This is a genomic window from Candidatus Dormiibacter sp. (assembly GCF_050999135.1).
GTDB classification, from domain to species: domain Bacteria; phylum Chloroflexota; class Dormibacteria; order Dormibacterales; family Dormibacteraceae; genus Dormiibacter; species Dormiibacter spiritus.
On sequence record NZ_JBPCPN010000006.1, the window covers coordinates 1 to 56,090 of the forward strand.

Annotated in this window: 56 protein-coding genes and 2 pseudogenes (1 of these 58 running past the window's edge); 27 read left to right on the forward strand and 31 right to left on the reverse strand. The window is 65.9% G+C overall.

The window, feature by feature from the left end; translation table 11 throughout:
- Window positions 1-299: 299 nt before the first annotated feature.
- The gene (locus ACR2MZ_RS01565) at window positions 300-1,508 is read left to right on the forward strand and encodes an MmgE/PrpD family protein (protein WP_434003323.1); all 1,209 of its coding nucleotides are present in this window, start codon (window positions 300-302) and stop codon (window positions 1,506-1,508) included.
- A 108-nt stretch (window positions 1,509-1,616) separates the two neighbouring features.
- On the opposite strand, the gene ACR2MZ_RS01570 is transcribed toward ACR2MZ_RS01565, so the two are convergent.
- The 5 genes and pseudogenes from ACR2MZ_RS01570 to hisD (ACR2MZ_RS01590) all read right to left on the reverse strand — a co-directional run bounded on the left by ACR2MZ_RS01570 (window position 1,617) and on the right by hisD (ACR2MZ_RS01590) (window position 5,617).
- Window positions 1,617-2,324, reverse strand: a complete 708-nt coding sequence (locus tag ACR2MZ_RS01570; protein ID WP_434003324.1) for a hypothetical protein — start codon at window positions 2,322-2,324, stop codon at window positions 1,617-1,619.
- A gap of 162 nt (window positions 2,325-2,486) precedes the next feature.
- Complete coding sequence (locus ACR2MZ_RS01575; RefSeq protein WP_434003325.1) at window positions 2,487-2,984, reverse strand: SDR family NAD(P)-dependent oxidoreductase; 498 nt, start codon at window positions 2,982-2,984, stop codon at window positions 2,487-2,489.
- 23 nt (window positions 2,985-3,007) lie between these two features.
- Window positions 3,008-3,238: pseudogene (locus tag ACR2MZ_RS01580) on the reverse strand (SDR family NAD(P)-dependent oxidoreductase); the annotation flags it as partial.
- Window positions 3,235-4,311: a LacI family DNA-binding transcriptional regulator gene (locus tag ACR2MZ_RS01585; RefSeq protein WP_434003326.1), complete on the reverse strand. Its 1,077-nt coding sequence runs from the start codon at window positions 4,309-4,311 to the stop codon at window positions 3,235-3,237. The gene ACR2MZ_RS01585 and the pseudogene ACR2MZ_RS01580, both read right to left, overlap by 4 nt.
- A gap of 40 nt (window positions 4,312-4,351) precedes the next feature.
- Complete coding sequence (gene hisD / locus ACR2MZ_RS01590) at window positions 4,352-5,617, reverse strand: histidinol dehydrogenase (RefSeq protein ID WP_434003327.1); 1,266 nt, start codon at window positions 5,615-5,617, stop codon at window positions 4,352-4,354.
- A gap of 216 nt (window positions 5,618-5,833) precedes the next feature.
- On the opposite strand from hisD (ACR2MZ_RS01590), the gene ACR2MZ_RS01595 reads away from it, so the two are divergent.
- From ACR2MZ_RS01595 to ACR2MZ_RS01650, 12 genes are all read left to right on the forward strand, one after another.
- Window positions 5,834-6,451: a cupin domain-containing protein gene (locus ACR2MZ_RS01595; protein WP_434003328.1), complete on the forward strand. Its 618-nt coding sequence runs from the start codon at window positions 5,834-5,836 to the stop codon at window positions 6,449-6,451.
- A 183-nt stretch (window positions 6,452-6,634) separates the two neighbouring features.
- Window positions 6,635-7,396 (forward strand): ATP-binding cassette domain-containing protein, encoded by a 762-nt coding sequence (locus ACR2MZ_RS01600; RefSeq protein ID WP_434003329.1) that lies wholly within the window; start codon window positions 6,635-6,637, stop codon window positions 7,394-7,396.
- Between the two features lie 116 nt (window positions 7,397-7,512).
- Window positions 7,513-8,439: an ABC transporter permease gene (locus tag ACR2MZ_RS01605; protein WP_434003330.1), complete on the forward strand. Its 927-nt coding sequence runs from the start codon at window positions 7,513-7,515 to the stop codon at window positions 8,437-8,439.
- A gap of 25 nt (window positions 8,440-8,464) precedes the next feature.
- Complete coding sequence (locus ACR2MZ_RS01610) at window positions 8,465-9,451, forward strand: ABC transporter substrate-binding protein (RefSeq protein WP_434003331.1); 987 nt, start codon at window positions 8,465-8,467, stop codon at window positions 9,449-9,451.
- A gap of 13 nt (window positions 9,452-9,464) precedes the next feature.
- Window positions 9,465-10,658, forward strand: coding sequence for a nuclear transport factor 2 family protein (locus ACR2MZ_RS01615; RefSeq protein WP_434003332.1), 1,194 nt, complete (start codon window positions 9,465-9,467; stop codon window positions 10,656-10,658).
- A gap of 73 nt (window positions 10,659-10,731) precedes the next feature.
- A complete protein-coding gene (gene hisD, locus ACR2MZ_RS01620; RefSeq protein WP_434003333.1) occupies window positions 10,732-12,051 on the forward strand; it encodes a histidinol dehydrogenase in 1,320 nt (439 codons plus the stop codon).
- A gap of 72 nt (window positions 12,052-12,123) precedes the next feature.
- Window positions 12,124-12,993 carry a nitrilase-related carbon-nitrogen hydrolase gene (locus ACR2MZ_RS01625; protein WP_434003334.1) on the forward strand — a complete coding sequence of 290 codons (870 nt, stop codon included), beginning with the start codon at window positions 12,124-12,126 and terminating at the stop codon, window positions 12,991-12,993.
- A gap of 31 nt (window positions 12,994-13,024) precedes the next feature.
- Window positions 13,025-14,593 carry an aldolase/citrate lyase family protein gene (locus ACR2MZ_RS01630; RefSeq protein ID WP_434003335.1) on the forward strand — a complete coding sequence of 523 codons (1,569 nt, stop codon included), beginning with the start codon at window positions 13,025-13,027 and terminating at the stop codon, window positions 14,591-14,593.
- Complete coding sequence (locus tag ACR2MZ_RS01635; protein WP_434003336.1) at window positions 14,590-15,732, forward strand: cobalamin-independent methionine synthase II family protein; 1,143 nt, start codon at window positions 14,590-14,592, stop codon at window positions 15,730-15,732. The genes ACR2MZ_RS01630 and ACR2MZ_RS01635 overlap by 4 nt, the downstream gene beginning before the upstream one ends.
- A 79-nt stretch (window positions 15,733-15,811) precedes the next feature.
- Window positions 15,812-16,300: a hypothetical protein gene (locus tag ACR2MZ_RS01640; RefSeq protein WP_434003337.1), complete on the forward strand. Its 489-nt coding sequence runs from the start codon at window positions 15,812-15,814 to the stop codon at window positions 16,298-16,300.
- A gap of 360 nt (window positions 16,301-16,660) precedes the next feature.
- The gene (locus ACR2MZ_RS01645) at window positions 16,661-17,359 is read left to right on the forward strand and encodes a response regulator transcription factor (RefSeq protein ID WP_434003338.1); all 699 of its coding nucleotides are present in this window, start codon (window positions 16,661-16,663) and stop codon (window positions 17,357-17,359) included.
- The gene (locus ACR2MZ_RS01650) at window positions 17,356-18,825 is read left to right on the forward strand and encodes a sensor histidine kinase (protein WP_434003339.1); all 1,470 of its coding nucleotides are present in this window, start codon (window positions 17,356-17,358) and stop codon (window positions 18,823-18,825) included. The genes ACR2MZ_RS01645 and ACR2MZ_RS01650 overlap by 4 nt, the downstream gene beginning before the upstream one ends.
- Before the next feature lie 28 nt (window positions 18,826-18,853).
- Here the strand turns inward: ACR2MZ_RS01650 and ACR2MZ_RS01655 are convergent, their stop codons facing one another.
- Window positions 18,854-20,461, reverse strand: a complete 1,608-nt coding sequence (locus tag ACR2MZ_RS01655; RefSeq protein WP_434003340.1) for a helicase HerA-like domain-containing protein — start codon at window positions 20,459-20,461, stop codon at window positions 18,854-18,856.
- Window positions 20,462-20,606: 145 nt separating this feature from the next.
- Here ACR2MZ_RS01655 and ACR2MZ_RS01660 point away from each other — a divergent pair, with 145 nt between their 5' ends.
- On the forward strand, window positions 20,607-21,467 hold the full coding sequence (locus ACR2MZ_RS01660; RefSeq protein ID WP_434003341.1) for a PPK2 family polyphosphate kinase: 861 nt from the start codon (window positions 20,607-20,609) through the stop codon (window positions 21,465-21,467).
- A 3-nt stretch (window positions 21,468-21,470) separates the two neighbouring features.
- Here the strand turns inward: ACR2MZ_RS01660 and ACR2MZ_RS01665 are convergent, their stop codons facing one another.
- The 5 genes from ACR2MZ_RS01665 to ACR2MZ_RS01685 form a co-directional block, all read right to left on the reverse strand.
- Window positions 21,471-21,743, reverse strand: coding sequence for a GlsB/YeaQ/YmgE family stress response membrane protein (locus ACR2MZ_RS01665; protein ID WP_434003342.1), 273 nt, complete (start codon window positions 21,741-21,743; stop codon window positions 21,471-21,473).
- Window positions 21,744-21,952: 209 nt separating this feature from the next.
- Window positions 21,953-22,291 carry a hypothetical protein gene (locus tag ACR2MZ_RS01670; RefSeq protein ID WP_434003343.1) on the reverse strand — a complete coding sequence of 113 codons (339 nt, stop codon included), beginning with the start codon at window positions 22,289-22,291 and terminating at the stop codon, window positions 21,953-21,955.
- A 106-nt stretch (window positions 22,292-22,397) separates the two neighbouring features.
- Entirely contained in the window at window positions 22,398-23,186 is a 789-nt protein-coding gene (locus ACR2MZ_RS01675) for a potassium channel family protein (protein ID WP_434003344.1), read from the reverse strand.
- Window positions 23,187-23,275: 89 nt separating this feature from the next.
- A complete protein-coding gene (locus tag ACR2MZ_RS01680) occupies window positions 23,276-24,409 on the reverse strand; it encodes a M20 family metallopeptidase (protein ID WP_434003345.1) in 1,134 nt (377 codons plus the stop codon).
- 29 nt (window positions 24,410-24,438) lie between these two features.
- Window positions 24,439-24,894 carry a tetratricopeptide repeat protein gene (locus ACR2MZ_RS01685; RefSeq protein WP_434003346.1) on the reverse strand — a complete coding sequence of 152 codons (456 nt, stop codon included), beginning with the start codon at window positions 24,892-24,894 and terminating at the stop codon, window positions 24,439-24,441.
- A gap of 99 nt (window positions 24,895-24,993) precedes the next feature.
- Between ACR2MZ_RS01685 and ACR2MZ_RS01690 the strand changes: the two genes are divergently transcribed.
- Entirely contained in the window at window positions 24,994-25,410 is a 417-nt protein-coding gene (locus tag ACR2MZ_RS01690) for a GNAT family N-acetyltransferase (protein WP_475392953.1), read from the forward strand.
- 25 nt (window positions 25,411-25,435) lie between these two features.
- Here the strand turns inward: ACR2MZ_RS01690 and ACR2MZ_RS01695 are convergent, their stop codons facing one another.
- Window positions 25,436-26,851 carry a class II fumarate hydratase gene (locus ACR2MZ_RS01695; RefSeq protein ID WP_434003348.1) on the reverse strand — a complete coding sequence of 472 codons (1,416 nt, stop codon included), beginning with the start codon at window positions 26,849-26,851 and terminating at the stop codon, window positions 25,436-25,438.
- Between the two features lie 72 nt (window positions 26,852-26,923).
- Between ACR2MZ_RS01695 and ACR2MZ_RS01700 the strand changes: the two genes are divergently transcribed.
- Entirely contained in the window at window positions 26,924-27,826 is a 903-nt protein-coding gene (locus ACR2MZ_RS01700; protein WP_434003349.1) for a Ppx/GppA family phosphatase, read from the forward strand.
- Window positions 27,827-27,847: 21 nt separating this feature from the next.
- Here the strand turns inward: ACR2MZ_RS01700 and ACR2MZ_RS01705 are convergent, their stop codons facing one another.
- The 7 genes from ACR2MZ_RS01705 to ACR2MZ_RS01735 form a co-directional block, all read right to left on the reverse strand.
- On the reverse strand, window positions 27,848-28,261 hold the full coding sequence (locus ACR2MZ_RS01705; protein ID WP_434003350.1) for a PPOX class F420-dependent oxidoreductase: 414 nt from the start codon (window positions 28,259-28,261) through the stop codon (window positions 27,848-27,850).
- A gap of 137 nt (window positions 28,262-28,398) precedes the next feature.
- Window positions 28,399-29,376, reverse strand: a complete 978-nt coding sequence (locus ACR2MZ_RS01710) for a sugar kinase (protein ID WP_434003351.1) — start codon at window positions 29,374-29,376, stop codon at window positions 28,399-28,401.
- Complete coding sequence (gene dgoD / locus ACR2MZ_RS01715; RefSeq protein WP_434003352.1) at window positions 29,373-30,533, reverse strand: galactonate dehydratase; 1,161 nt, start codon at window positions 30,531-30,533, stop codon at window positions 29,373-29,375. The genes ACR2MZ_RS01710 and dgoD overlap by 4 nt, the downstream gene beginning before the upstream one ends.
- A 5-nt stretch (window positions 30,534-30,538) precedes the next feature.
- Entirely contained in the window at window positions 30,539-31,417 is an 879-nt protein-coding gene (locus tag ACR2MZ_RS01720; RefSeq protein ID WP_434003353.1) for an SMP-30/gluconolactonase/LRE family protein, read from the reverse strand.
- Window positions 31,414-32,178: an SDR family NAD(P)-dependent oxidoreductase gene (locus ACR2MZ_RS01725; RefSeq protein WP_434003354.1), complete on the reverse strand. Its 765-nt coding sequence runs from the start codon at window positions 32,176-32,178 to the stop codon at window positions 31,414-31,416. Before ACR2MZ_RS01725 ends, ACR2MZ_RS01720 begins: the two co-directional genes overlap by 4 nt.
- Window positions 32,175-33,017, reverse strand: a complete 843-nt coding sequence (locus tag ACR2MZ_RS01730; protein WP_434003355.1) for an IclR family transcriptional regulator — start codon at window positions 33,015-33,017, stop codon at window positions 32,175-32,177. The genes ACR2MZ_RS01725 and ACR2MZ_RS01730 overlap by 4 nt, the downstream gene beginning before the upstream one ends.
- A gap of 156 nt (window positions 33,018-33,173) precedes the next feature.
- The gene (locus ACR2MZ_RS01735; protein WP_434003356.1) at window positions 33,174-33,890 is read right to left on the reverse strand and encodes a bifunctional 4-hydroxy-2-oxoglutarate aldolase/2-dehydro-3-deoxy-phosphogluconate aldolase; all 717 of its coding nucleotides are present in this window, start codon (window positions 33,888-33,890) and stop codon (window positions 33,174-33,176) included.
- A 107-nt stretch (window positions 33,891-33,997) separates the two neighbouring features.
- Between ACR2MZ_RS01735 and ACR2MZ_RS01740 the strand changes: the two genes are divergently transcribed.
- The 6 genes and pseudogenes from ACR2MZ_RS01740 (at window position 33,998) to ACR2MZ_RS01765 (ending at window position 40,967) form a co-directional block, all read left to right on the forward strand.
- Entirely contained in the window at window positions 33,998-35,017 is a 1,020-nt protein-coding gene (locus ACR2MZ_RS01740; protein ID WP_434003357.1) for a substrate-binding domain-containing protein, read from the forward strand.
- 106 nt (window positions 35,018-35,123) lie between these two features.
- Window positions 35,124-35,507: pseudogene (locus ACR2MZ_RS01745) on the forward strand (ATP-binding cassette domain-containing protein); the annotation flags it as partial.
- Window positions 35,508-35,534: 27 nt separating this feature from the next.
- The gene (locus ACR2MZ_RS01750; protein WP_434003390.1) at window positions 35,535-36,566 is read left to right on the forward strand and encodes a sugar ABC transporter ATP-binding protein; all 1,032 of its coding nucleotides are present in this window, start codon (window positions 35,535-35,537) and stop codon (window positions 36,564-36,566) included.
- A 29-nt stretch (window positions 36,567-36,595) separates the two neighbouring features.
- On the forward strand, window positions 36,596-37,630 hold the full coding sequence (locus tag ACR2MZ_RS01755; RefSeq protein WP_434003358.1) for an ABC transporter permease: 1,035 nt from the start codon (window positions 36,596-36,598) through the stop codon (window positions 37,628-37,630).
- A gap of 177 nt (window positions 37,631-37,807) precedes the next feature.
- The gene (locus tag ACR2MZ_RS01760) at window positions 37,808-40,399 is read left to right on the forward strand and encodes an NPCBM/NEW2 domain-containing protein (protein ID WP_434003391.1); all 2,592 of its coding nucleotides are present in this window, start codon (window positions 37,808-37,810) and stop codon (window positions 40,397-40,399) included.
- A 184-nt stretch (window positions 40,400-40,583) separates the two neighbouring features.
- Window positions 40,584-40,967 carry a VOC family protein gene (locus tag ACR2MZ_RS01765; protein ID WP_434003392.1) on the forward strand — a complete coding sequence of 128 codons (384 nt, stop codon included), beginning with the start codon at window positions 40,584-40,586 and terminating at the stop codon, window positions 40,965-40,967.
- A gap of 59 nt (window positions 40,968-41,026) precedes the next feature.
- Here the strand turns inward: ACR2MZ_RS01765 and ACR2MZ_RS01770 are convergent, their stop codons facing one another.
- The 7 genes from ACR2MZ_RS01770 to ACR2MZ_RS01800 form a co-directional block, all read right to left on the reverse strand.
- Window positions 41,027-42,025, reverse strand: coding sequence for an inorganic phosphate transporter (locus ACR2MZ_RS01770; protein ID WP_434003359.1), 999 nt, complete (start codon window positions 42,023-42,025; stop codon window positions 41,027-41,029).
- Complete coding sequence (locus tag ACR2MZ_RS01775) at window positions 42,018-42,629, reverse strand: DUF47 domain-containing protein (protein ID WP_434003360.1); 612 nt, start codon at window positions 42,627-42,629, stop codon at window positions 42,018-42,020. The genes ACR2MZ_RS01770 and ACR2MZ_RS01775 overlap by 8 nt, the downstream gene beginning before the upstream one ends.
- A 116-nt stretch (window positions 42,630-42,745) precedes the next feature.
- Entirely contained in the window at window positions 42,746-44,449 is a 1,704-nt protein-coding gene (locus tag ACR2MZ_RS01780; RefSeq protein WP_434003361.1) for a DUF6909 family protein, read from the reverse strand.
- Window positions 44,450-44,618: 169 nt separating this feature from the next.
- Complete coding sequence (locus ACR2MZ_RS01785) at window positions 44,619-45,443, reverse strand: MBL fold metallo-hydrolase (RefSeq protein ID WP_434003362.1); 825 nt, start codon at window positions 45,441-45,443, stop codon at window positions 44,619-44,621.
- A gap of 5 nt (window positions 45,444-45,448) precedes the next feature.
- Window positions 45,449-45,814, reverse strand: coding sequence for a hypothetical protein (locus ACR2MZ_RS01790; RefSeq protein WP_434003363.1), 366 nt, complete (start codon window positions 45,812-45,814; stop codon window positions 45,449-45,451).
- Window positions 45,814-47,550 (reverse strand): AMP-dependent synthetase/ligase, encoded by a 1,737-nt coding sequence (locus ACR2MZ_RS01795; RefSeq protein WP_434003364.1) that lies wholly within the window; start codon window positions 47,548-47,550, stop codon window positions 45,814-45,816. Before ACR2MZ_RS01795 ends, ACR2MZ_RS01790 begins: the two co-directional genes overlap by 1 nt.
- Window positions 47,551-47,609: 59 nt before the next feature.
- Complete coding sequence (locus ACR2MZ_RS01800) at window positions 47,610-48,074, reverse strand: GreA/GreB family elongation factor (protein WP_434003365.1); 465 nt, start codon at window positions 48,072-48,074, stop codon at window positions 47,610-47,612.
- 22 nt (window positions 48,075-48,096) lie between these two features.
- Between ACR2MZ_RS01800 and ACR2MZ_RS01805 the strand changes: the two genes are divergently transcribed.
- Together ACR2MZ_RS01805 and ACR2MZ_RS01810 are read left to right on the forward strand one after the other, a co-directional pair.
- Window positions 48,097-48,666 carry a nicotinamidase gene (locus tag ACR2MZ_RS01805; protein ID WP_434003366.1) on the forward strand — a complete coding sequence of 190 codons (570 nt, stop codon included), beginning with the start codon at window positions 48,097-48,099 and terminating at the stop codon, window positions 48,664-48,666.
- Window positions 48,653-48,964, forward strand: a complete 312-nt coding sequence (locus ACR2MZ_RS01810) for a hypothetical protein (protein WP_434003367.1) — start codon at window positions 48,653-48,655, stop codon at window positions 48,962-48,964. Before ACR2MZ_RS01805 ends, ACR2MZ_RS01810 begins: the two co-directional genes overlap by 14 nt.
- A gap of 53 nt (window positions 48,965-49,017) precedes the next feature.
- Here the strand turns inward: ACR2MZ_RS01810 and ACR2MZ_RS01815 are convergent, their stop codons facing one another.
- The 5 genes from ACR2MZ_RS01815 to ACR2MZ_RS01835 all read right to left on the reverse strand — a co-directional run bounded on the left by ACR2MZ_RS01815 (window position 49,018) and on the right by ACR2MZ_RS01835 (window position 54,789).
- The gene (locus ACR2MZ_RS01815) at window positions 49,018-49,398 is read right to left on the reverse strand and encodes a DUF488 domain-containing protein (protein ID WP_434003393.1); all 381 of its coding nucleotides are present in this window, start codon (window positions 49,396-49,398) and stop codon (window positions 49,018-49,020) included.
- Between the two features lie 169 nt (window positions 49,399-49,567).
- On the reverse strand, window positions 49,568-50,494 hold the full coding sequence (locus tag ACR2MZ_RS01820; protein WP_434003368.1) for an NAD-dependent epimerase/dehydratase family protein: 927 nt from the start codon (window positions 50,492-50,494) through the stop codon (window positions 49,568-49,570).
- The gene (locus ACR2MZ_RS01825; protein WP_434003369.1) at window positions 50,491-51,714 is read right to left on the reverse strand and encodes a ribonuclease H-like domain-containing protein; all 1,224 of its coding nucleotides are present in this window, start codon (window positions 51,712-51,714) and stop codon (window positions 50,491-50,493) included. The genes ACR2MZ_RS01820 and ACR2MZ_RS01825 overlap by 4 nt, the downstream gene beginning before the upstream one ends.
- Entirely contained in the window at window positions 51,672-53,927 is a 2,256-nt protein-coding gene (locus ACR2MZ_RS01830) for a DEAD/DEAH box helicase (protein ID WP_434003370.1), read from the reverse strand. Before ACR2MZ_RS01830 ends, ACR2MZ_RS01825 begins: the two co-directional genes overlap by 43 nt.
- A gap of 142 nt (window positions 53,928-54,069) precedes the next feature.
- Window positions 54,070-54,789, reverse strand: coding sequence for a CPBP family intramembrane glutamic endopeptidase (locus ACR2MZ_RS01835; protein WP_434003371.1), 720 nt, complete (start codon window positions 54,787-54,789; stop codon window positions 54,070-54,072).
- Window positions 54,790-54,918: 129 nt separating this feature from the next.
- Between ACR2MZ_RS01835 and ACR2MZ_RS01840 the strand changes: the two genes are divergently transcribed.
- The 3 genes in view from ACR2MZ_RS01840 to ACR2MZ_RS01850 are tightly spaced (at most 55 nt apart) and all read left to right on the forward strand, a layout consistent with a single transcriptional unit that may run on beyond the window.
- The gene (locus ACR2MZ_RS01840; RefSeq protein WP_434003372.1) at window positions 54,919-55,497 is read left to right on the forward strand and encodes a hypothetical protein; all 579 of its coding nucleotides are present in this window, start codon (window positions 54,919-54,921) and stop codon (window positions 55,495-55,497) included.
- Window positions 55,494-55,838 carry a transcriptional regulator gene (locus tag ACR2MZ_RS01845; protein ID WP_434003373.1) on the forward strand — a complete coding sequence of 115 codons (345 nt, stop codon included), beginning with the start codon at window positions 55,494-55,496 and terminating at the stop codon, window positions 55,836-55,838. The genes ACR2MZ_RS01840 and ACR2MZ_RS01845 overlap by 4 nt, the downstream gene beginning before the upstream one ends.
- 55 nt (window positions 55,839-55,893) lie before the next feature.
- On the forward strand, window positions 55,894-56,090 hold the beginning of the coding sequence (locus tag ACR2MZ_RS01850) for a metallophosphoesterase family protein (protein ID WP_434003374.1). The gene runs 448 nt beyond the window's last position; only the first 197 of its 645 coding nucleotides appear in the window; its start codon is at window positions 55,894-55,896; the stop codon falls past the right edge of the window.

Below are 56,090 nucleotides of genomic sequence, written 5' to 3' on the forward strand. Positions count from 1 at the left end.
GAATTCCTCTGGATAGGCCCCTTTGCTGTCGAGGTCCGACCAGTAGCTCTCCGGAAAGCGGCGGCAGAGCTCGCGGACTGACTGGCGGAGATCCCCCGCGACCTCCTGCCGGGCCGCCACTTGCCTCGTACTCATGCTCGTACCTCCAGGGATTGCCAGTGTCGTTGGGCCCAGCCTGGCTCGTAGACTAACAGGCTGCACATGAGCCGCGCCCAACACACGATCACCCGGGACCTCGGTTCCGGCCGATTGTCCGTTACGTGACCATTTTCAGCCCATCGGAGGATGCCCGCGGATCGATGTCCATCTCAGCAATTAGGACCCCGACTGGGCTGGCGAGCGCCCTCGCCGGATGGGCTTTTCGGTTCAGACCGGGCGCGGGCGACCAGGAGCTGGCTCGACGCGCGCTTCTCGATACCGTATCGGTGGCGGTGGCCGCCCGGCACGAGCCCGTCACCCAGTTGGCAGGGAGCCTGCCGGAGGCGGCCCACTGGGCCGCGGCGGCACACGCTCTCGACTACGATGATCTACACCTGCCCTCCACCGCCCACATAAGCGCGGTCTGCGTGTCGGCCACTCTCGCAGCAGGAGGTGGCGCTGAGGCCTACCTCGCCGGAGCAGGCGTGATGGCGCGCCTCGGCACCCTGCTGGGCTGGAATCACTACCAGCGTGGCTGGCACGCCACCTGCACCGCGGGGGCGCCCGCCGCGGCGATCGCTGCCGGGATCGCCATGGGGCTCGACGAACCCGGGCTGGCGACCGCCATGGCCCTGGCCGTCCCCTCCGCCGGGGGCGTGCAGCGAGCTTTCGGGACGATGGCCAAGCCGCTCCAGGTTGGCCTTGCCGCGGCCGCAGGCGTTCAGGCGGCCAGGCTGGCCGAGGGCGGCGCGACAGCGGATCCGGGCGCATTGGAGGAATGGATGCGGCTGGTCGGTGGGAGCCCCCAGGGCGACGTGCCTGACTTCCCCGCCGTTCCCGGTGGCCTGGCCATCAAGGTCTACCCGTGCTGCTACGCCCTGCAGCGACCCATCGCCGCGGTGGCTTCGATGGGGCTGGAGGCCGGGCAGATCGCCTGTGTCCGCTGCGTCACCCCGGCCGCAGCCCTCCAGCCGCTGATCCACCACAGGCCCGTGACTGGCCTGGAGGGAAAGTTCAGCCTTGAGTACGCTGTGGCAGCGGCTGTCCTCGACCACCCTGTCGGGTTCGCCAGCTTCACGGACGGTGCCGTGCGGCGCCCCGACGCGTTGACAGTGGCCGAAAGAGTTGTAGCGGAAGGTCAGCCGGGAGCCAGCGGTCTCCTCGACGGGAAGTTCGTGGCGGAAGTGACTCTCAAGGACGGCAGCCGCAGGAGCACCCATCTCACGGCGCCCACTGGAGCTCCTGCCCGGCCGCCCAGCGTCGAGGAGTTACACGCCAAGGTGGAGGACTGCTGCGGGGCCCTTACTGACGAGGTCCTGGATCTGGACTGGCGGCTCGCTGGCGACTTCTTCCGGCGGGTCCTGAACTGATCGGAATCGGGGAAGAGACCGCCGACCGCCGCTGAGACGTCCTCACGGGGAGGACGAGAGTCACTCCCGGATCTCTCGACAAAGGTCGAATACCGACGGCCGAAGACTTCAATCTGCGACAAGCAATGCCGCTAGCTCGCGCACGTTGCGGACAGATGAAGGGTCGAGCAGGAGTCCGCACAGTTGCGCGGCGCGGGACCCGCCGAGAATCGGTGCCATCAAATCCTCGGCCTTGGCGCTAACCTCGCCCGGTGTCATCGGGTTGGACACTGTGCCGCGAACGCTTTCCACCCTTTGGGACACGCGTCCCCGGCCCCCGCTGAGGGTGAGCGTGAGAATGGCCTTGCGGCCTCCCAGCAGGGCGTCATCAGGGATGAGCTCACTACGTCGGATGAGCCGCTGCATGCTCGGGTCGCGTAAGCGCGCGTCATCATGGGCCAGGACGAACGTGCAACTGCCGTCCAGGAGCGTGGCGGCGACCAGGTACTGCACGTTGATGTCAGCCATCGAACGGTTGTCGACCACGCGGGCCAGGTCCGAAGACAGGCGAATCTCGATGCCCTCGAGCTCATCCGTCGCGAACGGGCCGCTATGCTGCACGACCAGTTCCTCGGCCGCCTGCACGGCCGCCTGAGCCGGGGAACCAACGCAGTAGCGCTTGATGTTGGTCTCCGTGACCTCAAAGCGCGTACCCAACTCGGCAGAGATCTCACTGCGACGCGGGTTCGGGCCGGTGGCGTCAAGAAAGTTGGGATGTCCGCTGAAGACATCGTCGACCCCGTCCGAACCGCCCGCGACCATGCGCGCCGCGAGCACGCCCTGGCTGGCCGGTTATATCTCGACAGGGTGACAGCCGGCGACGAGGCGTTCCCCCGGCCCCACACCTCGGTCAACCAGCCAACCCAGGAGGACAACGCGTGAGGCCCGGCGAGGCAGTCAGTCTCTTGTCGGCGGGCGGTTGTCCGGGATAAGCCTCGTCTATTGAGCGGTCCAGCCCCCATCGACTGCCAGGATGTGACCTGTGACGAGGCTGGCATCGTCGGAGAGCAGAAAACAGATGGCGGCGACCACTTCGTCGACTTCACCCAGGCGGCCGGCCGGGATTCGAGAGAGGACCGCCTGCAAAAACTGCTCATCCCGGAGCACTGGCTCAGTCATCGGCGTCCTGACGAATGTCGGCGCAACAGCGTTGACCCGGATCCGGTGAGGGGCCCACTCCAGCGCCAGGGCCTTGGTCAACCCGTTGACAGCGTGCTTACTGGCGCAGTAGGGGGCTCGGCCGGGATATCCGACTGCTCCCAGCTGGGAGGAAAGCGTCACCACTGCAGCCGGCTGCCCGCCTGGAATGACTCTCTTGGCAAAGGATCTGCAGGCCAAGAGAGTGCCGAGGACGTTGACCTCGAGGATGGCGGCCATGTCCTCGACGGGGACCTCCACCAGAGGTGCGGGGCGGTTGATCCCAGCGGCTGTGACCACCAGGTCTGCAGGCCGCGGCCCACTGCTTCGAAAGCGGCCTCCAACTCCGCTGGGTCGCAGACGTTAGCCGGCGCGACTGACGCGCGACCGCCGTTCAAGCGGATGGTCTCCGCCACGTCCTCCAGCTCGGAGCGGGTGCGGGAGACCAGCGTCACCTCGGCTCCGGCGCTGGCGAGAGCTATTGCCGCGCCTCGACCGATGCCACGGCCTGCGCCGGTGATGACCGCGCGCCGACCTGCGAAGGATCTGCTCAAAGTCGGCCCTTGGGCGGGGGTCCGAGGGTGCTGCGGATTACCACTAGTGGCTCAAAAACCGCGCGACGCACCTGGCCTGGCTCGCTTCTTCCTTCAACTCGATCCACCAATAGTTGAGCTGCAGTCCTGGCCATCTCCTCCATCGGTTGATGAACTGTGGTCAGCTGGAAGACGTCCCAACCGGCCATGGGCAGGTCGTCGAAGCCCACCAGCGAGACCTCGCCTGGCACCTCAATGTCGCGCCGGCGAGCTGCGTTCAGGGCCCCGATGGCGATCGTGTCGTTGCCGCAGAAAATAGCTGTGGGCGGCATTGGCAGCTTCATCAACCGCTCCATTCCCGAAGACCCGGTCTCGACCCCATAGGGTCCCCGGCACACCAACTCGTCGGGCAGTTCAACGTCTGCCACGCCTAGCCCTGCACGCAGGCCGCGCTCGCGATCGCGGCCGGTGCTGGTCTCGGCAGGCCCGAAGATGGCGCCCACCCTTCGGTGGCCATGCCGCAGGATCTCGGCCGCCATCAGGGAAGCACCCAGCGCGTTGTCGACCACTGCGCAGTCGCCGCCGACATCGTCACTGACGCGAACGAGGAACACGAACGGTAACCCGCGCCTGGCCAGCTCCCGGGGGATGGCCGAACCGAGCAGGGTCGTGGTCAGAACTATGCCGTCAGTGGAGCGGTCGAGAAGTCGGTCGAGCGCCAGCTGGTCGTTCTCTCCACCCTCCAGACGCTCCATGAAGAGCACCATCCGATAGCCGAGGCCGGCCAAAGCGTCGTGTAAGGGGGCCACCACATGCGGATAGAAAGGGTTCTCCAGGTCGGTGACCGCCATACCGACTGTCCGCGTCAGCCGGGTGACCAGGCTGCGCCCGAGGTGGCTGGGGGTGTAGCCCAGCGCCTTGGCCACCTCCAGCACGTGCGCTCGCTTCGTCTGGGAGAGGCGAGCATCATTGCGGAAGGCCCGGGAGACAGTGGATTGTGAGACGCCAGCTGCTCGCGCCACGTCGTGGCCCGTCACGCTCGCCAGCGCCGCTGCGCTGAGAGATCGGACAGCGTTTACGGGCTTCGGCGGCATCGCTGTGGGATCCGTTACTGCGGGTCCCGAGGGCTTGGCGTTAGCGGTTGACGCGGAGGTCACAGGTGCGAGCATGCGCCTCGAAGTTCTCAATCCGGCACTGGCGTGCGCAGACCTCGCCGATCATCCTGCTGGCCGCCGGGCTGCACTCCTGATAGGTCACGGTCTTGAGGAACTTGCCTACCCAGAGACCGCCCGTGTATCTGGCTGCCCCCGCCGTGGGCAGGATGTGGTTGGTCCCGATCGTCTTGTCGCCATAGGCGACTGTGGTCTCCGGGCCGAGGAAGAGGGACCCGTAGTTGCGAAGCTGCTGCAGATACCACCGAGGATCCTTCGTATGAACCTCGACGTGCTCGAAGGCCAGCTGATCCGCCTCGCGCGCAGCCTCTTCGTGACTGGCCACGACCCGAATCTCGCCCCTGTCCCGCCACGCCACCGACGCGACGTCAGCAGTCGGCAGGTCGCTCAGCTGGCGTTCAACCTCGCCAGTCACAGCCTCTGCCAGCTTTTCCGAGGTTGTCAACAGGACCGCCGGCGAGGTGGGCCCGTGCTCCGCCTGACCAAGCAGATCCGCGGCCACCATCTCAGGTTCCGCTGTCTCGTCAGCAATGACGAGGATCTCCGTCGGACCGGCCAGCAGGTCGATGCCCACTACGCCGAAGAGCTGACGCTTGGCCTCCGCCACGTAGGCGTTGCCGGGACCGACCAAAAAGTCCACGGGATCAATGCTCTCGGTGCCCAGAGCGAGCGCAGCTATCGCCTGGACTCCGCCGAGGATAAGTATCTCGTCAGCACCGGCCAGGTGCATAGCCGCCACCGTAGCCGCTGGTGCCGCGCCCCCCAGGGGCGGCGTGCAGGCAACCACCCGCTCCACGCCGGCCACCTTGGCGGTGATCACGCTCATGTGCGCCGAGGCCACCATCGGATAGCGCCCACCTGGAACGTAAGAGGCCGAACTGGCCACCGGCAGGTGACGATGCCCCAGCGTAACTCCGGGCAGGGTCTCCACCTCCAGGTCGGTCAGGGTCGCGCGCTGAGCCTGGGCGAACCGCCGGACCTGATCCTGGCAGAACCTGATGTCCTCGATCACCTGGGGCGGAACCGAGCCGACCAGCTGCTCCACCTGAGCTGGCGAGAGCCGAAAACTCTCAGGCTCCCAGCGATCAAAACGCGCCGAGTACTCGCGGACTGCCGCGTCCCCCCGAGTTCGGACCTCCGTGATGATCGATTCCACGGTGCTGCGCACGTCGGGGTCGCCGCCGAGCGGGGCGGCCGGCAGAGCGGGCGATTTCAGGACTGAGCTCATGCGCATCCTCCTTCAACAGGTAGTGACTACGTAGGCCCAGTCTGACAGACCGGGCGCCATCCTACAAGGTCCCTTTCCTCTCTGCGCAGAGCAGCCGCGCAGGTTGACAGACCAAGCTGGCTGATGCTAGGCTCAGTGACACGTTGATGACTACGTATGCACAGAGTGCGAGGCCGGAATCACTTCAGGGGCTCCCGAGGGCGGGAAAGACCGTTCATGACGGTTAGGACGGTCAACGCCGACCCGATGGAGGGACGCATCGCGCGCTTCAACGATCTGCAGCGGAACGGCACCTCGATCATGTTCATCGACAGCGTCCTGCCGGGTCACTACCGGATGAACTACTCGGTGATCGGCGACACCGCATCCGAGAACCCTGACTTCAAGCCCATGTTGACCATCCCGCACCGGTTCCAGATCGGGATGTTCGAAGCACCCCCCGGCAACGGTCCGGGCTGGCATACGCACACCTACGTTGAGCTGTTCGTGCCTCTCACCGGGCGCTGGCGCTTCTGCTACGGGACCAATCCGGACGACCCCGACGACATCGCCGGCGAGGCAGTGCTCGAACCCTGGGACACTATCTCGTTCCCCGCCGGCCTCTGGCGCCGCTTCGAGAACATTGCGCAGACCAACTCCTGGGGTTTCGCGGTCCTGGACCCGCATGAGGCCTTCGCTGGCCGGGATCCCATCTGGCCGGCCTGGCTCGAGACTCTGGCTGCTGAACGGGGCTTGCGAGCCGACGAACACGGGCGCATGGTGAAGCCGGCCAATTTCGGGGAGCTCGAGCGCGAGGTGGCAGCGAAGATTCGGCAGACCGCTGGAGAACGCTGATGTTGCCCATGAGGTACAGGCTCACGACCGACCACGCTGATCGCCCATGACAAGAACTGGAGGTGGGCCCATGACCGCTGTGCTCAAAGCCGAGCGAATCACCAAGCGCTGGAACGGAGAGTCGAGTCGAAGGTCAGGCAGACGACTGATAGCCGCAAACCTGTTCACACCGGAGTCAGCCAGTTGAGCACCTTGCTTGAGGCGTCTGGGATCGTGAAGCGATACGGTCACGTCACCGCCCTCCAGGGCGCTGACTTCTCCGCCAACGCTGGAGAGGTTGTGGCACTGATCGGAGACAACGGAGCCGGAAAAAGCACTCTGGTCAAGGTGCTCTCAGGCGTTGTCGCGCCGGATGAGGGCACCATTCAGATCAAGGGGAATCCGGTGACCCTGGGTTCTCCACTTGGCGCTCGAGCGTTCGGCATCGAGACTGTATTCCAAGACCTGTCCTTGGCCCCCGACTTGGGCCCGGCCGAAAACGCGTTCGTCGGCAGAGAGCTGATCAAGCCAGGGCTGCTCGGGTGGTTTGGCGTCCTCGACAGCGCCAAGATGCGACGGCAGGCGGCCGATGCGTTCATGTCCATGGGCACCAATCTGATGACGCTTCTCGACGAGCCGGTCGCCACCATGTCGGGCGGCCAGCGGCAGAGTGTCGCCATCTGCCGCTCGATCATGTGGGCCAGCGAGGTGCTCTTCCTGGATGAGCCGACCGCCGCGCTCGGAGTTGTCCAGACACGCAATGTGCTCGATCTCGTGCGCCGGGTGGCGGACCGGGGCGTGGCGGTCGTGCTGATCAGTCACAACATGCAGCAGGTACTGGAGGTGGCCAATCGGATTGAGGTGTTGCGCCTCGGTCGCCGGGTGGCGCAGTTCAACGCTGCCGGGACCAACATCGAGCAGCTGGTCGGCGCTATGACGGGCGCGCTCGACAGGTCGGCGGCATGACCCTGTCCCAGAGCGACAGAACCGATTCGGCCCCCGCGGAGCAAGCGGCAGTCTCGGCACCTCCGCCAATACGCAGGCGGCCTCTTCGGCGCCTGCTGACGACCTCGCCCGTATTGATGAGCGCGGTCCTGCTCTTCCTGGTGATCGTTTTCTCCGCCATCCGACCAGACGCCTTCCCCAGCCTGGCCAACGCGCAAAACGTGGTCATGGATGCAGCCGCCCTGCTGGTCATGGCGGTGGGCATGACCTATGTGATGATCGCCGCCGGGATCGATCTGTCGGTCGGCTCAGTGCTCGTTTTCGCCGGCGTCTGCTCGGCCAAGGTCATGGGCGCCATGGGCGCAGACAATTGGGGGACTGTTTTGGCCGGCCTCGTAGTGGCGCTGGCGGCGGGCCTCGCCTGGGGCTTATTCAACGGCCTGTGCATCACCAAGCTTCGCGTTCCCGCCCTGATCACAACACTGGGCACTTTGGGCGCCGCCCTCGGCGCCGCCAATCTGGTAACCCATGGCAACGATGTTCGGACCGTGCCGCTGACACTCATCGAGTTCGGCGTGGGCGGCCCTCTTGGCCTCAGCTGGATCGTCTGGGTTGCGATAGCTGTGGCCATCGTCGGAGGCCTGGTCCTGGCCCGAACTCGATTCGGTCGTCACACTTACATCATCGGTTCCAACGCCGAGGCCGGGAGGCGGGCTGGAATCAATGTCGACAATCACCTGCTGAAGCTATATGGGCTGAGCGGCCTCCTCGCGGGCTTGGCGGGATGGCTGTCCTTGGCGCGTTTCGCCACCACGACCATCGCCGGTCACAGCACTGATGTGCTGGCAGTGATCACTGGCGTGGTCCTCGGTGGAACGAGCCTCTTCGGCGGCTTCGGGACGGTCGGAGGCACAGTCATCGGAATCCTCATTCCGACGGCTCTCTCGAACGGATTCATCATCGTCAACGTCGAGCCGTTCTGGCAGGAGGTTGCCACCGGATTCATTCTCATCGCGGCGGTGTACGTCGATCAGATCAAGCGCCGGGCCCGGGAGCGAGCCTGAGACACAAAAGGGAGACAAGAATTACGTGAGGCAATTTCGAACGGCAGCGGCGGTGGTCGCACTTGTGACCACCCTGGTCCTCGTCGGGTGCGGGGGAACATCCAGTTCCTCGACTTCCGCGAGCGCCGGCCCCAAGAAGAAGGTCGTCTATGTGCCGGGTCTGACCGGCAATCCGTTCTACTCGACTGTGGCCTGCGGAGCCAAGTCGGTGGCGGCCAAGCTCAATGTGGAGTTCTCTGTCCAGGGCGCGCCTCAATTCGACCTGGGCGCGCAGACCTCGATCGTCAACGCGCTGATCACTTCGAAACCTGACGCCATCATGATCTCCATCACAGACTCGAAGGGCATGATCGCTCCGCTGGCGCGAGCCAAGGCGGCGGGCATCAAGGTCATCGCGATTGACGGCGACCTGGCCGACACGAGCATAGCCGTCACCAACATCCAGTCAGACAACGTCAAGGGCGGTGCGCTGGCCGCCGATAAGCTTGGTCAGCTCATGGGCAACCAGGGGTCCGTTGTGCTGTTGAGCAACGCTGCCGGCAACCCGATCGGCGAACAGCGACTTAAGGGCTTCGAGGACGAGCTCAAATCGAAGTACCCGGGTGTCCACGACCTAGGAGTTCAGTACTCCAAGAACCAGACGTCCCAAGCTGCGCTGATCGTGTCCAGCTCGGCTGTCGCGCACCCAGACTTGAAGGGTGTGTACACGACGGCGACCAACAACACTGAGGGCGCCATCACCGGCGTTCGCGAGTCGAATAAGGTCGGCCAGGTCAACATAGTCGGCTACGACACCTCCGATCCGATCGTGGAGGCGTTGCACCAGAAGACCCTGGCCGCCGACGTGGTCCAGTACCCGTTCGGCGAGGGCAAGCTCGGAGTGCAGTCGGCGGTTGACGCGATCAACGGCAAGTCAGTGCCTCGCCAGCAGAACCAGCCCTTCGTGATCGCCACTCCTCAAAACGTCGATACGCCGCAAGTCCAGCAGTACATCTACAAGCTCAACTGCTAGGGCGCTACAGCTAGTGACCGAGAGGGCTGGGCAGCCGAACTTCAAAACACTGAAGGGGGAGGCGCCACAGGGCGCCTTCCCCTCCGTGCCGGCCAGGCGAGCCATGCCGGCTGACTTTGCAATCTCAGTGAAAGCGAAGCGCTGCCAGGACCTCAGAGCACCCGATCAGGGTCAGCGGATGCAGCCCATGCGGGGCTTCGAGGACACCTACGTCGACATCGTCGACTACATCATCCGCATCACCGATCGGATCTGGGAGGACCAGGACGTCGGCTACATCTACGACACCTACCGCGCCGGCTGCCGGGTTTACGACGACCATGGCCCGAATTACGGGGTCGAGAACGTGGTGGAGGGGACTGTGCAGGCCCTCCACGCCTTTCCGGACACCAGGCATTACGCCGACGACGTCATCTGGGCGGGCAACGAGGACGAGGGGTTCGCCACGTCACACCGCGCGGTCAATGTTGGTTACCATCTCGGCTCGTGGCGTTGGGGGCCACCGACCCGCCGCAAGATCAACCTGTGGGTGATCGCCAACTGCTTGTCGGTGGAGAACGAGATCTACGAGGAGTGGGTTCTCCACAACACCTCAGCACGGCTGGCTCAGTGCGGGATCGACGTGCGAGCCGCAGCCCGCTCCTTCGGCAACGAGGGGCTCAGCCCGCCACTCGGAGAGCGTGAGCTGACCGAGGTTGAACGGCTGCGCGGTGGTCGCAAGCCTGAGCCATATCCCCCCTCCACCATGCGCTCCGGCTTCGATGTCGAGCACGTCGTGCGAGCGCTGTTCCACGAAACCTATAACCGGCGAAACCTGAGCGCGATTGACAGAATCTACGCCTCAAACGTGCGCTGGCACGGCAGCTCCAATCGCGAGGGTTACGGCCGTGCCGACGTCCGGGCGATGGCTCGGGCCCTGCTCGCGACCTTTCCGGACCTCGGTCTCCACGTCGACGACGTGTACTGGATGGGCAACGACGAGGATGGTTTCAGCGTCTCCGTGCGCTGGACCGCACTCGGCACGCACCGGGGTTATGGACTCTACGGCGCGCCCACCGGCAGGCGCGTCCACCTTTGGGGCATCTCCCAGCTGTACTTCGTGGGCGGCCGCATAGTTGAGGACTGGATGCTCTTCAACGAGTTCGATGTTCTCGCGCAGATTCTGCGCGACGAGCCTCTCACGTTGACGCCGGATCGCGAGTCGTGACCCACAGCGTTCAGCGCACTTCAGCACCCCTCGTGGCGCCTGAGCTCCGATCGGAATGAGCCTGCCGGCGGGCTTGCCCAGAGACGTCGAGCTGCGGTTGATCAAGGCGCCGCTCGCCTCGCCGGCACCCGGCCGCGACCCGGCCGTGTCAGCCAGAGTCAGCGAGATGCTGCTGCGCATCGAGCGCGAGGGCATGGACGCGGTTCGCGCCTATTCGCGCGAGCTCGATGACTGGGCGCCAAAAGACTTCGCGGTCAGCCAGGCAGAGGTAGATGCCGCTACCGAGTCCCTACCGGAGGCGCTGCAGGAGGCGATCGCATTCGCCCAACTTCAGGTTCGCCAGTTCGCCGAGCACCAGAGACGATCTCTGGTGGACTTCGAGGTGGAAACGCTGCCCGGCGTTCAGCTCGGTCAGCGCCAAGTGCCTGTGGAGCGGGTCGGCGCCTACGTCCCGGCCGGACGCCTACCCATGCTCGCCAGTCCCTTCATGACCATCCTGGTCGCAAAGGTCGCCGGTGTGGAGCGCGTGGTAGCGTGCTCACCGCCCCGGGCGGGTCGGGGTATCCACCCACCGGTTCTGCATTCCATCGCCACCTCAGGCGCTGACGCGATATTTTCGCTTGGGGGGGTTCAAGCACTCGCTGCGATGGCGTTCGGAATCGAGGACCTGGGTCCGGTCGACATGCTGGTGGGGCCTGGCAACGCTTTTGTGGCCGAGGCCAAGCGCCAGCTGTTCGGGCGAGTGGGCATAGACCTTCTGGCCGGACCGTCCGAGATCACGGTGCTCGCGGACGCAACCGCTGACCCCGAGCTGGTTGCGGCTGACCTCCTGGCTCAGGCGGAACACGGTCCGACCTCGCCGGCCATCCTGGTCACTACTGATGAGACGCTGGCGAACAGGGTCGTCAAGGAGATAGACAGGCAACTTGACGAGCTCGCTGCCTTGGGAGCGGATGAGATTCCCAGGCGTGCTTGGACCGACCATGGCGCAGCCATCCTTATCAGTTCCGCCGAAGACGCGGTTCGAGTGGTTGACGGTCTGGCGCCCGAGCACCTTGAAATCCAGACCGACCGCGACGATTGGTATTTTGACCGCCTCCGCAGCTACGGCTCGGTTTTCCTGGGATCACAGGCCACTGTGGCCTTTTCCGACAAGGCGATCGGGACCAACCACACGCTGCCCACCGCCGGGGCCGCGCGCTACACAGGTGGCTTGTCGGTGGCGAAGTATCTGAAGACGCTGACTTATCAGCGGATCGTCTCAGAAGTCGGAGTGGCGGCCATCGCGCCCGTGGCGGCCGAAATCGCCCGCGCGGACCTGATGCCCGCCCATGAGGCGTCAGCTACCCGACGGCTTGCGCACCTGTCGCAGCGGCAGGGATCTCCGCAATGAAATTGCAGGACCCCGTCCCTGACGACCAGCCGGGTGCTGGCAGAAGACGCGCGGAGCTGGTTTGCTAGGACCATGGCCCGGATAATCTGCCAGCAGCTCGCACCTCAAATCGCCGACCTTGCCGGCAACTGCCGTCTATCAATCGAGGCGATCCGCGCGGCCGTCCAGGGGAAGGCCGACGTGGTGGTGCTACCCGAGCTCGTCACGTCCGGATATGTCTTCGAATCGCGAGAGGAGGCCGTGTCGGTTGCCATCCCAGCCAGCCATCGGCTCTTCGTCGAGTGGGCGTTGGAGGCAGCCCGGGGCCCGTCAGTCGTGGTGGGGGGATTCTGCGAGCTGGGGCAGGACGGCCTGCTCTACAACAGCGCCGCGATAGTAGATGGCTCAGGCGTCCGCGCCGTTTACAGGAAGACCCATCTGTGGGAGCGAGAGAAGCTCATCTTTCAACCCGGTGCCGAGGCGCCACCGGTGCTCGACACCCAGGTCGGCCGGATAGGCGTCCTCGTCTGCTACGACCTCGAGTTTCCGGAGATGACTCGGACGCTTGCCTTACGCGGCGCCGACCTGATCGCCGTCCCGACCAACTGGCCGCTGGTGGCGCGACCGGCTGATGAACGACCGCCAGAGGTGATCATCGCAATGGCTGCCGCTCGCACCAGCCGCGTCTTTATCGCCTGCTGCGACAGGGTGGGGGTCGAACGGGGACAGGAGTGGACGGCTGGCACGGCGATCATCGACCAGTCCGGTTGGGTTATCGCGACGACGCCCGAGGCAGGGCCGGCGACAGCTGATGTCGACCTTGTCCTGGCCCGGCGGAAGGGCTGGAGCGAACTCAACGATGTGCTGGGCGACCGCCGACCGGAGCTCTATTCAGCACTAAGCGCAGAGCAGAGCGTCAGCACCCAACTTCCGCTGACAGTCTCGGACCAAACTCGATGCTGAGCGCAGGGCCGGGCGGAACCAGGAGAATGGCTTGAAAGGCCCTTCTCTGGCCAGCCGCTTGGGCGACGGGGAGCCCGTCAGCGGTCTCTTCGTCAAGATGCCTGCGCCGGCTCAGGTGGAGATGGCCAGTCGGGCCGGCTTCGATTTTGTTCTCCTCGATACAGAGCATGGGCCCGGCGGGGGACTCGAGCTCGAGCATCACCTCCGCGCCGCCGATGCGGAGGGAATGCCCGCACTCGTGCGGGTGCCGAGCCTCGATCCTGGCCCCATCCTGTCCGCTTTGGATGGCGGCGCCAGCGGGGTGGTGATCCCGCACGTGACCGACCCCACTACCGCTCGCGCAGCCGTGGCGGCCGCACACTATCCGCCACTTGGCAGGCGCGGCCTAGCTCTGTCGACTCGGGCTGGCGGCTACGGCGACATCCCGCTGGCGCGCCATCTGGAGCGGGCGGCGGCTGAGACGGTGGTCTTCGTGCAGATCGAGGACGCCGAAGCTGTCGATGCGGCCGCGGGCATCTTAACCACATCGGGAGTGAGCGGAGTGCTCATAGGGCTGAATGACCTCTCGATCTCACTCGGGCACCCCGGCGATCCCGAGCACCCGTCGGTGACTGCAGCCGTGGAGACCATCCGCGCCGCGGCCAGCGCGGCGCGGACGCCAGTGCTGGTTGTGGCTGGAGGTTCGGACGACGCTCGCAGGTGGCGGGGTTGGGGTGCAGCAGGTGTAGTTTTCGTGGCAAGCCAGCTGACATTGGGCGCCTTTGCCAGCGCCGTCCGCGAAGATCGGGCCAGCCTGACCGCGGGGCCGCCGCCCCAGCCAGGTCCCTCTGCTCCCTCCCAAGTCGCCGCCGAGCGACTGCACTTGGTGCTGGTGCCTGGCATGCTCTGTGATGCCGATCTGTGGAGCGAGGTGTCAGCCAGGCTCGGCGAGTGCGTCAGTCTCCAGGGGGCCCGGATCGATCTCGATGAGTCGGTAGCCGGTATGGCGGAGACTGTGCTGGCAAGCGCACCGCAGCGCTTTGCCCTGGTCGGCCACTCGCTGGGTGGAATCGTCTGCCTGGAAGTGATCAGGCGCGCGCCTGAAAGAGTGATCGGGATTGCCCTGATCAACTCCAGTGCGCGACCCCCTGACGAGCAGCAGTTACTGCAATGGGAGCCGCTGCAGGATGAGGCCGAGAAGGGCCGGTTCAGCCACATCGCCGCCGCGCAACCCGATGTGGTGCTGCCGCTGGCCAGACGCTCGGACAAAGCGCTGCGCGATCGCGTCGAGGGCATGGCGCGGTCGGTGGGTGTCGAAGCGTTCCGGCGCCAGCTGATGGCGCAGAGGACCCGACCAGACAGCCGCCCCTGGCTGGCGGGGATCGCCTGCCCAGCGATCGTTATTGCCGGTCAGGACGACGAGATCTGCCCGATGGCGGTCCAAGAAGAACTCGCTTCAGGCATAGCCGGATGCCGCCTGGAGAAGCTGGCTGCCTGCGGGCACCTGGCACCCCTGGAGCAGCCGGAGGCGGTCGCCGAGCGGCTTCTCGGCTGGCTGTCGGCTCTGCCACAGCCGTCTTTGCCGCCAAGAGCCGCGCAATTCGCTGGAGCCGGCTGGTGACGGGGGCTGACGGCAAGCGGGTACTCACGACTCTTGTGGGCAGCCTCCCCCGCCCGGACGCTGTTGTCGATGTGGTCCGAAAACAGGACGATGGAGAGGTGACCGACGCCGCCGCGGCTGACGCGATCATGCGCGAATCGGTTGCCGAGGTGGTCGCCCGCCAGGTCGCCGTCGGCATCGACATGGTCAGTGATGGCGAGATGAGCAAGATCAGCTACGCCACCTACATGCGTCACCGCCTGACAGGCTTCGAGTTGGGGGACGCCCCCCGAGCGGTCCCTGCCGATCTCGACGCCTTCCCTGACTACCGGGATCGGATAGCCAGTCGAGGCGAGACCCCTGTCTACCGGCGTCCGATCTGTCGGGGCCCCATCGCAGTCCGCGATCTCGGGCCGGTCCGAGCGGATATCCGCCACCTCGCCGAGGCCACTCAGACTCAACCTGTGAAGGCTGCCTTCCTCACAGCCGCCTCACCGGGGGTGATAGCTGTCTTCCAGCCCAACGAGTACTACTCGACCCAGCGTGAATACCTATACGGGGTGGCCGAGGCGATGAAGGTCGAGTACGACGAGATAGCGGCTTCCGATCTGATTCTCCAGGTCGACTGTCCTGATTTGGCCATGGGTCGTCACATCCGGTATCGGGACGAGAGCGAGGAGGCCTTCCTTGAGCATGCCGCCGAACAGGTCGAGGTCCTTAACCACGCCCTGGCCGACGTGCCTGCCGAGCGCGTGCGGATGCATGTCTGTTGGGGCAACTACGAGGGACCTCATACGAGCGACATCGACCTGCGCAAGATCCTGCCGATAGTGCTGCAGGCCAAACCCTCGATGATCGCGTTTGAAGCCGCCAATCCTCGCCACGCGCACGAGTGGGAGGCCTGGCTCGGTGTCAAGCTGCCATCCGAAAAGGTGCTGATCCCCGGGGTGATCGACACCTGCACCAACTACGTCGAGCACCCTGAGCTCGTCGCCCAGCGGGTCAGGCGGTTTGTCGAAATCGCCGGTCCCGAACGAGTCATCGCCGGCACTGACTGCGGCTTTGGGACCTTCGCCGGGTTCGGCAGGGTGCATCCGGACATCTGTTGGGCGAAGCTGCAGTCGCTGGTCCAGGGAGCGGCGCTGGCCTTCCCGGAGTGAGCCAGGCACCGAGCGCGCCCGGCGGCACCGCGAGGTAGTAATGTCTGGCTACCAGCAGATCTTCTAGGAGGAGTACAACTTGCCGAGGCGCGGACAGCACGACCAGACTCCGGGTGATGCGCGAAACCCCTATTCCGATGTGGGCGGCCCGGCGGGTAGGCACGCGCAAACGCATGATGTGCGCCGGGAGGAGCTCACCAACCCTCGCGGTCCCGACCAGCCGACGGAAGACTTCGACCAGGACCTGCATGATCCACGGCTGGAGACGGGGCCTGGGCATGTGGAGGAGAGCTTCGTCGCCGCCGACTCGAAGAGAGTCCACGACCTACTGCCCTGGCTGGACAGCTCACAGCTGGAGCAGCTTGCGGTCCTGAATGAAGGGACTCGCCTCGAGCAGGGCGGTGTCTATCTGGACCTGCGCGACCGCGAACGCGGCCCCTTCAAGGCCATCGGGGGCGAGAGCGCCGACGCGCCGCACCTGTACGTCGCCAAGCGGGACCTGGACCACGAGCTCTGGAACCGCCTGACTGGCGATCTGCCCGGCGTCCGGATCGATCGTCCCACCTAGGCAGCCCAGAGGACTTCGACAACCTTCGCCATGAGCGGCGCCCGCGCCATCGCGGTTGGCCCTGGCTGATCAGCTGATTGGCGAACAACGCTGGAACCAGCTGAGATAACGCTGGGGACACCTGAGAATAGCCGCCTTGTGGCGCCTCCCAGACGATTCATAGGAATTACTAAGGCAGCGCTAAACCGCGGAAGCCAAGCTGATTTCAAGCGCCGGTGTTCCCCCTCACCGGTGCTTTTGCAACCGACTCCCACCCTCCCGTAACGGGGCCGGAGGCTTTGAGCCTCCGGCCCTTATCCGCCAATTCGAACACACGCGGTTCACAGCAATCTCACAGCTTCAGGCCACAGGATGGAAGTGGTGACGGAAGAGCGCACTCGGGTCCTGGTCGTGGATGACGAGCCGAATATCACCGAGCTCATCGCCATGGCACTTCGCTACGAGGGGTTCGCCACTGAGACAGCGGCCGGCGGCCGTGCGGCCCTGGCCGCTGTTACGGAGTTCAACCCGGCTCTGGTCATCCTTGACGTGATGCTGCCGGACCTTGACGGTTTCGAAGTGCTGAAACGGCTCTCTGCCGAACGGCGCCGCGTACCCGTGATCTTTCTCACCGCCCGCGACGCCACCGAGGACAAGGTGCGAGGCCTGACGGTCGGTGGCGACGACTACGTGACCAAGCCCTTCAGCATCGAAGAACTGGTGGCCCGGGTGAGGGCCGTTCTTCGGCGCCACGAGGATCCATCTCAGCGATCGCAGAACCTTCTACAGCTGGCCGATCTCGAGCTTGACGAGGATGCTCACGAGGTGCGCCGGGCTGGTCGGGTGATCGAGCTCACGACCACCGAGTACCGGCTGCTCCGCTACCTGCTGATCAACGCCGGCCGCGTGCTGACCAGAAGCCAGCTGCTGGATCATGTCTGGCACTACGACTTCGGCGGTCAGGCCAACGTCTTGGAGACCTACATCAGCTATCTGCGCCGCAAGGTGGACGGCGTGGAACCGCCGTTGATCCAGACAGTCCGCGGTGTCGGCTACGTCCTGAGGCCACCTCGCGTGTGATCAAATCCCTCCGCGGTCGGCTGCTGGTGGGCTTGGTGCTGCTCGTGATCGCCGGGCTGGCCGTCAGCAGCCTGGCCACCTACCTCGCCCTGCAGTCATTCCTGCTCCGGCGGGTTGACGATCAGCTGCTCGCGGGCCGCGATCCGGCCGCCCGTTACATGCTCAGCCTCCGCGCCGGCGAGCCCAGCCGCAGCGCCTTTCCGCCGCCCTTCCCCTCCGGCACTTACGCTGAACTGCGGAGCCCCGACGGGCAGATCTTCGCCGGCACCTTCTCCTTCGGCGGTGCGGACTCAGCCGCCCAACCTCGGCTGCCGGATCCGCTCCCCAGCGCGGCCGGCGGCCAGCCGGTGATCCGGCTTCTGACCGGCAGCGGAGGCGTCAGCGATTATCGCGCCCTCTTCCAGACACTGCCGACCGGCGACCAGCTGGTATTGGCCATCCCCCTCACTGACGTGAACTCGACGCTTACCGAGCTGCTGGTGAGCGAGGCCTTGATCAGCGCCGCGGTTCTCATCGCGCTCCTGGTGTTCGCCTGGTGGGTGGTAGGTCTTGGTCTGCGACCGCTGGAACGGATGGGCGCGACCGCGCAGGCCATCGCGGGAGGTCAGTTCGGCCGGCGTGTGGAGCCGGCCACGCCCCAGACCGAGATTGGCCGGTTGGGGCTGGCCCTCAACGGCATGCTGAGCCAGATCGAGGCCGCCTTGGAGCAGCGCCGCCAGTCGGAGCAACGCCTGCGCCGGTTTGTCGCCGACGCTTCGCATGAGCTGCGCACGCCTCTCACCTCCATCCGCGGCTATTCCGAGCTGCTCCGCCTCGGGGCTGGGGCGTCGCCCGAGGATGCTGCGGTCGCCCGCCGGCGCATCGAAGAGGAGTCGCGGCGGATGAGCTCGCTGGTCGAAGACCTACTGCTGATGGCTCGGCTCGATCAGGGCCGGCCGCTGGAAGAGACGCCGCTCGACCTCCGCCAGATCGCCGCGGATGCCTGCCAGGACGCCCGCACCGTGGCCCCTGAGCGCAGGATCTCTCTCTCTGCGCCTGAGCCGGTCCGGATAGTTGGCGATGACACCCGCCTCCGCCAGGCTGTGAGCAACCTGCTTCGCAACGCGCTAAGCCACACACCTGCCGGAAGCGCTATCGAGGTCTCGCTGGCTCAGTTGGATGGCCGGGCGATCCTGTCGGTGCGCGACCACGGCCCGGGCTTGACACCAGAAGCCGCCGCGCGTGCCTTCGAGCCGTTCTACCGGGCTGATCCTGCTCGGAGCAGGGACCGCGGTGGAGCGGGACTCGGCCTCGCGATTGCCGCTGGGGTCGTGAACGCCCACGGCGGCTCCCTTCGCTACCTACCCGCGGAGGGCGGCGGGGCGACGTTTGAAATGGAGCTCCCGCTGTCCGCCGAGCAGCCGACCGAGCAGCCGATCCGGCAGGCGGAGCCTTTCATGCCGAAGGAGCTTGCGCCGCCGGCCTGACCTCCGCCTCCATGACCGCGCAGCTACGTCAGCGTTTGCCTCCGAAGAGCGTTCCGAAAACGCCCCGGATCAAGTCCTGACCCGCGCGGGAGGTGACCACCCTGCCCGCGGTTCGCACGCCAGTCTCCAGCATCCGCTGCTTCTGACGCTCCGCCGCCACTCGCTCCCGCTCTGCCCTGGCCTTTTCCGCGGCCGCCTGCCGTTCCATTCGCACCTGCTCAGCGGCGGTCAGCGGGCGCGGCTTGGTTTCGGCCTGAGCGGCTGCCGCGGCCGCCTCCTCCTGGGCCGCCTGGATCCGGGCGGTGATGATCTCGTGGGCGCTCTCCGGATCGATAGGTGTCGCGTACTTGGCGGTGAGGGGACTTACCGAGATCAAGCGCTGCACTGTCACAGCGTCCAGCGCGTCCATCAGCGAGTCGGGCGGGATCAGCCGGGTAGCGGCGAGCGGCGTCGGCACGCCTTTGGGAGAGAGCACAGTGACAGCCGCCTCGCCGGTGCCAAGCGAGGTCAGCAGCTTCTCCGTGTCGTAGAAGTCGCTCTTGGGGAAGGTGCGCGCGGCCTTGCGGAGTGCGTCAGCGTCCTGAGGTGTGAATGCGCGAAGCGCGTGCTGGACCCGGTTGCCCAGCTGAGCGAGCACCGAGCTCGGCACGTCGCCGGGAACCTGGGTCACGAAGTAGATGCCCACACCCTTGGAGCGGATCAGGCGGACTGTGCGCTCAATCTCTGCGAGGAGCGCCTTGGAGGCGCCGTCGAAGAGGAGATGGGCTTCGTCAAAGAAGAAGACCAACTTGGGCTTCGGTGGGTCCCCGATCTCGGGGAGCAGATTCCACAGCTGGGCCAGCATCCAGAGCATGAAGGTGCTGAAGAGCTTCGGTTTCTCCAGCACGTCGGAAAGCTCGAGCAGGCTGATCAGCCCCTTGCCTGACGTGTCAGTCCGGATCAGGTCCTGAACGTCGAACTCGGGCTCGCCAAAGAACGCACCGGCGCCCTCCTGCTCAAAGGTCGCCAGCGCGCGCAGCAGCACGCCCACGGAAGCCGCGGCGATGCCGCCGTACTGGGCCAGTTCCGGCTTCCCAGCGTCAGAGGTCAGGTACTGGAGGGTGGTACGCAGGTCGGGCAGGTCGAGCAGGGGCAGCTGATTGTCGTCGCAGTACTTGAAGACCATTGCCAGAATTGATGTCTGCGTCTCGTTGAGGCCCAGAACCTTGCCGAAGAGAGTAGGTCCGAAACTGTGGACTGTGGCACGCACCTGGGCGCCGACCTTGCCGGTGAGGGAGAGAAAGTCGACAGCATGCCCTGCGGGCTTGAACTCCCAGGCCATCTGCTGACAGCGTTCCTGCAGCTTGGCACTGCTGGCGTCGCCAGGCGCCGCCAGACCTGTCAGATCACCCTTGATGTCAGCGACGAAGACGGGCACGCCGGCGTCGGACAGCTGACCCGCCAGCACCTGCAAGGTCTTCGTTTTACCGGTACCAGTGGCGCCCGCTACCAGGCCGTGCCGGTTCAGAACTGTGAGCGCCACCTGGATACGGGGATCGGTCAGCGGCTCACCGTCGAGCAGAGCTGAACCGATGACGAGGCTCGGCTCCGTCAGTGAATAGCCGCTCTGCACCTCCTTTACGAACGCTTCCTTCACCCGCTGCAACCTCCACCTAGACGGACTTGCATCACCGACTGCCTGCTATGATCGCTCCGGCTCTGTTTGGGGACATGTTAGCGAGGGCAAGCCAGATGCCGAACGTTGAAGCGCCGCCAAGCCATTGCGTACTGGCGGAGTGACGATGGCAGATCAAGGGGTCCGAGACCTGGTCCGTTTGAGGGCCGGCGATGCCGGCGTCACTACTTCCGCTTTCGATCCCGCCGAGACGTTCGGGGTGTCGAAGAAACGTGCCCTGAGGGAAGTCGACGGGATCCGAAGCGAACTATCCGCACTGCAGGAGCCGTTCTACGCAGAGCGCTCACGCTCCGTATTGGTGGTGCTCCAGGGAATGGACACCTCGGGCAAGGACGGCACCATCAGCCATGTCATGGCCGGCATCAACCCGCAGGGCGTGTCGGTGACCTCCTTCAAAGCGCCGACTCCCGAAGAACTGCGCCACGACTTTCTCTGGCGCATCCGGCGGGCGTTGCCGGGACCCGGATTGATCGGCATCTTCAACCGCTCTCATTACGAGGACGTTCTGGTCGTCAAGGTAGATGGGCTGGCGCCGCCAGATGTGATCGAGGGTCGCTATGGCCGCATCAACCGCTTCGAGGCAAACCTGGTCGGGTCAGGAACCACTGTTCTCAAATTCTGCCTGCTCATCTCAGCCGAGGAGCAGCGCAAGCGGCTGGTGGCGCGGTTGGAGGATCCCACGAAGCACTGGAAGTACTCGCCGGCCGACGTCGACAAGCGCGCCCAGTGGGATGAGTACATGGTTGCCTACGATGCGGCGCTCAGCCGCTGCTCGATTCCCGAGGCCCTTTGGTACGTGGTGCCGGCCGATCGAAAGTGGTTCCGGAACTACGTCATCAGCAGTGTGCTGCTTGAGACTATGCGGGACCTGAAGCCCCGCTACCCAAAAGCCACCTTCAGCGTGGCGCGGGAGCTGGCGAGGCTGCCGGCCCACCCCGCAACGAGGGCCGGCCGGCAGCAGCACTGACCGCTAGGAGCGGATGGGTTCTCGCTTGACCAGGTGGATGACCGCCACCAGGATGCACGCGCCGATGAAGGCGACTATGAAATCGACTATGAGGCCCGAGGGGGTGTCGGTGTTGAGCGTGTTGGTGATGATGCTCAGGATCCAGCCGCCGACGATACCGCCGACAATCCCCAGCAGGATGTCCAGCAGGGGTCCGTACCCTCTACCGCTCATGACCTTTCCGGCCAGCCATCCGGCGATGCCGCCGATGATGATGAACCCTATGAAATGAAGCAAATCCGCCTACCTCCTGAACTCTGATGTGAAAGCCATTTCCATGCCTGGGCGCGAGTCGCCTGCCCACCAAGTCTAGCAGGGCTGTGAGCACTCGGAGCGCAACGCTGAAAGACCAAATGGCCACGTAAGCCGCTCCCGATGGTTTAGCCAGCCGCTGGGGCTGTCCGCGCAGAGGCCTGATGCGGGCGGCCATCTTCCGCCGTTGAGATTCAGCCGGCCCGGCGGGTCAGATCGTCCAGGCGGTGCTGCCAGTAGTCCAGGCGGCGGGTCAGCCGTCCCGCTTCCCGCTCCATGATGGCGCGGTCGCGCTGCAGTTCCGGCTGACCCGCCGGGGCGACCTTGCCGACCTGTTGCTCCAACTCCTCCAGCAGGCCCTGCTTGAACTCCACCAGCTGCACATACACGTCGCGCCAGTGTTGCGCGTCGTCAGGATGCGTACTGGCGAGGTTGCCCTCTTCGCCGGGAAGCAAGCGGTCGGTTGCCAGCGCGTCCTCAATGAGATCGTCATTACCTGGGTTTTCCCGGGGCTCAGAATCGGCGCTGCTCATCCACCTCTACCTCCCCTACGTTGCGCCGCGATAGTGATACAACCATAAGCGCTAGGGGCCGCAGTCGGAAACCTCGGCGATCCGTTGAGGCTTGTCGGCCGCGTGCCTAGGGCTTGGTTGGGCGCTCGTCAGTGCCGTGTCGCTGTTGATTGAGCTGTTCCAAGAGAGCTTCCATGTGCTCCAGGCGCGCCTCCAGTTGCTTCTGCTCCGCGCCCTGCTCCTGACCAACGAAATGAGCTGCGACTGAGGCGGCCAGCGTCGCGGTTAGACCGATGCCTGTGAACATCAGCACAGTCGCCACCAACCGCCCGGCCAGCGAGGTGGGCGCGATGTCCCCGTAGCCGACGGTCGTGGTGGTCACTATCGCCCACCAGACGCCGGACCAGAAGTCCCCCTTCACAGTGCCCGGCTCCAGGATGCTCATCAAGGCCCCACCGCCGAAGATCAGCACCACCGTGAGCGAAGCCAGATGAAGGAGACCGCTGCGACCCAGTACGCGCCCCAGAGCTGGAAGGGCTACCGAGAGCAGCCCGACCATCCTCACCAGCCGGAACAGCCGCACGATGCGCACGAGGCGGCCCAGCCGCAGCAGGCCACCCAGCGCCGGCAGCAGCGGGCAGGAGAGCACCACTATCAGCAGGCTCAACCAGTGGCCCCTCATAAATCGGCGCCTGTCGGGCGCTGTCGCGAGCAGGCAAACGAACTCGACCGCAAACACTCCCCAGATGAGCCAGTCAGCACCGCCCAGGTCAGCTCCCAGCCCACCCTTCTCCTCCAGCACTGTGAGAGGCACCGAGGCCAGCGCGGCGATGATCACGATGGGCGTGAAGAAGCGTTCCAGGCTCTCGTGCAGGGAGGCAAGCGATTGCCTCAGATCGTGACTTTGGCTCTCCATCTTCGCAGCGTATACGCGGTTTGGCGCTCGCTCAGCCCTGCCGCCGCTCCCAGTCTGGGGTGCGACGCGACTTCTAGGGCAACCCGGTGCTACTGGGAGTACTTGGTCGAGCCGGCGACAAGCCGCTGCCGCACGCTGTCAGTCGTCGCGAGCTCAGCCACTGTCAAGGCCATCGCTAGCGCCCCCTCCACCACCGCGCGGTCTGCCGACTCCGTCACGCAGGCTGCGGTGAACTCCGGTTGGTGATTGCTGGCCCCCTTGGACTCGATGGCGAGCATGGGATGAATCGTCGGCATGGCCAGAGAGATGTTGGCCATGTCGGTCGAACCGCCGCGCCTGGGCGGCAGCTCCTCGAATCTGCGACCGACCGCGACGGCGTTTCGCTGATAGATCTCGGCGATCTCCACGTCAGGCCGGAATTCGGAATACGGCGGGCTCTCGTCTTCCTCCACCAGCGCACAGCCGGTCGCCAGAGCACCCGCCTGGAAACACTTGTCGATGCGGGCCCGCAGCCGGTCCAAGGCCTGCAGATCGACAGCTCGAGCGTAGAAACGGCCCTCACAGAGCGCGGGGACTATGTTGGGCGCCAGGCCACCGTCGGTCACTATGCCGTGCACCTGATCACTCGGGTTGAAGTGCTGACGAAGCAGACCGATCGCCACCTGCGCCACTGTCAGCGCGTCGCCAGCATTCACGCCCCGCTCCGGGTAGGCCGAAGCGTGGGCCTCCTTCCCCGTATAAGCCACGCGGAAGTGCGAAACCGCCAGGCAGTCCATGTAAATCCTCTCTTCCGGTGAGGGATGGACCATCATCGCGGCGTGAACGCCGTCGAAAGCTCCCCGCTCCAGCATGAGGATCTTGCCGCCGCCGCTCTCCTCGGCCGGCGTGCCGAGCACCCGCACTGTCAGATCCAGATCGTCCGCCACCCCGGCAAGCGCCAGCCCGGCGCCGACTGCGCTGGAAGCGATGATGTTGTGCCCACAGGCGTGACCGATGCCGGGCAGTGCGTCGTACTCCGCGCAGATGCCGATGGTCAGAGAACCGCTGCCCGCCGTGGCGACGAAGGCGGTTTCCAGATCGCAGACGCCCTTGTCAACCGCGAAGCCGCCTTCGGCCAGTTGATCGGCCACCATCTCGGCGGACTGACGCTCCTCGAAGCGGATCTCGCGGGCCGCGTGGACCCGGTGGCTGAGCCGCAGCAGATGGGATCGAGCGCTCTCCATTTGGCGCCGCATTTCCGTGCCCACCTGCATCATCGCTTCACCTCCGTCAAGTTCCTGGCTACGTGCTCGAGAAGTTCCGCTAGTGAGAAGCTACCCTCTTCCAGATTGTCCTGGAAAAGTGTGACCCGGCCGCTGCCGGGATCACGCGCCACCTCCGCGTCAGGCAGCAGCCCGGCCCGGATCTGCCCCGGCGAAGGCAGGGGCCGAACCTGAATCTCCTCCTCTGGGGCGATCTCGGCCAGCAGTAGCCGAAACTGCACAGGGCTCAGGCGGAAAGGAGGGCGGAGCGTGGGATCGAGCTTTGCGGCACGCTGGTGGGCGTCTGCGCCCGCCGCTGGGAGGTTGCAGTGTCGCGCCACCCTGGCCAGAAACCGCCACGCCTGTGGGTCTTTGGGCGAGCGCTCACAGGCCGCCTGGGCCGCCTCCAGAGCATCGTACATGCGACCTCTTTGGAAGAGCTCGGCGGCCGTTCGAATCAGCTCCATGCGGGCCGATACGCTAGCAGGAAAGGACTCGTGCGCTTTTTAAGACCTCCTCCGCCCCGCGTAGCCAATGCGGTATCAGCCGATCTGCGACAGTTGGCTGTGCTTTACGAAGCCGCCTGGGCCGAGCCGGCCGACGTGCTCAGCGAGGAGGAGCGCGCGCGGGCCACGCCGAGCAGCGAGGACGTTGCCGCCTGGTTCCGAGGCGGCCTGGAGGTGTTCCGTCTCACTTACGAGAACCGGCTGGTGGGCGCCATCAGATGCGGCTTTCCTTCCGGCTCCTGCCACATCGACAACCTGGTTGTCCACCCTGACGTGCGCAATCGCGGTTTCGGCCGCGTGCTCGTGGAGCACTGTCTCGGCCGCGCCCGTCGCGCCGCCCTCCCCAGGTCATGGGCTCAGGTGGACACCCGCCTGCAGGTTGCCAGGCGGCTGCTGCATCACTGCGGCTTCCAGGAGACGGGTCAGCACGAGACCGCCGACCGGCGGACGCTCATCCTCTTCGAGAAGCGGAATTGAGCAACGCTTTCAGGCCTCTGCGTCTTCAGCCGCCGCCCGGAGCCGCGCCGAGGCCCGGCTCGGTCATCCGCTCAGGCCTGAGCAGCTCCTCCAGCTGCTGCTCGCTGAGGCCGCGTTCACGACCCAGCTCCCGGATTGTGCGGCCGCTCTTCAAGGCTTCCTTGGCCAGCCGGGCCGCCTCGTCGTAGCCGATCACCGGTGCCAGCGCTGTCGCCAGCATCAACCCCTGTTCGACCAGCTGCGGCCCTCGTTCGGTCGCCCGCAAACCCTCCACGCAGCGTTCCGCAAAGTTGGCGGCTGCGCTGCCAAGCAGTTCGATTGACTCCAGCAGAGCGACCGCGGTGACGGGCATCATCACGTTCAGCTCCAGGAAGCTGCCGGTTTGGGCGAAGGCGACTGTGGTGTCATTGCCCAGCACCCGCGCGACCACCATTGTCAGCGACTCGATGATTACAGGGTTGACCTTCCCCGGCATGATGCTGGAGCCCGGCTGAGTTTCGGGCAGTGAGAGTTCAGCCAGGCCAGCCCTCGGCCCCATGCCCAGCAGCCGGACGTCCGAGCCGATCTTCCAGAGGCTGAGGGCTACCGATCTGAGCGCCCCGTGGGCGCTGACCACGGCGTCCAGCGTCGCCTGGGCGTGGAAGTGGTTACCGGCCTCGCGGACTGTGACGCCGGTCATCGCGGAAAGCCGCTCGCAGGCGCGCCGGGCATACTCGGGATGGGCGTTGATCCCGGTGCCCACGGCAGTGCCGCCAAGGGGGACGTTGAGCAGGTCACTCTGACCCGCGCGCGCCCTTCTCACCGACTCCTGCATCTGGCCGGCATAGCCTGAGAACTCCTGGCCAAGCCGGATTGGAGTGGCGTCCTGGAGGTGCGTGCGACCTGTCTTCACGATCGGCCAGAACTCCTCCGATTTCTGCCGAAGCGCCACTTCCAGTCGCGTCAGCCCCGATAGCAGATGCTCTTCGATGGCCACAGCGCCGGCAAGCTGCATCGCCGTTGGAATCGTGTCGTTCGAGCTCTGGCAGATGTTGACGTCGTCGTTGGGATGCACCCGGCGGCCGTCGCGCAGTCGCTGCGTGGCCAGGTGCGCGATCACCTCGTTGGCGTTGACGTTGGTGGAGGTGCCGGAACCGGTCTGATAGATGTCGATCGGGAATTGATCGTCCCAGCGACCTTCGGCGACCTCCGCCGCGGCCGACGCGATGGCTGCCGCTTTGTCGAGATCCAGCAACCCCAGCTCAGCGTTGACCTCGGCGGCGGCCTGCTTGATCTGCGCCAGGGCGCGTATGAAGCGGCGCGGAAAACGCTGACCCGAGATGGGAAAGTTGAGAACCGCGCGCTGGGTGGAGGCACCGTAAAGAGCCTCGGCCGGTACCTCCATCTCGCCCATGGAGTCGCGCTCGACGCGCGTCTCAGAAGCTTCGTGCCGGGTCGTCACGAGTCGATGTTAGGACCTGCGCCAGCCCTATCCCTCTCCCAGGAAGCCAGCTTCCAGGCACTATCTACATGAATGCAGCGCCTGGCCGCGGTCGACATCGGAAGCAACACGATTCACGCGCTGGTCTGCGACATCGTCAACGGCAGGTTGCAGGAGGTCGCGCACGAGGTGGCGATGCCCTCGCTGGGCACCGCGGTCGCCAAGACCGGCGAGATCGGCAAGGCCAAGACGGCAGAGGCGATCGCCGATCTCAAGAGCGTGTTGAAGCAAGCCTCCCGGCACGACTACCAGCACCTGGTAGCCGGCGCCACCGAGGCGGTCAGGCAGGCGCGCGATCGCGACGCTTTCCTGGCCCGAGCCGCTGCCGAAACCGGCGTGCCGGTCAGGCTCATCACTTCTGAGCGAGAGGCGCAGCTCAGCTTCCAGGGCGTTGCCAGCGCGCACGCGAGCGGGGGGGAGTGGCTGATGGGTGACATGGGCGGCGGGAGCACCGAGCTGGTCAGGGCCAAGAACCGCGACATGCTGGCTTGGGTCTCCCTCCCAGTGGGTACCGGCATGCTGGCCAGCCGGTATCTGGCGGACCCGCCCCAGTCAGACGAGCGGGACCAGCTGCGCCGAGACGCCGCGCAGACGCTGGCCGGCGGGGCTCCTGTGTTCCGACCGGAGCGTCTGGTCATGACCGGCGGGACGGCGTCCAACCTACCGCTGGTCCTGGACAGCCGGGATCCGGCCGTCAAGCTCTCAGTGGCTGACATCGCAGAGGCTCGCCTGCGGCTCGACGCTGAACCGGCGGCTCAACTGGCCGGCGAGCTGGGTCTGCCAGCTTCCCGGGTCATCGCCCTGCGGGCTGGGGTGGAGGTTCTACTGCTTCTCTTGGACCGCTACCAGCTCAAGCATTTGCACGTGAGCCATGAGGGCGTCCGGCATGGCATGTTGCTTGCCTATCTCGAACGCGGGGAGGACTGGTGGCGGTAGGCGGTGCCGCCCTCGCCAAAGTCAGGCGGAGTCGTCCAGTCCCTGGGCGTTGATCTTTTCAGGCGCAATCTTCAGGATCACGCGGACTTCGCCCGGTCGTCGATACGGGTATTTCTCCCGGCCGATGTATTTGTAGGCAAGGTTGTCGATGAGCTCGTCCGCGCCCTCCGTTGTCACGTCGACGACCTTGCCGCGCACTGACGCAATCCGCCAGGCATTGGTTGGATCGACGACATTGACGGCCACCCGGGGATCGCGGCGGATATTTCGCACTTTCTGACGGTCCTCGGAAGTGTTGACCAGAATGTGTTCGCCGTCGGTATCGACCCAAACCTGGGTGAGTTGGGGCCAACCATCCGGCATCAGCGTTGCTATCTCGCAATACGCCTTTTCGCGCAGGAGTTGCCGGAAACCGGGAGAAATCGATACAGCCATGTGTGGTCTCCTATCAACACCTGAGTGATATTGCTGGGCGAGTATACCCTGGCGCTCATTCCCAAAAGCCAGGGCGTGGTCAGCACGATTCAGCGCCCTCTTATAGCTCGGTCGGGCTCACGCAGGCGCTGTCAACCTCACGGAGTGAGGGCTTCGTTTTCGGGCCATGTGGAAAGTCGATCCTCCAGTTGCACCCTGGTCGGGTAGCCCTGAATGTCCCCCGGGACGCTCACCGAGGACGCGCCTACCAGGTTGGCCCAACGGAGGGCCATCTGCGGCGGACACCGCTCAAGAAGCGCCGCCAGGAAGCCTGCATCGAAGCCGTCGCCGGCGCCTACCTCGTCAACCACCTTCGGTGGCAGGAACCCGGGGTGGCTGACTGGGACACCGCCGATCAGGCCGATCGCCCCCCGTGGTCCTCGCTTGGCGACCACTGTCGTGGGGCCCATCGCCGCGGCCGCGACGATCGCTTCGCCCGCGACCTCCGGCTCAAAGAAGGCTTCGAACTCTTCCACAGTCCCGAGCAGCACATGCGCTCTGCGGATCAGCGGGCTCAGCGCCTCACGCGCACGCGCGACATCCCAAAGTTGAAGTCGGAGGTTCAAGTCGAGAGAACGAATGGAGCCGGGCGGCGCCAGCTCGAACGCCCTCACGGCAGCAGCGGCGCAGCTGGCGCTCAGCGCACAGGTCATCCCGTTCAGGTGCACCAGCCCGGCTCCAGCGAAATACTTCGGGTCCAGGTCGTCAGGTGTCAGATGGCTCGCCGCAGAGCCCTGGCGGTAATACAGCACCTGCGTGGTTCTGCTCGCCGGATCCCGGTGCTTGAAGAAGACGCCGGTCGGGTGAGGATCCCGCTTCACCTGCGACACGTCAACCCCCTCACCACCGATCGCGGCGAGGACGAAGTCACCTAGCGGGTCAGCTCCGACCCGACTGATCCAGCCCGAGCGGACGCCAAGTCGACCCATCGCGATGGCGAAGTTGGAGTCCGCGCCGGCCGTGTCCATGGTCAGAAGTCGCGCCTGTGCCAGTGCCACTTTCGGGTCTGCCGGGTGCAGCAGCACCATCGTCTCGCCGAGGGTCACGACTGCCGGCGGCTCACCGGGGACGGTCACCAGTCGGCCACCGCTCCGTCCTGGTGGAAGTAACGCATCTGCTTCTCGGGCCGGTAGGGGTGCAGCGCGGCCGCCTGCTCGTCGACCTCCACTCCCAGGCCGGGGAGGTCGGGTGGTTCGATGTAGCCGCCGCTGGCATGAAGGGAGTTGGTCACGACTTCGTCGCGCCAGGGCACGTCAGAGCGGATCGCCTCCTGGATCAGGAAGTTAGGCAGTACCAGGTCGAGCTGAACCGCAGCCGCGGTCGCAATTGGACCGAGGGGGTTGTGAGGGGCGATTGACACGTAGTGGCTCTCCGCCAGGGCGGCGATCTTCCGCACCTCCCAGAAGCCGCCCGCGTGGCAGATGTCGGGTTGGGCCACCGCGCAGGCCGCGCTCTCGAACAGCTCCCTGAACTGGAACCTGGTTACAAGCCTTTCCCCGGTGGCGATCGGGACGGAGGTAGCCCGCGCCACCTGGGCCATGCCAGCCACGTTTTCGGGCGGGCACGGCTCTTCGATGAAGTAGGGAGCGAAGGGGGTCAAAGCCTCGATGTATCGGATCGCACCCGCGGGGGTCGTGCGGCCATGGAAGTCGACCATGATGTCCACCTCCTCCCCCAGCGCGAGCCGCAAGGCCTCCATCAGCTTGGCGGCCTGGCGGATGGTGCTGGCGTGTTCGAGCGGCTCGCCGACCGGCACTATCAGGACCTTGACAGCGGTATAGCCATCGGCGATGCTCCGGCGAGCGCGCTCGGTGAACTCGTCGATGGTCGTGTTCAGATAGAGGCTCGCCATCTCGCCGCCACCCAGGTGGTCGTACATGCGGATGCGCTCGCGGACGCGGCCTCCCAGTAGTTGATGGACAGGCCTCCCGAGAGACTTGCCGAGGATGTCCCAGCAGGCCATCTCGATTCCGCTGATCGCGCTCATCCCAATCACGCCCGACCGCCAGAACCCCTGACGCGTCATCACCTGATAGAGATGCTCGATCCGGCACGGATCTTCTCCCACGAGGAAGTGCGCGAGGTCCTCGACGGCCCCCACCACCCCGAGGGTGTGCCACTCCAGCGACGCTTCGCCCCAACCTGTGATCGCCTCGTCGGTTTCAACCTTGACGAAGACCCAGTTGCGCATCTCGGCGTTGACGACGACTGTCCTGATCGCTTTGATGACCATTCCGGTCAACCGCCGTACATGTGCTCGAGTCGGCCCTGCGCTCTAGCTCGATGGCGAAACAGAGCTCCCGCGTGCGGCTGCCGCTCGAGCTGCTCGGCTGTGAGACCTCTGCTCGCGCTGGTGATGTACAGCTCGTCCAGATCGGGGCCGCCAAAGGCACAGCTCGTGACCTGGCTCACAGGCAGGCGAACTATCCGCTCCAACCGGCCCTCGGGGTCATACCGATGCACCGCCGAGCCTCCCCAAAGGGCTACCCAGAGAAAGCCCTCAGCGTCAACCGCCATACCGTCCGGCGCAGCTCCGGCGGCCTCCACTCGCGCGAGATGCCGGCGCTTTCCCAACTCACCTGGCTCGGCTTCGTAGTCGAACGCGTCGATCCAGCCGGTCGGGGTGTCGATGTAGTAGAGGGTCCGGTCGTCAGGACTCCAGCCGATTCCGTTCGAGATCGACACTCCAGCCAGGACGGGGGCAACCCGGTGGTCTTGCTCGAGCCGGTATAGGCTCCCCGCGCCCCGGCTGCCGTCATAGGCCATGGTGCCCGCCCAGAACCTGCCCCGGCTGTCACAGCGGCCGTCGTTGAAGCGCAGTCGGTTCCCGTTGGCGGCAACCTTGCTGAGCGGCCGAACCGCTCCGGATCCCGATTCGAGCGTGGCGAAGCCCTCCCGGACTGCCAGCACGAGTCCGCCCTCCGCTCGCAGCGCAGCTGCCCCGACGTGGCTGCCGACGTCGACAACGCTGTCGCGGGCCGTCCGTGGGTCGAAACCGTGAACCTCACCGGCCAGGATGTCCACCCAGATCAGCTGTGAGCAGCGATGGTCCCAGATCGGACCCTCACCCAGTTGGGCGTGGGCGTCGAGGACAAGCTCAACCTCGTACCCGCTCAATTGCTGAACTGCGCGCTCAGGCCGCCATCGACAAGATGAGCGGTGCCTGTGATGAAGCTTGCTTCGTCGGAGGCCAGGAAGGCGACCAGGTTGGCGACATCCGCCGGCGCCCCGATCCTTCCCCTCGGATGCCTGGCCACTACCGCGGCCAGAGCGGCCTCCGGATTCTCCTGTCGCTCGAGCCATTCATCCACCAGGTGAGTGTGAATCCAGCCTGGACAAACCGCCACAGCTCGGACTCCAGCCAGTCCGTAGTCGAGCGCCAGACTGCGTGTCAGGCCCAGCAGCCCTGACTTAGCCGCCGCGTACGGAAACATGCCAGGCGTCGTCATGTAGGCGTGGATCGAGGCGATGTTGACTATCACGCCACCTCCGCCTTGCATGCCGGGTAGGAGGTGCTTGCAGCAGAGCCAGGAGCCCTTCAGGTCGACGCCCATGAAGGCATCCCAGTCCGTTTCCGTCATCTGCACAGCATCGAAGTAGGCGTTGAGGCCGGCATTGTTGACCAGCACGCTGACGCGTCCGAGGCGTTCGGTCGTGGCGTTACTGGCCGCCGCCACATCGGCTTCTGACGACACATCGCAGCGCAAGCATTCAACGCTGTCCGTGGGCGCGTCGTAGTCCTCAGGCGAGACTGGGCAGAGGTCCCACGCCGCCACCCTGGCGCCTTCAGCGGCAAGTTTCTCGACGATTGCTCGGCCGATTCCCTGGGCGCCGCCGGTCACTACCGCAACCTGGCGGTCCAGCCGGCCAGCCGTCATGACTTGCCGGCGACGGCTGCAGGTAGTGCCTCGTCAAGCGGCGCGCCCCGATAACCGAGCCGGCGCGAGATGTTGGCCGCCGCCGAGAGCACATGACTGGCCATGTCGCTGTCCGCCAGCTCCTGAGGCATCCGGTCGCTCGGGCCGGCGACACTGATGGCCGCCACCACCTCACCGTCGTGGTCGCGAACCGGCGCGGCGATGCAGCGCACCCCCGCCTCGCGCTCCTCGTCGTCCAGGGCGTAGCCACGGCGGCGAATCCTTTCCAGCTCGTCCATCAGACTCGCGGCGGTCGTGATGGTGTGTGGCGTCAGGCGCGGAAACGTCTGCATCGAGGCCCAGGCGCCGACCAGCTCGCGAGGGCGGAAGGCAAGCTGCGCCTTCCCCAGGCCAGTGCAGTAGGCGGGGAGGATCGCCCCCGCCCGGGACTTCATGTACCCCACCGGCTGTCGCGAGAGCACGCGCTCCAAGTACACCACCTGCCACTCGTCAAGCACCGCGATCTGAGTGGTTTCGCCGGTCACATCTCGCAGCCACTCCAAGTGCGGCAGCGCCTCCGTGGGCAGGTCGACGCTGTCTCGTGCCGCGGCGCCGAGAATGAAGCACTTGTAGCCCAGCGAGTACCCATTGCCTGACTTGTGCACGTAGCCCATCTCCTCCAGCGTGCGGACCAGGCGGAAGGCGGTGGCGCGGGGTACGCCGGTCGCAGCGGTCAGTTCGGCCAGCGATTTTGACCGGTCGCCATCCGCCAGCGCCTCCAGCAACTCGAGTACCTTACGGGCTGCCTGAACCCGGTACCGCGACGACGGCGGTTCTCCGAGCGTGGAACGGCGCTTCATCCACCGAGAGTCTAGTGTCACTGGAACATTAGATTCGTCGGCATCTCGCAGGATCGGCGGCTGGAGTCAAGAACAGGTGGTCAAACGACCAGGTCGAGGTCTTTCACCGCTTTCCTGCCGACGATGCCGCTTGGCGATCGCGATCTCGGCGCCCGATCAGCGGGGCAGCGCCTGCAAGCTCGCCACGAGCTCGGTCGCCCGCCGGCGGATCACTCCAGGGTCGCGAGCCCCAGTAAGCCAGCCGCCCATTGCAACAGCCACTGCACCTGCCGCGATCAGCTCCCCCGCAGTCTCCAGGGTGACGCCCCCCGTTGGGATGAGCGGGATCTCAGGCAGAGGACCCCTCATCTCGCGCACGAAGTCAGTACCAGTCGTGGAGGCCGGAAACAGCTTGACCGCAGCTGCGCCGGCCCGCCAGGCTTGGATGATTTCGGTTGGAGTGCAGCCACCTGGAAAGGCGGGAATGCCGCGGTCGGCGCACCAGGCGATCAGCTCATCATCCACGTGCGGCATCACCAGGAACGACGCGCCGGAGGCGACTGCCTTAGCTGCCGTCTGACGGTCGAGCACTGTGCCGGCGCCGATCAGGAGCTCCGGCTCGCTATACCGCTGACGAAGAGCCTCAATGGCTGGGAGAGCGTCCTGGCTGTTGAGGGTGAGCTCAAACGCCCGGATTCCACCTGCTACGAGCGCCTGCGCGACCGCCTGCACGCTGTCGGGCTCGAGGCCTCGGCCGATCGCGATCACCCGGCTCTCCAGTATCGGAAGGGGTACTGAAGGCCTGGAAGCAGCGACCGCGTTGGGGTGGGTGGGCGCTTGAACTGGCTGCCGGGTGGCGTTCAACGAGCGCCTCGGGTCTGCTTCCACGGCCACGTTGACACTACCATTTGCCGGCTTGTATGCTCAAGCCGCAAGAGTCTTATCTCGGCTACTGAGACACACCAATGGAAACGGAGCAATCTTGGAGGAGGCGGATTTCGATGATTCATTCACATCCGGATAGGGGCTCACAGCTCCGAGTCGTGGCTTTGCTGGCTGGGCTGGTCCTCCTTGCCTGCGGAGGCAGCGGCAGCGGCGGCTCCTCGAGCAGCAAGAAACCATTGCTGGTGGCGATTTACAAGAGTGGCACCCAGCAATACTTCATCGATCAGGCCACCGGCTTCAAGGCTGAGGCCACGCAGCTCGGCGCAGACACCAAGGTCTATGACGTGGCGCTGGACGGCAACAAGGCGGTCAACACAGTCAATGACGCCATCGCGGCTGGAGCCAACGGCATTGGCATCACCGTCCCCGACCAAAAGATCGGGCCCGCGGTAGCTCGCGCCGCGAAGGACGCCAAGATTCCGCTCGTTGCGACCGACGACGCCATCAGCGACAGCTCTGGCGCTCCAGTGCCATTCGTCGGCTTTGACGGTCGCGACATGGGTACCAAAGTCGGCCAGGAGGCCGGCAAAGAGCTTGCGACGGCCGGTTGGTTGAAGGATTCATCGAAGAAGGTGGCCGCGCTTGTGGTCGAGGCTCCGACGGTGAGCGTCATCGTAGACCGCACCACTGCCGAAAGAGAGCAGCTCAAGAATGCAGGCATGACCGCCGACCAGCTCATCACAGTTCCTTACTCGGGTGAGACCGACTCTGCTCTTCAGGCGGCTGGTCCCGTCCTCACTGCTCATCCCCAAATCACCAACTGGGTGGTCGTCGGGGGCAACGACGAGGGCGTCAAGGGTACGCTGCTGGCTCTTCAAAACGCCGGCATCAAGCCCGACAATGTGATCGGCGTGGGACTCGGCGCCTACGAGGCGTGCAAGCCCTGGGCAGCCAGCCAGCCCAGTGGTTTCAAGTCGGCGCTCTACATCTCAGGCAAGGATGTCGGCCAGGCCGCCGCCAAGGTGCTTTATGACAACGTCAAGAACGGCACCAAGCTGCCCCAAAAGACCATTGCCAAGACCACCATCGTGAACAAGGACAACTACAAACAGGTCGGGGTTGTCTGCACTCAGTAGCCCGCCTTCACCAGGGGCCGCCGTAGGCGGAGCTGGAGCCGGTGACGCTCTTCTGATAGAGAACGTCAGCAAAGGCTTCGCCAACGTGCAGGCTTTGAGTGACGTTTCACTCGAAGTCCGCCCGGGTGAAGTGTTGGCGCTGATGGGCGAGAACGGCGCGGGCAAGTCAACGCTTCTCAGGATCCTGAGCGGCGACTACCAGCCCGACCAGGGCTGGCTGACGCTGGCCGGACACCGCCTCACGTTTGCCTCACCACGGCAGGCGCGACAGTCGGGGATCCGGGTCATCTACCAGGAGGCTGAAATCATTCCGGGCGTTGACGTCGCGGAGAACATCTACGCGGGCGAGCTGCCGCGCCGGGGCCCGTTCATCGATCGGGGACGGCTGGACGCTCAGGTGCGGGAGGCAATCAAGGAGTACGGTTTCGGCACGGTGCTGCCCGCGCATGCGGACGGCGACAAGCTCTCGCCGGCTCAGCGACAGCTGGTCGAGATACTGCGAGCGCTCAAGTCGGGCGTGAAGGTCCTGGCTCTCGACGAACCGACCTCATCGCTGACCGACGAGCAGGTTGAGTCGCTCTTTGTACTGATGCGCCGTCTGCGCTCCGAGGGAGTCGCCATCGTCTATGTCTCCCACCGCATGCGGGAGATGTTGCAAATCGCCGACCGGATAGCCGTCTTGCGTGACGGCAGATTGGTAGCCGTTCGGCCGGTGAAAGAGACCAGCGAGGGCGAAATCGTCAGGCTGATGGTCGGCCGGGACCTGACCGAGGTGCTCGAGCGCACGCCCTCGGCCAGCAGCCGGGTCGTGCTGCGGGTTCGCGACTTGAACAGCGATTGGCATCGTGGGATCAGCTTTGAAATCAAGGCAGGCGAGGTCCTGGGATTCGCCGGCCTGGTTGGGGCCGGTCGGACTGAGCTGGCCAAGGTCGTGTTTGGTGACTACCGGCGTAACTCCGGCACCATCGAGGTGGATGGCCGAGTGGTTGACATCCGGCATCCTTCGCAGGCGATCGCGGCAGGCATTGGACTGGCGCCGGAGGACCGAAAGGGCGACGGGTTGGTGCTGATCCGCAGCGTCCAGGAGAACGTGGCCCTGGCAATCCTTCGGCGGTTGTCTCGGTTGAGGTTCATCCGTGCGGCTCTGGAGCGGAGGGTGGTCAGGGAGTATGTCGACCGACTGCGGATCAGGACTCCCTCCATGGGCCAGCAGGTCGCCAAACTTTCGGGTGGCAATCAGCAGAAGGTTGTACTGGCGCGATGGCTGGCAGCACACCCGAAGGTTCTGATCCTGGACGAGCCCACGCGGGGCATCGACGTCGGCGCCAAGGCAGAGATCTATAGATTGATCAACGAACTCGCAAATGAGGGCATCGGCATCATGCTGATCTCCTCGGAGCTGCCCGAGATCCTGGGCCTTGCGGATCGGGTGCTGGTGATGCAGAAAGGCCGCATCACCGGTGAGCTGTCGGCGGCTGAAGCGACCGAGGAGAAGGTCCTCGAATTGGCCATGCTTGATCAACTGACTGTCGAAAGCGAGACCGCCTAATGTCCGTCAACGGACCGGAGAGCCGGGAGGTGAAAGCAGGGGGTACAGCTCGGCGACCTGAGATTCCAGGCGCGGTTCGTCATGTCTTCTCCAGGGTTGACACCGAGAGCCTATCGCTGATCATCGCACTCGCCATCCTGGTGATCGCCATCGCCAGCCAGACTGACAAGTTCTTCCTGCCCAGGAATCTGCTCAACATCGGTCAAAACGTCTCGGTCCTCGGGCTGGTGGCGGTTGGCGAGACGATAGTGATCCTCGCGGGCGCTCTTGACATCTCGGTCGGCTCAATCGCCGGCGTCGCCTCGGTGACGGCAGCGATCGCCCTCCAGCACACGTCGCTGGCGGGCGGGGGAGTCGCAGCCGGACTGATGGTCGGCCTGGCTTTTGGAGTCGCGAACGGGCTGGTCGTCACGGTGCTGCGGGTGAACCCGGTCATAGCCACGCTGGCCACGTTCGCGGCTTTTCGCGGGATCGCCTTCCTGCTCGCTCCGGGAGGCAAGCCGGTGGGCGTTTCCAATGAGGGCTTCATCAACATCGGCGTCGGCCGCATCTTCGATACCGACACGTTCCCAGGCATCCCCGTTTCGCTCCTGCTTTTGATCGGCGTCGCCGCCGCAGTGGAGGTGATGCTGCGCTACACGGACTTCGGACGCTCCATTTACGCGATGGGCGGCAATCCCGCGGCGGCGCGCTTGGCCGGCATCAGCCTGAACCGGATGAGGATCGCCATCTACGGCAGCTCCGGGGCTTTGGCCGGACTCGCCGGCATTGTCGTCACCGCCCGAGTCACCGCCGGCGAGCCCGCCTCAGGCACCCAGGGCTTGGAGCTGCAGGCGATCACGGCCGTGCTGCTGGGCGGTGCTGCCCTGACCGGGGGTAAGGGCAGCGTGATCGCCACCATGCTTGCAGTTCTCCTGGTCGGCACCTTGACCGACGGCATGAACCTGCTCGGCATTCAGACGTTCTATCAGGATGTGGCGCAGGGACTTCTGCTCATCACCGCCGTCGCGATCGGACAGTATCGGGCGGCGCGAGCCGAACGCGCGCGAACTCGCACCGGCTGAGATCGCGTCAGGCGCGGTTCCTGGCAGCGTCTGGTTGACGCCCGTGATGCCAGGTGATATTCTCATATTCCGACCTGTTTGTTTCATTGAGTGAGATTGTCCATTGGGGACCGGGAGAAGACAGTGTCGCAGGGCCACTCCGCCGCACCCCGCCCGCCACGGCTGACCGCGTCGCGTATGGCCTTGCGCCGGGTAGCCTCCTCTCTGGTCACAGCCGCGCTCGGCCTTGGTTTGGTGCCGGCGCTGCTGGTGACTGGAGCCGTGCCGGCGCTGGCTCTGGACAACGGGCTGGCCCGGATGCCGTATTTGGGCTGGAACACCTATTACGGCCTCGGCTCCAGCTTCAACGACGCAAAGATCAGGGCTGAGGCCGATGCGATGGTCAGCAGAGGGCTGAAGGCAGCCGGCTATCGATACGTCTGGCTGGATGGCGGCTGGTGGTCAGGTACCCGCGATGCCAACGGCAATATCACCGTTGACGCGACACAGTGGCCCGAGGGGATGAAGGGCGTAGCTGACTACATCCATGCCCGCGGCCTGCGGGCCGGGATCTACACCGACGCCGGAAGCGATGGCTGCGGTGGGGCCAATCAGGGCAGCTATGGCCATTACCAGCAAGACGTCAACCAGTTCGCCGCCTGGGGTTTCGACGCCGTCAAGGTCGACTACTGCGGCGGTACCAAGCAGAATCTTGACCCGGCCACACAGTACGGTCAGTTCCGGGACGCCATCCTGAACGACACCCCGCGGCGGCCGATGCTCTTCAACATCTGCAACCCCTTTCCGCCTGGCACCTCGCCTTGGACTCCCAACTATCCGCCCTACGATCGCTCCGCCTACAACTCCTTCAGCTTCGGTCCCAGAACCGGAAACTCGTGGCGGACCGACACGGACATCGGTTTCGTACGCAACATCCAGTTCAAGGACGTTCTTCGCAACCTCGACCACAACGCCGCGCATCCGGAGGCGGCGGGCCCCGGACACTGGAACGACCCCGACTATCTCGGCCCTGAACTCGGCATGACCAGCAACGAGTCGCAGGCGCAGTTCAGCCTGTGGGCTGTCGTGGCAGCCCCGCTGATCATCGGCAGCGATGTGTCAGCCCTTTCGCAGAGCGCCGTGGACATGCTCACCAACGATGAGGTCCTCGACGTCTCGCAGGACGTGCTCGGCGTTCAAGGTAAACCGATCTCCACCCAGGGCAACGGCCAGGTCTGGGTAAGGCCTTTGGCCAACGGCGACCGCGCGGTTGCCCTGCTCAACCGCGGCACAGTGCCAATTACCATCACCACGGACGCCAAGGCGATCGGAGTGAAGCATGCGTCCCGCTACGACCTGCGTGACCTCTGGCACCACACCACTACTGAGACCGCGGGCACAATAGCTGCGTCGGTGCCCGGTCACAGCGTCGTGCTGTACCGAGTCTCCAGGGGTCACGGCGACTCCGTCCCGCCCGCGGTGCTGCTGTCGCCGCCCGCCACGCCAGCGCCTTACTCCGGCTCCGACCTGCGCCTGGCCGTTCCCGCCCAACCGCTGCCTGTCTCGGTGACCTTCACCAACTACGGCCGCGCCGCTGTGAAGAACGTCGAGCTGCGCCTGTCCGGACCTGCCGGTTGGACCATCCAACCCTCAGGCCCACTGAACGGGGGCACGCTGGCCAGCGGTCGGAGCTATACCGGCCATTGGTCGATCACGCCACCCGCAGGCACCCTGCCCGGCAGCAATCCACTGCGAGCGTCGGTCACCTACCGTTACGGTGACAACGGCTCGGGAGACCAGACGGGCGGCAACAGCGGCTCGGGCAGCCAAACCGGCGGCGACAGCTCGTCGGCGAAGCAGACCACGGAGAGCAGCGTGCTCGTGCCGCCAGCGCCCCCCTCCGGCGTGAGCTACCTGAGTGATCACATCTGGCTGGACGCAAGCAGCGGGTACCTCGTGCCGAAGCTCGACACCCAATGCTGCGCCAGCACGAAGATCAGCCTGCTGGGCAAGACGTATGACAAGGGGATCGGCACCGCCTCCCCGTCCCAGGTCGAGTACTACCTGGGAGGCAACTGTACCGGCGTGACCGCGACTGTCGGCATCGACGATTCCGCCCGATTCACCACAGCGGGCGCTACGGCTGTTTTCCAGGTGTTCGCCGACGGTCGCAAGCTCTTCGACAGCGGTTTGGTCACGCAGAACGTCACCAGGGATGTCAACGTTGATGTGAGCGGGGCCAGCGTACTCAGCCTCGTGGTAGGGGACGCCGGCGACGGCAGCTACAACGACCGCGCCGATTGGGCGGACCTGCGGGCGAGCTGCGGCGCCCCGCCGGCAACAGTGCCACACGGTCCGTGGCCGCATTTCGTGCCCACCTCAAGTGAAACCGCCACCGCGAGCAGCGCCAACAGCGGCTACCCCGCCAGCAACGCCATCGATGGCAAGCTCACGACCCTCTGGCATTCCCGGTTCAGCCCGGTTCATGATCCGCTTCCCATCTCGCTCACCATCGACACCGGTGGCCAGCACAACCTGACCGGACTGACCTACCAGCCGCGGCTGGACGGGGACAGCACTGGCATCATCACCGGCTACACGATCGCGCTGAGCACGGATGGGGTGCACTTCGCCCCAGTCGTCTCAGGCACATGGGCGGATGACAGCTCGATCAAGTCTGCCCCGTTCGGCGCGGCGACTGCGCGATACATCCGACTCACTGCGACGAGCGCCCACAACCGCTATGCTTCTGCAGCTGAGGTTGGTGTCGCGGACATGCCGTCCGCCTGAGTCGGCGGCTCCCGCCACAGGTCGGACCCGCGCGTCTTCGTGGTCGCTCGGTCGGTCGCTGCTCACGACGCTTCCTGGTAGCGATGCAGTCGCAGCTCTACTCTCCTTCCTCTGTCGACATAGACCTTGCCTCCTGACAGTGACCTGAGTCCGCGGGTCCAAAGCGCAAGGTACCGTGGCCGGAGTGCAGATCGACGCCCTCGACCACGTGGTATTCACTGTGGCAGATGTGGAGGCGACCTGCGCCTTCTACGAACGGGTGCTGGGTCTGCAGGTGGTTCGAGGCGCGGACGGCCGTACGGCGCTCCACTTCGGCACCCAGAAGATTAACCTCCACCAGGCGGGCCACGAGTTCGAGCCCAAGGCCCGCTGCCCCGCACCGGGAGCCGGCGATCTCTGCTTCCTCACCTCCACGGAACTGCCCGCAGTCCTTGACCACCTGCGCCACCACGGCGTCGCCGTCGAGTTGGGGCCGGTGGAGCGGGAGGGAGCCACCGGGCACCTTACATCGGTGTACTTCAGGGACCCAGACGGCAACCTGATCGAGGTCGCCAACCTTCATGGCTAGAGGGTCACGAGGCTGGCGGCCGCCGGACCGGTCATATCGAGCACGTAGCTCCCTTGGAGCTATACGCCGGCTGTGTGGAGGATGGCGTAGAAGACCCAGCCGATAGTGGCGGAGGCGGGAATGGTGAGCAGCCAGGCGGCCACGATGTTCGCCCCCACGCCCCAGCCGGCCGCCGTCAAGCGCCGGGGCGCGCCCGCTCCCATCACTGAACCTGTCACCACATGTGTGGTGCTGACCGGAGCGCCGAAGACGGTGGCCAGCAGGATGGTGCCGGCGCCCGAGAGTTGGGCGCCCATCCCGGTGGCCGGCTCCAGCTTGTAGATCCGCCAGCCCAGCGTCCGGATGATCCGCCAGCCGCCCGCATAGGTGCCGAAGCCAATCGCCGCAGCCGCCAGCAGGACCACCCAGGCCGGGATCGTGAATTTGTGCAGGTGGCCGGTGGCCAGCAGCGCCATGCCCATCGCGGCCATGGACTTCTGGGCGTCGTTGCCGCCGTGGGAGTAGGAGACAAAGGCCGCGGTTACCACCTGGCCGTAGCGGAAGTAGCGGTTGGCGCGCACCGGTCGCGCATGCCGGAAGAGCCAGTAAACGCCCACCATCAGCAGCGCAGCTACCAGGAACCCGATCGGAGGCGAGAGCACCAGCCAGGTCAGTACCTTCCCCATCTCTGACCAGCGGACCGCCGCGAAGCTGCCGCCAGCAGCCACGCCCGCGCCCAGCAAGGCACCGACAAAGGCGTGGGTCGAGCTGCTGGGGAGGCCCAGATACCAGGTGACGAGATTCCACACGATGGCGCCCAGCAGCCCCGCCAGGATGACCATCAGGGTTGGCTGCAGGAGCAGCTTGGCGATGGTGTTGCTCACGGCGCCGCCGAAGACCAGAACCGTCACCAGGGCGCCGATCAGGTTGAAAGTCGCTGACAGCAGGACGGCCAGCCGCGGGGTTAGCGCTCGCGTCGAGACCGAGGTTGCGATCGCATTGGCGGTGTCGTGAAAGCCGTTGGTGAAGTCGAAGCCCAGCGCCACCAGGATGGTGACGACGAGCAGGACGTCAGGCATTCTTGATGGAGATCGTCTCCAGCACGTTGGCCACGTGTTCGCAGGTGTCCATGGTCTCTTCCAGCAGGTCGTAGAGGTCCTTCCACTTGATCAGATGGGCGGCGGAAAGGCCGTTGCCTTCGAACATGGCGCCCAGAGCCTCCCGACTGATGCGATCGCCCTCGTTCTCCAGCCTGTGGATCTCCAGCCGTCGCGCCTCGAGTTCGTTGAAGCTCTCCAGATCCTCCAGCGCGCGGGCCAGCTCGATGCCGGCCTCGGCCAGGCATTCACCAAAAGCCTTGGCTGGCTCGGTGACCTCGGTCACCCGGTAGAGCTCCATCTTGTCGCCAACCTCCTCAGCCAGGTCCACGACATCGTCAACGGTGGAGGCGAGAAGCAGGATGTCCTCACTTTCCATGGGAGCCACGAAGGTGCGGTTCACCAGCTCGTAGATCTCGTGCGTGACGTCGTCGCAGCGGTGCTCCAGGTCACGCAACCGGGGATGCCGGGACCGGCCCTCCAAGAGGCTCTTCGAGAGTTCGGTCAGCGTCTCGCTGACCAGCTGCCCCTGCTGCTTGAACAGATCGTAAAAGCGCCGCTCGCGCGGCACCAAGCTCAGTTTCACAGTGGCCTAAGTATCCCGATTTGGAAGTTCGAGCGCGCCAGTTCTTAACACTGGGTTAATGTCAACCAACTTGTCCCCAGCGTTCGGACGGGTTGGCAGCCTTCGCTAGGCCTTCCCTAGCCGGTCAGCAGCGCGCCCTCCTGGGCCAGGATGCGGCGAGTCACTGCGATCGCCGCCGCATAGGTGGCGTCCATGCCGTGGTAGCTGAGGCCGCGCGCCCCCAGCGTCCGCGCCTGCGTGTACGGCGTGTCAGACGCGTAATGAACTATGCCCAGGTCGAAGCCGGGCTGGGACATGTTGACCTGCTCCTGCAGCGGGTGCCGGCCGGGCATTGTTACCTCGTAGCAGGCATCCAGATAGGGCCCGGCTTCCATCTCGACCACTGTGTAGCGGCCCCGGTAGTAGAACTCGAGGTAGTCGAGATTCTGCAGGAAGGTGCCGCGCACGGTCACCGCACGCTGGTTGTCCAGCACCGAACCGAAGACGAGGTGCGGCTGCACGTCGGCGGCGGTGAAGCAGTTGTCAAGCCAGTAGGTGTTGCCGGAATGCTCGTTGTGAACGGCATTCGGGATCAAGATGTCGCCCACGTCGGCGTTGAGCGTGGCCGCCTTGCCCATCACGTACACACCCAGCAGCCAGGGCATCGATTCAGCCACCTGACGCAGCAGGTGGTACGCCGCCAGTCCCAGCGGATAGTCGATGTTGACTATCGCCGCCCGGCTCTGGCGCAACCGCTCAGCGTCGATCCGGCCCACGCGGGGATCCAGCCGATCTGCCTTGAGCGAAGCAAGCCTGACTATCTGGACGGCTGAATCTATGCCCGTCGCCTCAGCGGCGACGTGCCGGATGCCCACCTCGGCCTCCAGCTCGATTCGGCGGCGCCGGAAGTAGGCCGCGTGGGGATGACAGTCGAAAAGGTCGCGGGCGGCGAAGTACAGCCAGTTGGCGCGGGAGGCGAACACGCGGCCGCTCTCGAGCTTGTCCAGCTCCGCGGTCAGACCGGGGCTCACCCTTCGGGCGTGCTCGGTTATCTCAGGCTCCAGCTGAAAAGCCACGCCGCTCAGGACGTTGACGAGGCTGTGCACATTCGAGGAGACGAAGTAGACGGGCGCTTCCGCGACGTCCAGCTCGCTCATCTCCACCCGGACCGGCTGCCACCAGCGGGCAGCTGTGCGGGCGTAGCCGATGTGCGAGCCGCCAATCAGCCGGAGGATGATGTGGCACTCCTCCGCCACCACCCGGGCTAGGTTCGTTTCAACGTCGTCCGACCAGGCCTCCAGCAAGCGCGACCAATCTTCGGCGGGGACGTCTGCCGCGTCGCGCGCCGCGGCAACATCGACTCCCTCCGCCGAGAGCAGGTGGTGCAGCTTGTTCCATTCGATTTGGAACGCGACCAGCACCGGCACCAGGTCGTCGACGTCGGAGGGCGACGCCAGCAGCACGGCCAGCGTGTCCCCGCCGTTGTAGTACCAGGAGCGCCGCCGGGCCGGCGCCTGCACCCGCTGCCAGTCCGAGATGTCGAGTCCCAGCGTCTTCTCAAAACCCTGGCGGCTCTGGCCCAGCACCACTCGCCGTGACCGGGCGAGCGCGGCTGGGAGCCGCCGGATGGCGTAAAGAAAGGCGCCCATGTCCATCTCCCTCTCGGCCGCGAGGGGATGAAGGGCCGAGCGCATGGCGAGGTGGGCTTGCTCGAGGGAGTCGATCCTGATCTCGCCCGAGCTCTGGAGCATGGTCGTGTAGGTGCGGACATAGAGCTCGACTGCATGCCTTTGCGCCCAACCTGCCTGGGCCCGAGGCGGCCGCTCGTAGGGTGCTTCCATCCGGCGAGTCTAGGTGCAGCGCGCCGCTGGTTCAGGCCGCCGAATGTCGATGAGCTGGGCCAAGGCGTCGACACCTTCGTTCTCAAAGCCCGCGTAAAAACGTTCTGGTCGACGACCGGCCGGGGTCGACCTGGCCGGTGCGGCTTCCAGGCGCTTTGGCCCGCAGTCTTCAGTCGCCGGCGTGGATGCCTCGGAGAGCGGCCAAGTAGCGCTCAGCCGAGCGGCGGACAGCTTCCTTGCCCTCGCTTGCCACCACCCGGTCGTACCAGGCCCCGTAGATGCGATCGAACTTGAGGGGTTCGAGTCGATTCCTGATCGCCTGCACCTCAGCGTCCGAAACAGGGATGTAGTTGGGATAGCTGCGCATGAAGCTCAGCCAGCGGCGGTCGGCGACGACCTGGACGACGTCCCCGCTGAGCAGCGTGCCCGCCTTCTCCCCGCCGCGCCAGTGCAAGACAGTGCCCCCCGCGAAGTGACCGCCCAGTCTGAGCAGCTTCACGTCCGGGAGCAGTTCACACTCCTCACCGCTCCAGAAGTGAACACAGGGGTCCTGCCGCATCACCCAGCGGCTGTCCGCCTGGTGCAGATAGACCCGCGCGTCGAAGGTGCTGCCCCACTCGACCAGCGAGGCGTAGTAATGGGGATGGGAGATGGCGATGGCGGCGAGACCGCCTCGACTGCGCACGAAGCTCACCATCTCCTCCGCCAGGAGTGGAATGCAGTCCCAGAGCACGTTGCCGTCTGGCGTCTCCAGCAGCAACGCCCGCTGGCCGATCGCGAAACTCGGTTTCATGCCGATGCCGGTCAGTCCCGGTTCCTCCTCCCGGATGTCCGCCTGATGCTGCTGCCGGAGCTCGTCGGGGGTGGTCCAGAGCTGGCCGTCGGTGCCGACGTACTGGCGCTCGTCCAGGCAGACAGGACACTCCTCAGGTGGCTCGGCGGATTCCGCGAACTGAACACCGCAGGTTCGGCAGATGTAACCGGCGAAGGTCAAGGACTTTAGCGCGGGCCCAATTCGTCGGGCGGTTGGATGCGCTTCATCAGCTCTTCCAGCAGCTGCCGCGTTTCGGGATCGGACATGACCTTCTCCTGCATGGCTTCCGCCGCCTGGCGCAGCTCGGGGTCGTTCAAGAGGCGCTCGGCCATGCCCTGGAAGCGGCTGGCCATGTCCTTCATGGCGGCCTCCTGAGCCACCTGGAGGAGCACTGGCTGGCTGGCGGCCGAGGCCACCGCCTCCGCCTGTGCCCGAAGCATCTCCACGCCCTTGCAGCCGAGGCATTCATCGCGGAAGCCGCAGTGACAGAGCTGCCGGCGAAGACCGTCGAGGGCGGCGTGCAGCGGCGAGAGATCGACAGGCTCGGGCATCAGTGGACTGTAACGCCCACCCCCTTCTCCGCGTACATGGCCTCGATCTCCTGCGCATAACGTTCCTGGACCACGCGGCGCTTCACCTTCAGGGTGGGCGTGAGCTCGCCGGCGGCCTCGCTGAAGTCGTCAGCCAGCAGCGTGAAGTACTTGATAGTTTCCCAGCGGCCGAGGTCACTGTTGAGCTCGTCGATACAGCGCTGTACCTCTGCCCGCGCCTGCTCATCTTGAACCAGTGATTCCGGCTCGCCGCTGAGCCCAGTCCGCCGGCGCAGCTCGGCCCAGTCAGGCACGATCAGCGCCACCACGTAGGGCCGCTCGTCACCTATCACCACCGCGCGGTCGATCACCGCGTTGGCGCAGAGACCGGTCTCCAGCGGCTGGGGCACCACAAACTTGCCGCCGGCGGTCTTGATCAGATCCTTCTTGCGGTCGGTGAGCTTGAGGAAGCCATCCTGGCTGAGCTCGCCGATGTCCCCCGTCTTGACCCAACCGTCCACCAGTGTCTCGGCGGTGGCGCCGGGATTGCGGTAGTAGCCGAGCATGTTGCCGGGCGCGTGGGCGAGGATCTCGCCGTCCTCGCCGAGCTGGAGTCTGACCGCCGGCAGCGCGTGCCCCACCGTCTCAAATCGGTGGCGGTCCTCGGTGTTGGAGACCACCCCGCTGGCGGTCTCCGACATACCCCAGCCGTTCAGGATCACTATGCCGATCGCCCAGAAAAACTCCTCGACATCGTGGCTGAGAGGCGCCCCTCCGCTGACGAAGAAGCGCAGCCGTCCACCTGTCAGCCGCGCCCTCAGCGGACGCAGCACCAAACGGTCGGCCAGGGGCAGCAGTGGAGCCGGCTCGCCGCGAAGCCGGCGCCGGCCCTGCTCCAGCGCCCAATGAAAGAGCTGCTGCCGGCGCGGGCTCGACTCAGCCACAGTCTGGAACACCCGCTGCTGCATCTTCTCATAGAGCCGAGGCACCGAGACCATCACCGTCGGCCTCGCCGTCTGAATGTCCTGGCTCAGGTGTTCCAGGCCGCGAGATAGCCAGAGCGTGCCCCCCGCTGTGAGGTTCACGTAGAAGTCGTTGATGCGACCGAACACATGGGCGTAGGGCAGAAAGCTGAGAGACTCGTCGTCCGCCCGGAGCCGGAAGCCACCTTCGGCCAGGTTGCAGCGGGACTGATCGACCACGCAGCGGTGAGCCAGCATCACGCCCTTGGGCTCTCCGGTGGTGCCGGACGTGTAGCAGATGGTGCAGAGAGCTTGGGGATCGAGCGCCTCCAAGCGCCGGGCTAGGGCCGACTCCTCCTGGATGCCGCCCTGCAGCCAGGTGCGGAAGTCAAGGTTGAACCTCACGGCCCGGCAGGGCGCGACCATGGCCGCCAGGTGGTCGTCGGCGACGAAAGCGAGCCGCGCCTCCGAATTGGCAATGATCTGGGCAGTCATCCTGGCTGGGCTGTTGGGATAGATCGGCACAGTCACCCCGCCGGCGGCCTGGATGCCCAAGTCGGCGATGAGCCAGTCAAGACAGTTGGGCGCCATGATGGCAATGCGGTCGCCGGGAGCAATGCCCTCTCGGATCAGCCGGTCCGCCAAGCGCAGAACCAGCTCGCGGCTCTCCGCCCAGCTGATCTCACGCCACTGACCGCCGTTGTGATAGTTGAAGAGGGTGCGGCTGCCCAGGCGTTCCGCCTGGCGGAGGAACACGCCGACGGTGGTGCGGTCAGCGACCCGCTGAGCGTTCACGCGGGAAGCATAATCGCCGCGGCTCTGGCTGCGGCCCGGGCTGTCAGCGTATCCGCGCTTCAGTTGACTGCGAGGATCCTCATCTCGAGTGTGCCGGCCGGAGCGGCGACCGAGACCCGGTCGCCCTTCTTCCTTCCCAAAAGGGCTCGCCCAAGGGGCGATTCCAACGAGATCCGGCCGGCGCCCGGATCTGCTTCGACAGCTCCCACCAGGTGATAGACCACCTTCTCGCCTTGGTCGTCCTCGAGTTCGATGGTGGAGCCCGCATCCACAGTGCTGGAGTGGCGCTCGCGGATGATCTGGGCCCGGCCGATCATCTCGTTCAGCTCGTAGATGCGATCGTCGATCCGCTGCACCTCTTCTTTGGCCTGCTCGTATTCAGGGTTGTCCTCGATGTCGCCGGGCTGGGCGGCCTCCTTCATGCGGTCGGCCGACTCGATCCGGCGCAGCCGCGCTTGCTCGAGCTCTTGCTTCAGTTTCTCCAACCCTTCGGCGGTCAGCAGCACAGGCTGTGTGAGGTCCATCAGGAGGCGAATAATACTCTCGATGTCGAATGCTCCACCTTCCTTCGACGCCCTCCTGATAGTGGATCCGCAGGTTGACTTCTGCCCGGGCGGCGCCCTCCCCGTGCCCGAGGCGGACCGCATTTTTCCCGCCTTGAACCACGCCAGCCGACAAGTGCCGCTCGTGGTGGCGAGCCGGGACTGGCACCCGCTAGACCACTGCTCCTTCTCCGAACGAGGCGGCATGTGGCCTGTCCACTGCCAGGCGGACACACCAGGAGCGGACTTTCATCCAGCGCTCGATATCAGTGCCATCGACCATGTGGTTTCGAAGGGCACCGAGCCGGAGGTCGAGGCTTACTCGGCGTTCGACGGAACCGGCTTGGCCGGCTGGCTGAGGGAGCGCCAGGTGCACAGGCTGCTGGTGGGCGGATTGGCCACCGACTACTGCGTCAGGGCGTCAGTCCTGGATGCTCGGCGCGAAGGCTTCCAGGTCGGGGTGCTGGAGGACGCGGTGGGCGCGGTCGACGTGAAGCCGGGAGACGGGGAGCGCGCGCTGGCGGAGCTGGTGGCAGCCGGCGCCCATTTGGTGAAGAGCGATGAGCTCGGCTGACGCCCGTTCCCCGGCCGAGCAGGTGAACCTTGCCTGCTTCCAGCTTTCGCGCCAGGTGGATGAGTTCAGCTGCTCGGTGGCGCAGGCGGCGCCGTTCGCCCGAACGCTGCTCAGGGTGGTGGGCAGAGTGGTCATCGACACCGCGGCTCCAAACGCGCAGCCTGAAGTGTGGGCGAGCACCGAGATCATGGCTCTGCAGTGGCTGAACGAGGCGCTGGGACCGCTGGGCTACGAGGTGCGGCCTCTGGCCGGCAGCGGCCGGCCGGAGGTGCCGGCCGCCAGCAGCGAATGGACGTAATTGGACATTGTGGCGAACCTGGTAGTAGGGAGAGGCTTCGAGGGCAATCTTGATCAGCTGGTCACCTCGTGTTGGCCGGGGGATAGCAGATACGCCCTGCCTTGACCCTCGCAAAGGGCGTCAGCGAATGGAGCCACGGCCGTCCCGCTCCGATGATCTGCAAGACGTCGACTCCTCTTGCGGTCAGCGCGTCGGCGATGAGTGAGCGGTGGCAGCCGCTCCAGTCCCGCTTCGAAAGCCTCTGTCTGCATGTAGTCGGCAAAGCTGCGAAAACTCGCGTTGCGCCAGCCGGTATTGATCGAGTCCCCATTGGCCCTCCGAAGCCCGCCTAGCTCGGGCAAGTGGACATATTGGACCCCTATCGGTGGCAGCTCAGCAGCCAGGGCAGCCTTGGCGAAATGTGGCAGCCGGCGAGATCCGGGCGCGGTGCGCACGTCGGCCAACAGCTCAACTCGATTTAGGTGCAGCAGACGGACGAACTCGTCCAGGGACCGTGTCGAGTGGCCGATTGTGAACAGCTTGATCGGCCCACGCTACCCTCGACTTCAGCGGAGCCTAAACTCGGCGGCAACGCGCCGGGGAGCCGTCCAGCCGCCGGCCAGCTCAGCTTTGCTGCTGGCGCTCTCGGAACCAGCGCGCAGTGGCCGACAGCCCCTCCTCCAGGGCGACGCGGGGCCGCCAACCCAGCTTTTCGCGAATCAGGCTCGAGTCGAGTGAGGCGGCGCGAAGGTCGCCGGAGCGGGCCGGCCCGTGCTTTGCCTGGGCGTCAACCTTCAGCTCGCTGACTAGCGCCTCGAATACCTCATTCACCGAGGCTTCCTGGCCGGTGCCCACATTAAAGTGGCCCACCACCTCGCTGTCCAGCGCCATCAGGTTCGCAGTCACCACATCGTCCACGTGAACGTAGTCGCGGTAGTACAGCCCGTCACCGTTGATCACCGCCTCTTGGCCGGCCAGCAGCTTGAGGCAGAAGATCGCTACCACGCCGGCCTCGCCGTGCGGATTCTGGCGGGGCCCGTAGACGTTGGCGTAGCGAAGCGCGGCAAAGCTGAGCTGGTGCTCCACCCGGTAGCAGTGCAGGTAATGCTCGAACGCCAGCTTGCTGACGCCATAGGGAGACACCGGCCAGGCGGGATAACTCTCCGGCGTGGGCCGGTTGCCCGTCTCCCCGTAGAGTGCGCCCCCGGTCGAGGCGAAGATGAAGCGCGCACCCACTTGCCGCGCTGCTTCCAGCAGGTTGAGCGAGCCCTTGACGTTCACGTCCTCATCGAAAAGCGGTTCCCGGACCGAACGGCTGACGCTCATCTGGGCGGCATGGTGGGAGATGGCGTCCGGCCGCCGTTGCCGGATCAGCTCTGCCACGTCCCCCGACCGGATGTCCAACTGCAGGAAGTCGGCCTTCGGGTTCAGGTATTCGCGGCCGGCGCCTGAGAGATCGTCGATGACCATCACTTCGTCACCGCGCTCGATCAGGGCGTCGCTGACATGGGAGCCTATGAAGCCGGCGCCGCCGGTAACGAGGACTCTCACAAGCCGGTGAGTCTATCGCCGGCCGCCGGCCCGGCCGGGGAAGCCGTCCGGCGACTCCGGAGCCCACCCGCGGCGCCCCGTTGCAGCCGCCGCTCCAACCGGCTCAGGCGCCGTTCCAGGCCGTGGCGGTGGAGACTGGCCGCGCCTTGCTGCAAGAGCGCCTGCACCACCACCTCGCGGGCCCCCTCCAAGCGGCGGAGCCGCCACTCCAGAAGCTGCGCTCGCACGATCGCAAGGGCTGGTTCGCAGGGCAGCTGCTCGCTGAGCCGGGCCAGCAGGCGTTCGGCGGCATCGGCTTCACCGCGCCTCGCCAACTTACGCGCCAGAAGCGCTCCAGCAACGGCTGAGGGAGGGCCTTGCGCCATCTCCGCCGCCCGGCGGAGCGCGCGCCAGCCATCAGCCCGGCGGCCAGCGCGGTTCAGGTGGCGGCCCAGCGCCAGCCAGTCGGCAGCCTCCATATGAGGATCGGCGCCGGCCAGCCGCCGCAGCAGCCGGCCGTGCAGGTGGTACAGGCTCAATACATCCAGGCGGTTATGCTCGAGCGCCGCTTCCAGACTCGGGCTGAAGCCATGGCGGAGGTACTCGAAGTACACCTCCGGCACCAGCGCACCGGGCAGGTCGTCCTCCCGCTCATAGCCGAGCCAGCGCTCCTCCACCGCACGCAGGGTGCAGCTCTCGAGCCGGGGCTTCAGCAGTGCGCGGGTGAGCGTGAGCAGGTCAAGGTGCTCGGGGTGCTCCAGTTCTCCCGGCAGGCGAGCCATCACCCAACGTGTGCGGACCAGGGGCAGATCAAAGCGGCTGCCGTTGTAGGTCGCGACAGCGACTGAGCGATGCAGCTCCTGCTGCAGGAGATGGAGAAAGGCCGCCTCGGCGGCGGGCTCTGAGAGGAACAGCTGGCACAGCTCCAAGCCGGCCGCCGTCGGCCGGCAGACGGCGGCGGCAAACACCTGCGTCCCGGTGCCACCGGCCAGGCCCGTCGTCTCCGTGTCCAGGTACGCGTGTGGCACTGGCGGCACAACTCCCACGAAGCGGCCCACCGGCAGCACGTCCAGGTACCGCCAGGCCACGCCGTACGGCGTATCCACCGGCTCGAAGCCGCGGGGCGACAGCCGCTGCACCGGCGGCCGCGCTCGCTCGGTCGCCGGCCGGACCGCTGCCGAGCGGCCGCCCGCCGGGCCTAGGAGACCAGCGAGACGTTCGCGGAGAGCAGTTGTAGGCACGCTTGCTTGGCGCCCTCCACCTGCCAGAGCGGCCCTATGCAGGAGGGACAGCCGTGCGGACAGGGGCATTCCCGGACCAGCTGCGCCGCGTCCGCCAGCAACTGCTCATGCAGCTCGAAGAGGCGCTTGGCATAGCCCACCCCGCCCGGATAGACCTCGTAGATGGTGACGGTTGGACGCAGCGTTGAGATCGCCTTGACCTCGGCCGTGGAGCCCAGGTCACGCGGATCGCACATGAGCCGGACGGCGGCCACAGTGCGCATGGCGTGGGCCATCCCCTGCAGCCCGGCCTCGAGCCGTTCTCGGCCGAGCCGAAGCCAGTGCTCAGGTTCGAGCGAGGTCCAATAGGCGGTGGTGTGCAGCGTTTGTTCAGGCAGGCGGATCGGACCTGAGCCGATGTTCTCGTGGGTGTGGAAACGGATCTTCTTGAAAAGCGTGGCCAGCGCTGTGAGCTTCACCTCCCCGTGACTGCGGTCCAGGGGCGCCAGCGAGTCGCTCTCGAAGCAATCCAGCACGTTGACGCTGACCGCCAGCAGGGCGTCGGTGTAGTAGTCCACCTCGACCGGCCGCAGATAGGCTTTCTTCTCATCCCAGTCGAGCCGGTCGACGTGGTACTGAGCGCCCTCCTGCAGGTAGATCGCCTCTTCGTGGAGCATGACCTGGGCGCTGAACTGGTCCATCTCGCCGATCACCTGCGGCCGGGCCTGCGAACAGTCGACGATCACCACGTTGTCCGCCGCCAGCCGGCGGAGCGAGATGCCCTCCGCCGGAAAGGCGCCAGCAGACCAGAACCAGCGGCCGCCGGATCGGCTGACCACACCGTCCTCCTGGAACAGATCGAGCATCTCTCCCACCTCGCCGCTGCCCAGCTTTTCCCCCTCTGAGAAGGGCAGTTCAAACAATCCCGCCTGGAGATGACCGGCCAGCACGAGCGGGTTGTCGGGGTCGATCAGCCCCTCCTCCGGAGCTGCTTCTAGGAAGTACTCCGGGTGACGCACCATGAACTGGTCAAGCGGCGCGCTGGAAGCCACGAAGACGGCGACCCCGCCAGTCCGGCGCCCGGCCCTGCCCAGCTGCTGCCAGGTGGAGGCGATGGTGCCCGGGTAGCCCACTATCACCGCCGCTTGCAGCGAGCCGATGTCGATCCCGAGCTCCAGCGCGTTGGTGCTGACCACTCCCCACACCTCACCCGACCGCAGCCCCGCCTCGATCTCCCGCCGGCGGAGCGGCAGATAGCCCGAGCGGTAGCCGCGGACGCGCCGCTTGGCATCGGTTCGCGGGAGCAGCGCCTCCTGCAGGTAGCTGGTCATGACCTCCACCTGCAGTCGCGAACGGCAGAAGACTATCGTCTGCACTTGCCGCCGGATCCAAGCGGCGGCGATCCGCCGCCCTTCCAGCAGAGAGCTCCGCCTGACGCCGAGCGCCCGGTTGGTGAGCGGCGGGTTGTAGAAGAGCAGGCGCCGCTCACCCTGGGGAGCGCCGCTCCGCGCCACCAGCGCCAGGTTCTCTTCCTCCAGCAGCCTTCCCGCCAGCTCGCCAGGGTTGGCGATGGTGGCGGAGGCGCAGACGAACTGGGGCGAGGCGCCGTAGAACCGGCAGATCCGCTTCAGCCGGCGGATCACGTTCGCGACCTGGCTGCCGAACAGCCCGCGGTAAGTGTGCAGCTCGTCGATGACGACGTACTCCAGGCTGGAAAAGAGCCGCCGCCAGCGCGTGTGGTGAGGCAGGATCCCGGTGTGAAGCATCTCCGGGTTGGTCAGAACTATGTGGCCGCCGTCGCGGATGGCTGTGCGCTGGCCGGCGGGGGTGTCGCCGTCGTAAACATCGACCTTGATCTCAATCGGTAGCCCTGCGGTGAGCTGACCCAGCTCCGCCAGCTGATCCTGAGCCAGCGCCTTGGTCGGGAAGAGGTAGAGCGCTCGCGCCGCCGGCAGCTCCAAGATGCGCTGCAGGACCGGCAGGTTGTAGCACAGCGTCTTACCGCTGGCCGTCGGCGTCACGACCACGAGGTGGCGGCCGGCTCGAACGTGTCGGTAAGCGTCTGCCTGGTGGGAGTACAGCTGCGCGATGCCGCGCCGCCCGAGGGCCTCGCGAAGACTGGAGTCTAGGTCAACCGGCAGAGGCGCAAATTCCGCGGCACGGGCAGGGATGCTGTGGTCGAGGGTGACCTCGCCAGAGAATGCGCTGGGGTCGAAAGCTGGGACGTTGGGCATGGCGGTGCTGCGAGAGTCATCCTAGCGAACATGTGTTCGCTGGTCAAGCTGACGCCCCCTTGGCCGGCTGTGTGATCGCGTGACACGACCTCGGGCTCGACAAGACGGCGGGGCTGGAGTGCTTACAGCCCGCTGGCTCAGTTCAGCCCGCCGCCAGCACGCCGCGGAGGATGCCCTCCGTGAGCGTCGGATCGCCGAATACGTGAGCCATTGCGTGCGAGATCAGGCCAGGCGTGAGGCTCCGCCGGCCGAGCAGGAAGATCAGGGAGACGATTCCGAACAGCACGGCCGAGGTGATCGCGTACTGCACCGAATAGGTGAAGCCGATGATGCCGTGGTAGAAGCCCATCACGAGGGCGCTGACGACGACCTGCAGCCAGGCTGGCACCCCACCCCGGCGAAGGTTCTCCATCAGGAAGCCGCGGACTGCGAGCTCCTCCCCAAACGCCAGCCAGATCCCGATCAGCGCCATCGCCGGGCGCTCCCAGCTCAGCGCCAGCGGGTTCCCACCACGGGCGTAGCTCAAGGCGACCCAGAGCAGCCCAAACACCGTGGCGACCGCGACCGCGACCCTCCTGGTGGGCTGGGCCCAGCCCAGATCTCGGATCGTCTCGCCGTGCGCCCGCTGCCACCAGGCGATGGCACCGACCACTATCGCGACCCCCACCGCGAAGCCGAGGTCGAGCAGAAAGGAGCCGAACAGCAGGTCGTGCCGGAAGTACTTGGCGATCAGCTGCGCCAGCCAGCCGAAACAGCCGAGACCGAGCACTCCCCCGAGTAGCAGGACAACCCCTATCGCGTTCCGCCAGGCGATGCGGGCGGGGAGCTTCCGGTCGCGGTAGGCGGCCGCAGGCTGAGACATCTGACGCCTCCTTGGCTGGTTACGAAATCGAGGACTGCCGCACGCCGAAATCCGCGAGTTGGAGGACGGCGAGTCTGCCTGCCTACAATACTCTGCACTGTAGAGTTTCGAGCCATCTAGAGTGGCCAGATGGCTGGTTCCGAACGAAGTCGGGCTGAACCGTCCCCTGCCGAGGCCGCGGGCCTGCTGGCCGAAGTCGGCCGGCTGCCCGCCCGAACCCGGCGCCTCGCCGCAACCAAGTTCACCCGGGTGTCCCTTGTCGCCTGGGGCGTCGCCTGGGTGTTCGGCTACGCGGCTGTACAGCTGCTACCGCAGCCGGTCGGTCTCGGCGCCTTCGCGGTGCTTGGGGTCGGCGCGGTGACGCTGACCCGCCTGGGCGCCCCGGGCGAGCTGCTAAGCGGCTGGGAGGCCCAGTTCCGTCGCGGTTGGTGGGTCTTGATCGGCGTCATGCCGCTGCTCGGCCTGATCGTCCAGCCGACCCCGCTGCCGACGCTACTGCTCCTCCTGGGCGCGCTCTGGGGCGTGGCGCTGCTCCTCTTCGCGGTCACGGTCTCCGATCGGGCGCTGGGCGCGGTGGGCTTGACGATCGTGGCCGGCGCCGCCGCCATTCACGTGCTTGCCGGTGGCTGGTCCCTGCTTTGTTTCGGCCTCGTCGGCGGCGGTGCGATGGCGATCCTCGGCTCGTCGAGGTTGCTACACCCGGCGTGAGGCCCGACACCGAGCTGGCAGCGGTTGCGGAACTCCTCCGCTCGCCCTTCGACCCAGTGCTGGTGGACGGCGTCCGGCTGCGCCTGCAGGCGGCGCTGCAGGGCCTGCCCGCGGGCGGCTCGCTCAGCTTCACGGGGCTGCGCCGCTTGCTGGAGCTGACCGACGGCAATCTCGGCATGCACCTGAAGGTCCTGGTCGAGGCCGGGTACGTCGAGCCCACCCACTCTTGGCGCGGCCGCCGACGCACCACGTTCTACGCGCCGACGGCCGCCGGCCGCGCCGCGCTCGAGCGCCACGTCGCCGCGCTGCAGGCGGTCATCTCCGCCGCGAAGGCCTGCTGATCGCCGGGCTCAGCCCTGCCCCTGGACCGGGCAGGCTCACGAGTACAGTCCAGCCATGAAAGTCGCCCTGGTAGCCGATGTGCACGGGAACCTGACGGCCCTGGAGGCGGTGATCGCCGACTTAGAACGCGTCCAGCCGGACCTGGTGGTGCACGGCGGCGAGCTGGTCTTCAACGGACCCCAACCGAGCGAGTGCCTCGATCGCATCCGCGAGCTTGGTTGGCCGGGCGTGCTCGGCAACACCGACGAGGC

Excerpts from the sequence above, each read along its gene's own strand:
- ACR2MZ_RS01730 (WP_434003355.1), bottom strand. The coding sequence starts at position 33,017 with ATGAAGCGCCGTTCCACGCTCGGAGAACCGCCGTCGTCGCGGTACCGG.
- ACR2MZ_RS01770 (WP_434003359.1), bottom strand. The coding sequence starts at position 42,025 with ATGCCTGACGTCCTGCTCGTCGTCACCATCCTGGTGGCGCTGGGCTTC.
- ACR2MZ_RS01810 (WP_434003367.1), top strand. The coding sequence starts at position 48,653 with ATGAGCTCGGCTGACGCCCGTTCCCCGGCCGAGCAGGTGAACCTTGCC.
- ACR2MZ_RS01680 (WP_434003345.1), bottom strand. The coding sequence starts at position 24,409 with ATGGAGAGCGCTCGATCCCATCTGCTGCGGCTCAGCCACCGGGTCCAC.
- ACR2MZ_RS01585 (WP_434003326.1), bottom strand. The coding sequence starts at position 4,311 with ATGCCGCCGAAGCCCGTAAACGCTGTCCGATCTCTCAGCGCAGCGGCG.
- ACR2MZ_RS01685 (WP_434003346.1), bottom strand. The coding sequence starts at position 24,894 with ATGGAGCTGATTCGAACGGCCGCCGAGCTCTTCCAAAGAGGTCGCATG.
- dgoD (WP_434003352.1), bottom strand. The coding sequence starts at position 30,533 with ATGGTCATCAAAGCGATCAGGACAGTCGTCGTCAACGCCGAGATGCGC.
- ACR2MZ_RS01805 (WP_434003366.1), top strand. The coding sequence starts at position 48,097 with ATGTCGAATGCTCCACCTTCCTTCGACGCCCTCCTGATAGTGGATCCG.
- ACR2MZ_RS01625 (WP_434003334.1), top strand. The coding sequence starts at position 12,124 with ATGGCCCGGATAATCTGCCAGCAGCTCGCACCTCAAATCGCCGACCTT.
- ACR2MZ_RS01700 (WP_434003349.1), top strand. The coding sequence starts at position 26,924 with ATGCAGCGCCTGGCCGCGGTCGACATCGGAAGCAACACGATTCACGCG.
- ACR2MZ_RS01705 (WP_434003350.1), bottom strand. The coding sequence starts at position 28,261 with ATGGCTGTATCGATTTCTCCCGGTTTCCGGCAACTCCTGCGCGAAAAG.
- ACR2MZ_RS01670 (WP_434003343.1), bottom strand. The coding sequence starts at position 22,291 with ATGAGCAGCGCCGATTCTGAGCCCCGGGAAAACCCAGGTAATGACGAT.
- ACR2MZ_RS01675 (WP_434003344.1), bottom strand. The coding sequence starts at position 23,186 with ATGGAGAGCCAAAGTCACGATCTGAGGCAATCGCTTGCCTCCCTGCAC.
- ACR2MZ_RS01605 (WP_434003330.1), top strand. The coding sequence starts at position 7,513 with ATGAGCGCGGTCCTGCTCTTCCTGGTGATCGTTTTCTCCGCCATCCGA.
- ACR2MZ_RS01780 (WP_434003361.1), bottom strand. The coding sequence starts at position 44,449 with ATGGAAGCACCCTACGAGCGGCCGCCTCGGGCCCAGGCAGGTTGGGCG.
- ACR2MZ_RS01835 (WP_434003371.1), bottom strand. The coding sequence starts at position 54,789 with ATGTCTCAGCCTGCGGCCGCCTACCGCGACCGGAAGCTCCCCGCCCGC.
- ACR2MZ_RS01740 (WP_434003357.1), top strand. The coding sequence starts at position 33,998 with ATGATTCATTCACATCCGGATAGGGGCTCACAGCTCCGAGTCGTGGCT.
- ACR2MZ_RS01760 (WP_434003391.1), top strand. The coding sequence starts at position 37,808 with ATGGCCTTGCGCCGGGTAGCCTCCTCTCTGGTCACAGCCGCGCTCGGC.
- ACR2MZ_RS01830 (WP_434003370.1), bottom strand. The coding sequence starts at position 53,927 with ATGCCCAACGTCCCAGCTTTCGACCCCAGCGCATTCTCTGGCGAGGTC.
- hisD (WP_434003327.1), bottom strand. The coding sequence starts at position 5,617 with ATGAGCTCAGTCCTGAAATCGCCCGCTCTGCCGGCCGCCCCGCTCGGC.
- ACR2MZ_RS01565 (WP_434003323.1), top strand. The coding sequence starts at position 300 with ATGTCCATCTCAGCAATTAGGACCCCGACTGGGCTGGCGAGCGCCCTC.
- ACR2MZ_RS01800 (WP_434003365.1), bottom strand. The coding sequence starts at position 48,074 with ATGGACCTCACACAGCCTGTGCTGCTGACCGCCGAAGGGTTGGAGAAA.
- ACR2MZ_RS01790 (WP_434003363.1), bottom strand. The coding sequence starts at position 45,814 with ATGCCCGAGCCTGTCGATCTCTCGCCGCTGCACGCCGCCCTCGACGGT.
- ACR2MZ_RS01725 (WP_434003354.1), bottom strand. The coding sequence starts at position 32,178 with ATGACGGCTGGCCGGCTGGACCGCCAGGTTGCGGTAGTGACCGGCGGC.
- ACR2MZ_RS01840 (WP_434003372.1), top strand. The coding sequence starts at position 54,919 with ATGGCTGGTTCCGAACGAAGTCGGGCTGAACCGTCCCCTGCCGAGGCC.
- ACR2MZ_RS01660 (WP_434003341.1), top strand. The coding sequence starts at position 20,607 with ATGGCAGATCAAGGGGTCCGAGACCTGGTCCGTTTGAGGGCCGGCGAT.
- ACR2MZ_RS01595 (WP_434003328.1), top strand. The coding sequence starts at position 5,834 with ATGACGGTTAGGACGGTCAACGCCGACCCGATGGAGGGACGCATCGCG.